Origin of the sequence: Novosphingobium sp. ST904 (assembly GCF_001298105.1) — a bacterium.
GTDB lineage: Bacteria > Pseudomonadota > Alphaproteobacteria > Sphingomonadales > Sphingomonadaceae > Novosphingobium.
In genome coordinates this window covers 1-57,671 of sequence record NZ_LGJH01000155.1, presented here as the reverse complement: position 1 = coordinate 57,671, position 57,671 = coordinate 1, and the positions used below count along the sequence as shown (strand labels likewise).

47 protein-coding genes, 1 tRNA gene and 11 pseudogenes (1 of these 59 running past the window's edge) are annotated in these 57,671 nt (G+C 65.9%); 28 read left to right on the top strand and 31 right to left on the bottom strand.

Going from position 1 to position 57,671, the window contains the following annotated elements; genetic code table 11:
• From ADT71_RS18725 to ADT71_RS18690, 8 genes and pseudogenes are all read right to left on the bottom strand, one after another.
• Positions 1-481, bottom strand: partial view of a peptidoglycan D,D-transpeptidase FtsI family protein gene (locus ADT71_RS18725; protein ID WP_369818310.1) — the beginning only. It extends 1,193 nt beyond the left edge of the window; only the first 481 of its 1,674 coding nucleotides appear in the window; it begins with the start codon at positions 479-481; the stop codon falls past the left edge of the window.
• A 98-nt stretch (positions 482-579) separates the two neighbouring features.
• On the bottom strand, positions 580-1,146 hold the full coding sequence (locus tag ADT71_RS18720) for a hypothetical protein (RefSeq protein ID WP_054439224.1): 567 nt from the start codon (positions 1,144-1,146) through the stop codon (positions 580-582).
• A gap of 18 nt (positions 1,147-1,164) precedes the next feature.
• Positions 1,165-2,161 (bottom strand): annotated as a pseudogene (gene rsmH, locus ADT71_RS18715) (16S rRNA (cytosine(1402)-N(4))-methyltransferase RsmH).
• The gene (locus ADT71_RS18710; RefSeq protein WP_054439221.1) at positions 2,158-2,655 is read right to left on the bottom strand and encodes a division/cell wall cluster transcriptional repressor MraZ; all 498 of its coding nucleotides are present in this window, start codon (positions 2,653-2,655) and stop codon (positions 2,158-2,160) included. The pseudogene rsmH and the gene ADT71_RS18710 overlap by 4 nt, the downstream one beginning before the upstream one ends.
• A gap of 325 nt (positions 2,656-2,980) precedes the next feature.
• Complete coding sequence (locus ADT71_RS18705) at positions 2,981-3,694, bottom strand: ABC transporter (RefSeq protein WP_156336688.1); 714 nt, start codon at positions 3,692-3,694, stop codon at positions 2,981-2,983.
• Between the two features lie 84 nt (positions 3,695-3,778).
• Positions 3,779-4,138 (bottom strand): hypothetical protein, encoded by a 360-nt coding sequence (locus ADT71_RS18700; protein WP_231636035.1) that lies wholly within the window; start codon positions 4,136-4,138, stop codon positions 3,779-3,781.
• A gap of 16 nt (positions 4,139-4,154) precedes the next feature.
• On the bottom strand, positions 4,155-5,165 hold the full coding sequence (locus tag ADT71_RS18695; RefSeq protein ID WP_054439215.1) for a cysteine synthase A: 1,011 nt from the start codon (positions 5,163-5,165) through the stop codon (positions 4,155-4,157).
• A gap of 188 nt (positions 5,166-5,353) precedes the next feature.
• On the bottom strand, positions 5,354-5,671 hold the full coding sequence (locus ADT71_RS18690) for a 2Fe-2S iron-sulfur cluster-binding protein (RefSeq protein ID WP_054439213.1): 318 nt from the start codon (positions 5,669-5,671) through the stop codon (positions 5,354-5,356).
• Positions 5,672-5,777: 106 nt separating this feature from the next.
• Here ADT71_RS18690 and ADT71_RS18685 point away from each other — a divergent pair, with 106 nt between their 5' ends.
• Entirely contained in the window at positions 5,778-6,395 is a 618-nt protein-coding gene (locus ADT71_RS18685) for a DNA-3-methyladenine glycosylase (protein WP_054439210.1), read from the top strand.
• Here the strand turns inward: ADT71_RS18685 and ADT71_RS18680 are convergent.
• Both ADT71_RS18680 and ADT71_RS18675 read right to left on the bottom strand, forming a co-directional pair.
• On the bottom strand, positions 6,392-7,510 hold the full coding sequence (locus ADT71_RS18680; protein WP_231636034.1) for an acyltransferase: 1,119 nt from the start codon (positions 7,508-7,510) through the stop codon (positions 6,392-6,394). The genes ADT71_RS18685 and ADT71_RS18680 overlap by 4 nt on opposite strands.
• Positions 7,511-7,532: 22 nt before the next feature.
• A complete protein-coding gene (locus tag ADT71_RS18675) occupies positions 7,533-7,832 on the bottom strand; it encodes a 4a-hydroxytetrahydrobiopterin dehydratase (protein ID WP_054439350.1) in 300 nt (99 codons plus the stop codon).
• 89 nt (positions 7,833-7,921) lie between these two features.
• Between ADT71_RS18675 and ccmA the strand changes: the two genes are divergently transcribed.
• The 5 genes from ccmA (at position 7,922) to ADT71_RS18650 (ending at position 12,033) form a co-directional block, all read left to right on the top strand.
• A complete protein-coding gene (ccmA, locus tag ADT71_RS18670; protein ID WP_054439208.1) occupies positions 7,922-8,530 on the top strand; it encodes a heme ABC exporter ATP-binding protein CcmA in 609 nt (202 codons plus the stop codon).
• Positions 8,527-9,186 (top strand): heme exporter protein CcmB, encoded by a 660-nt coding sequence (locus ADT71_RS18665; protein ID WP_054439205.1) that lies wholly within the window; start codon positions 8,527-8,529, stop codon positions 9,184-9,186. The genes ccmA and ADT71_RS18665 overlap by 4 nt, the downstream gene beginning before the upstream one ends.
• A gap of 282 nt (positions 9,187-9,468) precedes the next feature.
• On the top strand, positions 9,469-10,479 hold the full coding sequence (locus tag ADT71_RS18660) for a sulfotransferase (protein WP_231636033.1): 1,011 nt from the start codon (positions 9,469-9,471) through the stop codon (positions 10,477-10,479).
• 50 nt (positions 10,480-10,529) lie between these two features.
• Positions 10,530-11,153 (top strand): carboxymuconolactone decarboxylase family protein, encoded by a 624-nt coding sequence (locus ADT71_RS18655; protein WP_054439202.1) that lies wholly within the window; start codon positions 10,530-10,532, stop codon positions 11,151-11,153.
• A gap of 433 nt (positions 11,154-11,586) precedes the next feature.
• Positions 11,587-12,033 (top strand): hypothetical protein, encoded by a 447-nt coding sequence (locus ADT71_RS18650; protein ID WP_054439199.1) that lies wholly within the window; start codon positions 11,587-11,589, stop codon positions 12,031-12,033.
• A 73-nt stretch (positions 12,034-12,106) separates the two neighbouring features.
• Here the strand turns inward: ADT71_RS18650 and ADT71_RS18645 are convergent, their stop codons facing one another.
• From ADT71_RS18645 to ADT71_RS18635, 3 genes are all read right to left on the bottom strand, one after another.
• Positions 12,107-13,402, bottom strand: coding sequence for an MFS transporter (locus ADT71_RS18645; protein WP_054439196.1), 1,296 nt, complete (start codon positions 13,400-13,402; stop codon positions 12,107-12,109).
• Positions 13,403-13,458: 56 nt separating this feature from the next.
• Positions 13,459-14,277 (bottom strand): 2-keto-4-pentenoate hydratase, encoded by an 819-nt coding sequence (locus tag ADT71_RS18640; protein ID WP_054439194.1) that lies wholly within the window; start codon positions 14,275-14,277, stop codon positions 13,459-13,461.
• A gap of 92 nt (positions 14,278-14,369) precedes the next feature.
• A complete protein-coding gene (locus ADT71_RS18635; protein WP_054439191.1) occupies positions 14,370-15,872 on the bottom strand; it encodes a UxaA family hydrolase in 1,503 nt (500 codons plus the stop codon).
• A gap of 138 nt (positions 15,873-16,010) precedes the next feature.
• Here ADT71_RS18635 and ADT71_RS18630 point away from each other — a divergent pair, with 138 nt between their 5' ends.
• The 5 genes and pseudogenes from ADT71_RS18630 to ADT71_RS18610 all read left to right on the top strand — a co-directional run bounded on the left by ADT71_RS18630 (position 16,011) and on the right by ADT71_RS18610 (position 21,596).
• On the top strand, positions 16,011-17,045 hold the full coding sequence (locus tag ADT71_RS18630) for a LacI family DNA-binding transcriptional regulator (RefSeq protein ID WP_054439188.1): 1,035 nt from the start codon (positions 16,011-16,013) through the stop codon (positions 17,043-17,045).
• Positions 17,046-17,183: 138 nt separating this feature from the next.
• Positions 17,184-18,020 carry a 5-dehydro-4-deoxy-D-glucuronate isomerase gene (gene kduI / locus ADT71_RS18625; protein ID WP_054439186.1) on the top strand — a complete coding sequence of 279 codons (837 nt, stop codon included), beginning with the start codon at positions 17,184-17,186 and terminating at the stop codon, positions 18,018-18,020.
• 154 nt (positions 18,021-18,174) lie between these two features.
• Positions 18,175-18,945, top strand: coding sequence for a 2-dehydro-3-deoxy-D-gluconate 5-dehydrogenase KduD (gene kduD / locus ADT71_RS18620; protein ID WP_054439183.1), 771 nt, complete (start codon positions 18,175-18,177; stop codon positions 18,943-18,945).
• Between the two features lie 14 nt (positions 18,946-18,959).
• Positions 18,960-19,966 (top strand): annotated as a pseudogene (locus ADT71_RS18615) (sugar kinase).
• 68 nt (positions 19,967-20,034) lie between these two features.
• Positions 20,035-21,596: pseudogene (locus tag ADT71_RS18610) on the top strand (carboxylesterase/lipase family protein).
• A 48-nt stretch (positions 21,597-21,644) separates the two neighbouring features.
• Here ADT71_RS18610 and ADT71_RS18605 read toward each other — a convergent pair.
• Together ADT71_RS18605 and ADT71_RS18600 are read right to left on the bottom strand one after the other, a co-directional pair.
• Positions 21,645-22,037, bottom strand: coding sequence for a cupin domain-containing protein (locus tag ADT71_RS18605; RefSeq protein WP_221937061.1), 393 nt, complete (start codon positions 22,035-22,037; stop codon positions 21,645-21,647).
• 17 nt (positions 22,038-22,054) lie between these two features.
• Positions 22,055-23,398 (bottom strand): polysaccharide lyase family 1 protein, encoded by a 1,344-nt coding sequence (locus tag ADT71_RS18600; protein WP_054439181.1) that lies wholly within the window; start codon positions 23,396-23,398, stop codon positions 22,055-22,057.
• 309 nt (positions 23,399-23,707) lie between these two features.
• Between ADT71_RS18600 and ADT71_RS18595 the strand changes: the two are divergent.
• The 6 genes and pseudogenes from ADT71_RS18595 to ADT71_RS34100 all read left to right on the top strand — a co-directional run bounded on the left by ADT71_RS18595 (position 23,708) and on the right by ADT71_RS34100 (position 32,127).
• A pseudogene (locus ADT71_RS18595) lies at positions 23,708-26,595 on the top strand (TonB-dependent receptor).
• 59 nt (positions 26,596-26,654) lie between these two features.
• Positions 26,655-27,668 carry an alpha/beta hydrolase gene (locus ADT71_RS18590; protein ID WP_054439177.1) on the top strand — a complete coding sequence of 338 codons (1,014 nt, stop codon included), beginning with the start codon at positions 26,655-26,657 and terminating at the stop codon, positions 27,666-27,668.
• 12 nt (positions 27,669-27,680) lie between these two features.
• Positions 27,681-29,325 (top strand): annotated as a pseudogene (locus ADT71_RS18585) (family 43 glycosylhydrolase).
• Entirely contained in the window at positions 29,325-30,740 is a 1,416-nt protein-coding gene (gene uxaC, locus ADT71_RS18580; RefSeq protein ID WP_054439175.1) for a glucuronate isomerase, read from the top strand. The pseudogene ADT71_RS18585 and the gene uxaC overlap by 1 nt, the downstream one beginning before the upstream one ends.
• Entirely contained in the window at positions 30,737-31,459 is a 723-nt protein-coding gene (locus ADT71_RS34105; RefSeq protein WP_231636031.1) for a hypothetical protein, read from the top strand. Before uxaC ends, ADT71_RS34105 begins: the two co-directional genes overlap by 4 nt.
• The gene (locus ADT71_RS34100; protein ID WP_231636030.1) at positions 31,354-32,127 is read left to right on the top strand and encodes a mannitol dehydrogenase family protein; all 774 of its coding nucleotides are present in this window, start codon (positions 31,354-31,356) and stop codon (positions 32,125-32,127) included. Before ADT71_RS34105 ends, ADT71_RS34100 begins: the two co-directional genes overlap by 106 nt.
• A gap of 228 nt (positions 32,128-32,355) precedes the next feature.
• Here ADT71_RS34100 and ADT71_RS18570 read toward each other — a convergent pair whose 3' ends face one another.
• From ADT71_RS18570 to ykgO, 6 genes and pseudogenes are all read right to left on the bottom strand, one after another.
• Positions 32,356-33,117, bottom strand: a complete 762-nt coding sequence (locus ADT71_RS18570; RefSeq protein ID WP_054439171.1) for a proteasome-type protease — start codon at positions 33,115-33,117, stop codon at positions 32,356-32,358.
• Positions 33,118-33,175: 58 nt separating this feature from the next.
• Positions 33,176-34,039 (bottom strand): transglutaminase family protein, encoded by an 864-nt coding sequence (locus ADT71_RS18565; protein ID WP_054439168.1) that lies wholly within the window; start codon positions 34,037-34,039, stop codon positions 33,176-33,178.
• A gap of 14 nt (positions 34,040-34,053) precedes the next feature.
• On the bottom strand, positions 34,054-35,001 hold the full coding sequence (locus tag ADT71_RS18560) for an alpha-E domain-containing protein (protein ID WP_054439166.1): 948 nt from the start codon (positions 34,999-35,001) through the stop codon (positions 34,054-34,056).
• Positions 35,002-35,029: 28 nt separating this feature from the next.
• Positions 35,030-36,465, bottom strand: a pseudogene (locus ADT71_RS18555) (circularly permuted type 2 ATP-grasp protein).
• Positions 36,466-36,682: 217 nt separating this feature from the next.
• Positions 36,683-37,327: an HAD-IA family hydrolase gene (locus tag ADT71_RS18550; protein WP_054439164.1), complete on the bottom strand. Its 645-nt coding sequence runs from the start codon at positions 37,325-37,327 to the stop codon at positions 36,683-36,685.
• Positions 37,328-37,423: 96 nt separating this feature from the next.
• Positions 37,424-37,549, bottom strand: a complete 126-nt coding sequence (gene ykgO, locus ADT71_RS18545; protein ID WP_004210176.1) for a type B 50S ribosomal protein L36 — start codon at positions 37,547-37,549, stop codon at positions 37,424-37,426.
• A 233-nt stretch (positions 37,550-37,782) separates the two neighbouring features.
• On the opposite strand from ykgO, the gene ADT71_RS18540 reads away from it, so the two are divergent.
• From ADT71_RS18540 to ADT71_RS18530, 3 genes and pseudogenes are all read left to right on the top strand, one after another.
• Positions 37,783-38,529 (top strand): hypothetical protein, encoded by a 747-nt coding sequence (locus ADT71_RS18540; RefSeq protein WP_054439161.1) that lies wholly within the window; start codon positions 37,783-37,785, stop codon positions 38,527-38,529.
• Between the two features lie 71 nt (positions 38,530-38,600).
• Positions 38,601-39,215, top strand: a complete 615-nt coding sequence (locus ADT71_RS18535) for a DUF4136 domain-containing protein (RefSeq protein WP_054439158.1) — start codon at positions 38,601-38,603, stop codon at positions 39,213-39,215.
• Positions 39,212-40,368: pseudogene (locus ADT71_RS18530) on the top strand (M14-type cytosolic carboxypeptidase). Before ADT71_RS18535 ends, ADT71_RS18530 begins: the two are co-directional and overlap by 4 nt.
• Positions 40,369-40,454: 86 nt before the next feature.
• Here ADT71_RS18530 and ADT71_RS18525 read toward each other — a convergent pair.
• From ADT71_RS18525 to ADT71_RS18510, 4 genes and pseudogenes are all read right to left on the bottom strand, one after another.
• The gene (locus ADT71_RS18525) at positions 40,455-41,087 is read right to left on the bottom strand and encodes an alpha/beta hydrolase (protein ID WP_054439154.1); all 633 of its coding nucleotides are present in this window, start codon (positions 41,085-41,087) and stop codon (positions 40,455-40,457) included.
• Between the two features lie 181 nt (positions 41,088-41,268).
• Positions 41,269-41,735, bottom strand: a pseudogene (locus tag ADT71_RS18520) (cytidine deaminase).
• A complete protein-coding gene (locus ADT71_RS18515; protein ID WP_054439151.1) occupies positions 41,732-42,451 on the bottom strand; it encodes a glycoside hydrolase family 25 protein in 720 nt (239 codons plus the stop codon). Before ADT71_RS18515 ends, ADT71_RS18520 begins: the two are co-directional and overlap by 4 nt.
• A gap of 10 nt (positions 42,452-42,461) precedes the next feature.
• Entirely contained in the window at positions 42,462-42,944 is a 483-nt protein-coding gene (locus ADT71_RS18510) for a UPF0262 family protein (protein ID WP_054439149.1), read from the bottom strand.
• Between the two features lie 132 nt (positions 42,945-43,076).
• Here ADT71_RS18510 and ADT71_RS18505 point away from each other — a divergent pair, with 132 nt between their 5' ends.
• Both ADT71_RS18505 and ADT71_RS18500 read left to right on the top strand, forming a co-directional pair.
• Complete coding sequence (locus ADT71_RS18505) at positions 43,077-44,588, top strand: replicative DNA helicase (RefSeq protein ID WP_054439148.1); 1,512 nt, start codon at positions 43,077-43,079, stop codon at positions 44,586-44,588.
• A 31-nt stretch (positions 44,589-44,619) separates the two neighbouring features.
• Complete coding sequence (locus ADT71_RS18500) at positions 44,620-45,360, top strand: SDR family NAD(P)-dependent oxidoreductase (RefSeq protein WP_054439145.1); 741 nt, start codon at positions 44,620-44,622, stop codon at positions 45,358-45,360.
• 31 nt (positions 45,361-45,391) lie between these two features.
• Here the strand turns inward: ADT71_RS18500 and ADT71_RS18495 are convergent, their stop codons facing one another.
• Together ADT71_RS18495 and ADT71_RS18490 are read right to left on the bottom strand one after the other, a co-directional pair.
• The gene (locus ADT71_RS18495) at positions 45,392-46,900 is read right to left on the bottom strand and encodes an NCS1 family nucleobase:cation symporter-1 (RefSeq protein ID WP_054439144.1); all 1,509 of its coding nucleotides are present in this window, start codon (positions 46,898-46,900) and stop codon (positions 45,392-45,394) included.
• Positions 46,901-46,989: 89 nt separating this feature from the next.
• Positions 46,990-48,161 (bottom strand): annotated as a pseudogene (locus ADT71_RS18490) (aminotransferase).
• A gap of 149 nt (positions 48,162-48,310) precedes the next feature.
• Here ADT71_RS18490 and ADT71_RS18485 point away from each other — a divergent pair.
• From ADT71_RS18485 to ftsH, 5 genes and pseudogenes are all read left to right on the top strand, one after another.
• Positions 48,311-50,131 (top strand): hydantoinase B/oxoprolinase family protein, encoded by a 1,821-nt coding sequence (locus ADT71_RS18485; protein WP_054439143.1) that lies wholly within the window; start codon positions 48,311-48,313, stop codon positions 50,129-50,131.
• 57 nt (positions 50,132-50,188) lie between these two features.
• Positions 50,189-51,603, top strand: a pseudogene (locus ADT71_RS35885) (hydantoinase/oxoprolinase family protein); the annotation flags it as partial.
• A complete protein-coding gene (locus ADT71_RS35880) occupies positions 51,598-52,266 on the top strand; it encodes a hypothetical protein (protein ID WP_369818309.1) in 669 nt (222 codons plus the stop codon). The pseudogene ADT71_RS35885 and the gene ADT71_RS35880, both read left to right, overlap by 6 nt.
• Positions 52,267-52,423: 157 nt before the next feature.
• Positions 52,424-53,497 (top strand): sensor histidine kinase, encoded by a 1,074-nt coding sequence (locus ADT71_RS18475; protein WP_054439142.1) that lies wholly within the window; start codon positions 52,424-52,426, stop codon positions 53,495-53,497.
• Between the two features lie 157 nt (positions 53,498-53,654).
• A complete protein-coding gene (ftsH, locus tag ADT71_RS18470) occupies positions 53,655-55,586 on the top strand; it encodes an ATP-dependent zinc metalloprotease FtsH (protein WP_054439141.1) in 1,932 nt (643 codons plus the stop codon).
• A gap of 122 nt (positions 55,587-55,708) precedes the next feature.
• Here ftsH and ADT71_RS18465 read toward each other — a convergent pair whose 3' ends face one another.
• Entirely contained in the window at positions 55,709-55,945 is a 237-nt protein-coding gene (locus ADT71_RS18465; protein WP_054439140.1) for a hypothetical protein, read from the bottom strand.
• Between the two features lie 78 nt (positions 55,946-56,023).
• A pseudogene (locus ADT71_RS18460) lies at positions 56,024-56,514 on the bottom strand (integrase core domain-containing protein); the annotation flags it as partial.
• 118 nt (positions 56,515-56,632) lie between these two features.
• On the opposite strand from ADT71_RS18460, the gene ADT71_RS18455 reads away from it, so the two are divergent.
• Positions 56,633-56,896 carry a transposase domain-containing protein gene (locus ADT71_RS18455; protein WP_054439138.1) on the top strand — a complete coding sequence of 88 codons (264 nt, stop codon included), beginning with the start codon at positions 56,633-56,635 and terminating at the stop codon, positions 56,894-56,896.
• Positions 56,897-56,947: 51 nt separating this feature from the next.
• Here ADT71_RS18455 and ADT71_RS18450 read toward each other — a convergent pair whose 3' ends face one another.
• Positions 56,948-57,418 (bottom strand): hypothetical protein, encoded by a 471-nt coding sequence (locus tag ADT71_RS18450; RefSeq protein ID WP_132469250.1) that lies wholly within the window; start codon positions 57,416-57,418, stop codon positions 56,948-56,950.
• Between the two features lie 154 nt (positions 57,419-57,572).
• Positions 57,573-57,649: transfer RNA gene (locus ADT71_RS18445), tRNA-Met, on the bottom strand.
• Between the last annotated feature and the right edge of the window lie 22 nt (positions 57,650-57,671).

Below are 57,671 nucleotides of genomic sequence, written 5' to 3'. Positions count from 1 at the left end.
CCTTGCCGAAAGTATCGACATAACCGAGCACCGAAGCCGCCATCGACCCTTGCGGGTAGAAGCGCGTGGCTTCCTGCGGGTATTCGAGCGCCGGCTCGCCCAGCGCGTGAACCTTGTTGGCGTCCTCGGGAAGGATCGACTTGCGCAGATAGCCGGGCTTGTCGGACGAGAGCTTGGCGATAAGCTCGTCCCGGTCGAGATCGGGGAAGATGCGGATCAGGCCGTCAGCGACCTGGGCCGGCGTGTGGACCAGCGCGGAACCGGCGCTCATCGCCTTGGGGTTGAACCACAGCGAATAAGTCCGGAACTCGCGGGCCAGCGGCACGCCATTGCGGTCGACGATCTCGCCCCGCTGGGGAACCAGCAGATCGGACAGGTCGCCGCCGCGCACCGAGGGGCCGGTCACGCCAAGATAAAGGATACGGAAAAGCGCCAGCAACCCGACGAGCGTGAAAACCCCCAGAATCCAGAGCGTGCGCATCTTCGCGACCAGCAGCGATTGCTGCCGGACGTTAAACAGCTTGCGCCGGCCGGTCGAGACCGTGGTGGGGATCGCTCCGATCGGGAAGGCCGGGGCGTTCACTGCTGGGCAGCCTCCGCCACCTCGATCCGCGCCAGGCGGCTGCCGAGCGCGGCAGCATCACGCGCGAGCTGATCTCGTTCCGGGTCGCGGCTCTTGCCACCGGCGCCCTTGGCCTCGGTGGCCGGAAGCGCGGCGGCGGTTGCCCCCGTCACCGGCGAAACCATCGCGAGCAACCCGCCGTTCGAAGCATCGCCCTGGCCCTGCGCCGGATCGCCCGCCGTGTCGGCATTGGCGTAGCGGATCGGAGCCGGCGCACCGGGGCCGACCGGCATGCCGAGCGCGGCAAGCTGGCGCTCGCCTTCGATGTACTGGCCCGCCGTGGGCGCCTTGTAGCCGAACTCCAGGTCGTTGAGTTCCTTGAGCGCCTGCTGGTTCGAGCGGGTCTGGAACTCGGTCTCCAGGAAATTGATGTCCTGCTGAACCCACACGATCCGTTTCTCGGTATCGTGGACCTGGCTCTTCACCGCGTTCACGCGCAAGGTCAGGCCGATCGTCAGCGCGCCGCAGACCAGCAACACGGAAATCCATCCAATCGAATGGACGCGATCGCGAGTGAGGTTCATGAGGCACTCCTGTGGTCTTTACGGCCATCTGGCGTTCTTGGGGGGGGCATCGGTGCGCAGCGCGGCGCGCAGGGTTGCGGATCGGGAACGAGGATTGGCGGCAAGTTCCGCCTCCCCCGGCCGCACGGCCTTCGCCACTTGCGCGAACGTCGCCTGCGGGCCGGAGCCGACTTGCGGCAGATGCCGCGAGGTGCTCTTGGCCTGACCGGCGGCATCCCTCAGGAAGCGCTTGACCTTGCGGTCCTCGAGACTGTGGAAGGTCACTATTGCCAGCCGCCCCCCGGCGCGCAGCAGCGTTTCAGCCCCTTCCATCCCGGCATCGAGTTCGTCGAGCTCTCCGTTCACGTGGATACGGATTGCCTGGAAGCTGCGCGTCGCCGGATCCTTCGGCGCGGAAGCTCCCTTGTAATTGGCATTATAGCCCACCGCCTTGCGGACCACGCGGGCGAGTTCGCCCGTGGTCTCGATCGGACGCGCGGCCACGATCGCGCGGGCTACGCGGCGCGACTGGCGCTCCTCGCCGTAAAGGTAGAGCACGTCGGCGATCTCGGCCTCGTCGGCCTCGTTCACGAAATCCGCGGCAGAGAGCCCGGCCTGGCTCATGCGCATGTCGAGCGGCCCATCGGCGCTGAAGGCAAAGCCGCGCTCGGCCTGATCCAGTTGCATCGAGGACACGCCGATATCCATGACCACGCCGTCCACTTGCGTGATCCCCGCCTCGATCAGGCTTTCCGCCATTTCGGAGAACCGACGCGGATGCAGCACGAGCCGCGGCGGAACGGTGTCCAGTTCCGGCCATTTCGCACGGTTCTGCTCGATCGCGGCGATGGCGTCGGGATCGCGGTCGAAGGCATGGACGGTCGCGCCCGCATCGAGCAGCCGGCGTGTGTAGCCGCCCGCGCCTAGGGTACCGTCGACGATGACTCGCGCCTCGGGGGTTCAGGGCGGCGACGACCTCCTCCAGGAGCACAGGAACGTGGGGAACGCCCTCGGGTATGGTGCGAGAGGCGCTCATTTCTTCGAAGCTTTCTGAAGTTCCTTGGCCGCAAGGCTGCCGCAGGCGGTCTGTGCCGCCTTCCAGCCATCGTCCATATCGTTGAGGTTTTCCGGGCTCCACACCGTGAAGAAGCGGCCGTTGCCGCGGAAGTAGAGCTGGTCGGTCACATTGGCGAGCGCGGCAAGGTCCTCAGGCAGGACGAAGCGGCCACTGCCGTCGAACGGCACTTCATAGGAGGCGTAGATGTCGCTGGCGCGCTTTTCCGCGTCGAAATCCTTGCCGGCACGTAGAGCCACCTCCTGCTGCTCGCGGATTTCCTGTTCGAAATCCTGGATGCGCGAGAGCCCGAAGCCGACAAGGCAGGGCCAGCGATCGTGGGTGGTCAGGCAGAGCAGATCCTTGCCGCTCGATTCGCGCACGGTGCCGCGGAACGCATTGGGCAGCACGAAACGGTTCTTGTCGCGTAGCAGCGAAAAGCCCTGTCCGTTGTAGATGTATGGCTGCCCAGCCATGTGTCCCTGTCGCCCCTAAGGTTGCCTCTCGGGCATGACGGAGACCCTCCGACCGCGCGCTCACGCGATCGGGCCCGGACCCTGCAAGCAAGGCACGGCGAGACTCAGCCATTCCGATTGACCCTGCTTTTATAACGGGAATTTTGGGGATTAAAGGGAAATGTGGGGATCAACGGGATTTAATCGGCGGATTTCTTCGGATTTTCAGCACAGTTCGTCTTCACGGAGATAAGTGTTAAACCATGGGAAACTACAAAAATCGCTGATTTTCAGGGACTTTCCCTTAGTTCAGCGATCAATCCACCTCATCCCCGCTCCAACCCCGTCAATCCCCACTTTCGGCACCGAGGATCATCGCGGCGAGCACTTTCCGGCAAATGGCCTGCCTGCCGACGTCAGGTGATTCTTCGAACAAGGCGGCATCGGAAACCGCAAAAACCCGGCCATGCCCGATCTTGCACCGTGCAATCAGCCCTTCGGATTCGATCCGGCAGGCATCCCGCGCATCCCCGGGTTTCCCGTCCTTCCCGTGTTTTCCCGATTCCGGGAGCCGATCCCCGGAATTCCCCGAAGACCGAAAACGGCCCGCCAGGTTCACGGGAAACTCGCCCACGAAGCTTGCCGCCATCCGCTCGCCCGCGGGTTGCCCCTCGTCGAACTCCATGCGAAGCCCCCAATGCGCGAGAATGGGCGATAGCATCGCCATGTCCTGCGGGCGGCGCGGATCGCCAAGGGCGTGGCGGGAGGGCATCGTCAGCATGGGGTCGGCAAACAGCAGTACCCTGCCCCCATCACGCACCCAGCGATCGAGCGCGACGTTCTCTTGCGGCGAGAATGGACGTGGCTGCGCCAGCACCAGCAACCCATCATGCTGCAGCGGAAGGACGCCGTTTGCATCGGCAAGCGTGTCCAGCGGCACCAGCTTGCCCGCGTCCGACAGCACCGGACCAGCCCAATGCTGCGGCCGGTCAGCGGCGAGCAGATCCCGGATGTCGTCGCTCTCGGCCCAGAGGATTGGCAGGCTGGTGTAGAGCCCCACCTCGCGATCGGCGCGCGGTGGGCGGGAATCGCCGCAGGAGCGAGCGCCAAGGCGCCCGCCAGCAACATCAGTACAGGGCGCAGATTATTGGCCGCCGGCCGGAGATGCGGGCGGCACACCCGGATCGCCCGCCTCGCCGGTGGGCGTCGGACTGGGGTCGGAGGCTGGAACCACGCCGATATCGGCAAGCGGGTCGCTCGCCTGCTTCTTGGGCTTGGCATCGGCTGCAACGACCTGCCGGATGGGATCTTCGGTGTCGATCAGGCGGGTGCGGTCGTTGATGATATTGGCGAGGCCGACGATGAGCAGCATGGCGCAGAGGCCGAACAGCCCCACTTGTAACCGATGTACCGCCTGCGAACGCAGTTCGCGCGCCGAGGGCGGCACGAAGTGCTGGGGCGTCGTGATCGGCTCGATCATCGTAGGCGGAATGTGTCCTGCCATCGACAGACCGTTTACCTCAGGATTCCAGCCATGGGAAGACAGGCAAATTCTTCGACTTCAACCATTCCGGATTGTACAGCGAGGAAAGGTAGCGGAAGCCGGTGTCGCACAGAATGGTGGCGACCCGGGCATCGGCCTTACCTTCGGCCACCAGCTTGCGGCCGAGCGCCACGGCGCCCGCCACGTTGATGCCCGAGGAGAGGCCCAGGCACAGGCCTTCCTCCGACAGCAGGCGGCGGACCCATTCCAGCCCTTCCTCATCCGAGATGCGGAACTGGGCATCGATCGGCGCGCCTTCGAGGTTGGCGGTAATGCGTCCCTGTCCGATACCTTCGGCAACGGAGGAACCCTCCGCCTTGAGTTCGCCGTTCGCGTAGTAGTTGTAGAGCGCGGCGCCGTGCGGATCGGTGAGCGCGATGGTGATCGCATCGTCGAACGCCTTGAGGCCCAGCCCCGTCCCGGCAATCGTGCCGCCCGTCCCTGCCGCACATGTGAAGCCATCGATGCGGCCTTCCATCTGCTCCCAGATTTCCGGTGCCGTGCTTTCGATATGAGCCTTGCGGTTGGCGATATTGTCGAACTGGTTGGCCCAGATCGCGCCCGGAGTCTCTTCTGCCAGGCGGCGCGAGGTGTGGACGAAATGCCCGGGGTTCGAGAAAGGCGCAGCAGGAACGAGGACGAGTTCGGCGCCAAGCGCACGCAGAGTGTCCATCTTCTCGCGCGACTGGGTCTCGGGCATGACGATGATCGTCTTGTAGCCCAGCGCATTGGCGACGAGCGCGATGCCGATGCCGGTATTGCCGGCCGTCCCCTCGACGATGGTGCCGCCGGGCTGGAGCAGCCCCTTCGCCTCAGCGTCGCGCACGATCCAGAGGGCCGCGCGGTCCTTCACCGATGCGCCGGGATTGGCGAATTCGCACTTGCCCCAGATCTCGCAACCGGCCGCTTCGCTGGGGCCCTTGAGCAGGACGAGCGGCGTGTTGCCGATGAGGTCGAGAGTGGAGCGCTGGGAGATGGGTGCAGTCATGGCGGCACAGGTAGGAAGTCAGGCGGAAAGGCGCAAATGATTTGCAGAGTTTTTTGAATGCGCCATCCGACTTGTGCGAATGGATCCTGGCTCCGGCCTGCGGCGGAATGCAGACGCCCCCACCTCGGCCCCGCGCCGCGAGGACGGCCGGACGGTCTTTTCACCTGACCGTCAGGCCGTCCGAAAGATCAATCTTCCTGCGCGATCGTGACCTTGCAGCCTTCGAGCGCCGCGGTGACCGGAACCTGGCAGGAAAGGCGCGAGAATTCGTTGCGATGGTCGGAACTGTCGAGCAAGTCGTTCTCGTCCTCGCTCATCGCGGGCAGCTTGTCCGCGAAGGCCGGGTCGATGTGGACATGGCAGGTTGCGCAGGAGCAGCAGCCACCGCAGAGAGCCAGCAACTCGTCGAAGCCGCTGTCGCGGATCGTTTCCATCAGGGTGCGGCCTTCGAGGGCCTCGACGGTGGATTCTTCGCCCGATTGATTGATGACGATGATCTGCGGCATTCTCGTCGATCCTCTTTCTGATACTGCATGTATCATAACATGCTTGTTTCGGCCTTTGCGGCCGGCTGCTAATGACTGCAACCCCCTTTTGCAAGGTAATCGAATAATGGGCTTGAGCGCAGGCGCACTGAAACTGGGACTGGATGCGATTGCTGCCAAGGAACCTGCCATCGCCCGTGCGCTGGATGTCGCCGGCTACCCCGAACCCCGCATTCGCGCGACCGGATATGCCACCCTGCTGCGGACCATTGTCGGCCAGCAAGTGTCGGTTGCGGCGGCGGCATCGGTATGGAACCGGCTGGAAGCGCTGCTGGGCGAAGGCATTGCGCCCGAAGTCCTGCTCGCCGCCGAATTCGACGCCTTGCGGGCCTGCGGGCTCTCGCGCCAGAAGCAGGGATATGCACGCAGCCTTTGCGAACTCGTTGTGGCGGGCACGCTCGATTTCGACAATCTGCCGGAAGACGACGACGAGGCCATAGACCAACTGGTGCGGATCAAGGGGATCGGACGATGGTCCGCCGAAATCTACCTGCTGTTCGCGGAAGGGCGGCCGGACATCTGGCCTGCCGGTGATCTCGCGGTTCAGGCCGGGCTGCACAAAATCCTCGCCCTGGAGGCAAGGCCCAGCGAAAAGCAGACGCGCCAGATCGCCGAAAGCTGGCGCCCGCACCGAGGCGCGGCGGCGATCTTCACCTGGCACTGCTACAACAACCCGGCTCTCTAGGCACGCCGCCTAGGCCGGGATGGTAACAACCGGCGCAGAGGCACGGGGAAAGCGCTCCTCCATCCAGCGCCGCAACTTCGGCGACTGCGCTCGGTAAGGAGCGAGATGGCCGCACAAGAGAGCACGATCAGCCCGACAAGTGCGGCGAACACCGGAAAACTGCGCCCGGCTTCGATGCCCCATGACCGCAAAAGCTGAATCAGCGGCCAGTGGAACAGGTAGAGGGTGAATGAAAAACCGGCGAGCGTCTTCGCAGCCGTCTCCAGCCGCATGACCGGTTTCGCCAGCCGGTTCGCGAGCGGGCGCACACCGGCAAGCGCGGTGGTCATGACCACGCCCATGAACAGGTCCGACAGCGCCCACTGCGACCATTCGGCGTCCCCCGGCCACCACGCCTTCAGCAGCGGATTGAGCGTCTCCCGGTCTATCTCGAACAAGGCCAGCGCCATCCAGACCGCCGCGGCCAGAAGAAACGGAGCCGCCGCCAGCGGGAGACGCCGCGCGGCAGGCGTGTGTGTGAGCGCGACACCGAAGAGCCAGACCGGCATCAGGAGCAGGATCGCCCCGCCAGCCGCCGCACAGCCGACGATCACGGCAATCACGCGCAACCAGCCGCGCAGGAACGCCGCAAGCGCGAAGATCGCATAATACCAGACCTCATAGCAGAGCGACCAGTAAGGCGGATTCCAGACCGGCCCCGCCACGCCGGGCCAGGCGCTGATGAAGGTCAGCGGCGCCAGCAACTGCCTGGTCACTGCCAGCGCGTCTTCCGGGCTGTTGTCCATCCGTACCGGGCTCGGCCCGGCCAGCAGATATGCCGCAAGCGTGCTGAAGATCAGCGACGGGATCGCAACCGGCAGGATGCGCGAGATTCGCGCCACCGCGTAGCGCGGCAGGTTCGAGCGACCGCCGAGCACGGAAGTACTGATGACGAGGCCGGACAACACGAAGAACACGATCACGCAGTAATGCTGCATCCGCACGCCGAACGGGAACCAGCCGTGATAGAGCCCCAGTTGCACCGCATGTCCCACCGCGACCAGCAGTGCCGCGCCGAAACGCACGAAATCCAGCACGACCGAAAGCGGCCGTGTCAGGAAGCGTTCGTCGGACACCGGCGACATCCGCCCCGACCGTTCAGGCGTCGGGGGCGGCAGCGTCGATAAAGCGCGCCAGTTCCACGTCGCGGCGGCTCAGGCCCGCGGCATCGTGCGTGGTCAGCGTGATCTCGACGCGGTTGTAGACATTGAACCACTCGGGGTGGTGATCGGCCTTGTCCGCCTGGATCGCCACGCGGGTCATGAAGCCGAAAGCCTCGTTGAAGTCGGCGAATTTCAGCTTGCGCACGATGGCAAGACCGTCCTCGCGCAAGTGCCAGGCGGGCAATCCGGCCAGCGCTTCGCGCTGTTCGGTATCGGTGAGGCGGGCAATCGACATGATGAAAGGCTCCATCGGCGGCAACTCGGCCCTGAAAAGAGCCTTGACTAACTTGGCACTGGAGGGCCTTTCCACTATCGCGTCAGCCCATGCAAGGGGCCTCCATCGCGATCGACGATCTCGCCTGCCGTCGCGGCGACAGGCTGCTGTTTCGCGGCGTCTCCTTGCGGCTTGAGGACGGCGAGGCGCTTCAGGTGACCGGCAGCAACGGCATCGGCAAATCAAGCCTCCTGCGCATCGTTGCGGGTCTGGCGCCGGCTTATGCCGGGCGAGTCGCAACCAGCGGCTCGATCGGCCTGGTGGACGAACGCCCGGCGCTGGATCCCGGCCAGACCCTTGGCGCGGCGCTCGCATTCTGGCGGCGGATCGACGCCAGCCCCGATGATGGCAACCGGCCTGGCGGGGCGCAGGCCGAGCATCTCACCCGCCTCGGCCTCGCGGGGCTTCTCGACGTTCCGGTGCGCTATCTCTCCACCGGGCAGAAGAAGCGCGCCGCCCTGGTCCGGCTGCTCGGACAGAAGGCTGCGATCTGGCTGCTCGACGAGCCGCTCAACGGGCTGGACACCCATGCCGCGGCGCTCACCGAAACGCTCGCCGCCGAGCATTGCGCGGCCGGCGGGATCGCGGTGATCGCCTCGCACCAGCCTTTCGCGCTGCCGGGAATGCGCGGTCTGGCGCTGGCGGAGTACGCTGCATGACCGGGCGTTTCTGGTCCCTGCTGCGGCGCGACCTTGCCCGTCTGCTGCTGGGCGGACGCGGCGGCGGGGCGCTGCTGCCGGTGCTGTTCTTTCTCTCGGTCGCCATGCTCTATCCCTTCGCCGTCGGCCCCGACGCGCCGCTGCTGGCGCGGACAGGGGGCGGGGTGATCTGGGTGGCGGCGCTGCTCGCCGCGATCCTGCCGCTTGACCGGCTGGTAGAGCCGGACATCGAGATGGGCCTATTCGACCAATGGGCCCTGCGCGGGATTTCGGAGGAACTGGTAATCGCGGTGCGGGTGCTCGCTCACTGGCTGAGCTTCGGCCCCCCGCTCATGCTCGCCGCCCTGCCTGCCGGGGCCTTGCTGGGGCTGGAGCGGCATACCCTGCTGCTCGTCGAGATCGGCCTGCTGGCCGGAACCCCCGGCCTTGCGGCGCTGGGCGTCACCGTCGCGGCCCTGACGGCAGGGCTGCGCGGGGGTGCGGCGCTGGGCGGGTTGCTGGTCATCCCGATGGCCGTTCCGGTGCTGATCTTCGGCGCAGGAAGCCTTGGGACGGGCGGAGAAAGCGGTCTGGCGCTCACGGCGGCGGCCAGCCTCGTCCTGCTCGCCATCGCCCCCTTCGCAGGCGGCGCGGCCGTGCGGGCGGCGCGGGGCTGAACCGGCCTGTTTTCCCGGCCTGTTTTCCCGGCCCGGTTTCATCGCCACGGCGGTTGGCGCCGCGCTCTCACCCCCCGCATAGTGCCGCCCCGATCCGGCAAGAACCGGGCGCTGGGGAGAGAAGCCGATGGAACGCATGGTTCAGGGTGGGATCCAGGGATACAGGGACCTGATCGACCGGGCCGCGCGGAAACCGGCCTTGACGATTTCGGGGACGACGGATTTCGCGAAGGCCTTGAAATTCTTGTCGATTCCTTAAACCGCGAAGCGCAGCTGAATGCCTTGGGCGCCAGCGCTCTTGCCGAGCGGATCGTCCTTCACCTCAAGCAGCGGCTGGAAATCGAGGACTGGTATCGCCGCCATCCCGAGATCGAGGACGAGGAAATCCGCGCTCCGCTGTTCGGGGTGAGCCTGCCGCGCACGGGCTCCTCGGCGCTGTCCTACCTGCTCTCCAGCGACCCGGCGATCCGCTACCTGCGCGTCTGGGAAAGCAGCCGCCCCTGCCCGCCGCCCGGCACCGTCGAAGGCCCCGATCCGCGCCGCGGCGTCTCCGCCAGCACCGCCGACGAAAACCTCAAGGGCGGCACCCGTACACCCAGCGGGATCGATGGCGCCATGGAGTGCCAGGACCTCATGGCGCTCGATTTCAAGAGCCAGATCTTCCAGGCATTTGCCCGGATTCCCCGCTATTCCGACTGGCTGATGCAGGCCGACCTGAACGGCACCTACGCCTACCACAAACGCACCTTGAAACTGCTCCAGTGGCGTCAGCCCAGCCGCCCCTGGCGGCTCAAGGCCCCTACGCACATGCTCTATCTGGATGCGCTGGTTTCGGCCTATCCGGATGCCCGCTTCGTCATGACGCATCGCGATCCGAGCGAGGTGATCCTCTCGGTGGCCACCGTCTATGCCGACATCATCGGCAAGTTCAGCGACAGGCTCGACCATGGCTATCTCGGCGAGCTCAACCTGCGGTGCTGGTCAGAGGCGATGCGGCGCGCGATCGCCTTTCGCGATGCCGGAGGGGACCATCGGTTCCACGATATCCATTTCCGCGCGATGCTCCGCGATCCGATCGGCGAGGTCCGCGGCCTTTACGACTGGCTGGGCGAGCCGGTCTCCCCCGAGTTCGCGCGGGCGATGGCCGTGTGGTGGACCTCGAACGAGAACGGCGAGCGCATGGCCAAGCCCGATCCGGCGCTTTTCGGGCTCGAACCCGCCGCGATACGCGGACACTTCGGCGAATATCTCGCGCGGATGGAGCGCTGGGCCCCGTTCGACGAGGCGGCATGACGCATATCAAACCACGGGCCCGACCAGGGGCCAAACCACAGGTGACAACAATGAGCGAAGTAATCAGCGGCCCGGTGCAGTTCGACGCCGCCGCGCGCGAGGCGCAGACGATCCTCGGCGGGCCGCGCTACACGCCGCTGCGGCTCGAAGAGGTGAGCCCCGAGGGGCAGGAGCAGGTCGACGCGATTCGCGCCGCCTTCCATATTCCCGAAAGCCGCCCCTTCCCCGATGTCAGCCTCATCACCCTGCGCCATCCCGGCATGTTCAAGGGGCAGATGGTCCTTGGCATCGAACTGGCAGCAAAGGGCACGATCCCCGGCCGGGAACGCGAACTGATGATCCTGCGCCTTGCCCTGCTGGCCCGCGCGCCGTTCGAATGGTGCGAACATGTGGATATCGGCAAGGCCTTCGGCATCGATGGCGAGGATATCGACCGGGTGATCGCCGGTTCCGCCGCTCCGGGGTGGAGCGAACACGAATCGGCCATGCTGCGCGCGGTAGAGGAACTCGTGGCTGACCACTGCGTCAGCGATTCGACCTGGGACGTGCTGGCCAAGACCTGGGACGAGAAGCAGATGCTGGAGCTTCCGATGCTGATCGGCGCCTATCTGATGACGGCGATGCAGCAGAATTCCCTGAAAATTCAGCCCAAGGGCGGTTTCGACTACCGCTAGAGGCGCGATTCGCAGGCGCCCTTGCCGAAGGCTGGCGCCTGCGGGTTCCCGATTCGGCGATTCGAATCGCTCCCGAATCACCCCGATTCGCAGGCCGTCGTCCAAGCCGGACGGCGGCCTTTTCGTGCGTGGAATATCACCCGTTTTTCTGCACGGCTCGTCGGCGGCGGCCGCGTGGACAGTCCTGTGGAGAATGCCGGTATATCCCTGGGAGAACCGAGGGAAAACCTATGGATTTCAGGGGAAAAAATGGGGCCGCGGTTTCTCGCGCATGGCGTGAAATCGCCCCGGCCCAGTCGACAGGAAGGGCAGGCAGGCGCCCCATGACAAGCGCCGGCCCTAGGTCCTTGGTGCAGGCTTGACGGGCAAGACAAGCTGCGTACACATAGCTAATGATAATCATTCGCAAATACAAGCCCATGGAGAACCAGGCATGTATCAGTACGTCGATCGCCCCCTGAATTCGCTCGACGAGGGCTGCCGCTTCCTCGTCTGGTCCATGCGCGCCTGGGTCACCACGCTGGGGCGCCGCCAGTGCCCGGCGCAGGCCCTGGCCCCCGCTTTCGCCAAGTGGCGGATGATCGGCGGGCTCCAGCCCTTCCACCGCGCGATGCTGCTGTTCAACCGCGACGCGCTGGAAACCTTCGCGTTCTGCCCGATGGCCTGCAGCCACGTTTCCGAGCACGAGGCCGTGATCCTCGAACTCATCACCTCGCTGCGTGACCGGGGCGCCCAGCAAACCCGTGACACGCTGGAACTGGTGATTTCCGAGGACAGCGTGGGCGACATGCTGGAAACGCTCTCCAAGCTCGGCGCGGCGATGGCCATTGCCGGGATTTTCCCCGGCGAGACGATCGAGGCGAAGAACGTCCGCGACTGAAGATGCAAAACGGGGGGGCACAAGGCCCCCCCGCTTCCTTCTCGCGATGACCGGCCTGTCAGGGCTGCCCCCGTCAGACCTGGGCAGGCGCCAGTCTCGGGCTGAGCAGGTGGACCACCAGCAGCGCCACCAGATAGGCGCTGGCGCAAATCGCAAAGAGCACTTCGTAGCTGTGCGTGGCGTCGAGGATGTAGCCTGCGAACAGCGCCATCCCCATGCCGCCGAAAGCGCCCACGGTGCCGCCGATGCCGACCACCGAGCCCACCGCACCGCGCGGGAACACGTCTGAAGGCAGCGTGTAGAGGTTAGCCGAGAACGCCTGGTGCGCCGCCGTGGCCAGCCCGATCACCAGCACCGCCGACCACACGCTGTCGATGCTCTGCGCGAACCAGATCGGCAGGACGCAGACCGCGCAGATCAGCATCGTGATCTTGCGGGCGAAGTTGGGCGTGCGGCCCGCCTTGATGAGCTTCGAGGACAGCCAGCCGCCGCCGACGCTGCCGAGATCGGAAATCAGGTAGATCCCCGCCAGCGGCAGGCCGAAGGTCTTGAGATCGAGGTCATAGCGCTCGAACAGGTAGCCGGGCAGCCAGAACAGGAAGAACCACCAGATCGGGTCGATCAGGAACTTGCCGAGCGCATAGGCCCAGGTTTCCTTCACGGTGAGCAGGCGCGCCCAGCCGATCTTCTCGACCGGATCGGCGGGATCCTGCTGGATCCAGGCGAGTTCGGCCGGGGTGACGCGGCCATGCTCGCCGGGATGGCGATAGATCGCCCACCATGCGCCCAGCCACAGCACGCCGAAGATGCCGGTGACGAAGAACGCCATGCGCCAGTCGAACCAGAGCACCAGCAGCGGCACGATCAGCGGCGTGAGAATGGCGCCGACATTGGCCCCGGCATTGAACAGGCCGATGGCGAAGGCGCGTTCCTTCTGCGGGAACCAGTCCGTCACGGCGCGGATACCGGCCGGGAAGTTGCCCGATTCGCCGATCCCCAGGCCGAAGCGGGCGGCGGCGAACGAGGTCAGCCCCGAAGCGAAGCCGTGCGCCATGTGGCTCACCGTCCAGATGACGATGGCGATGGTGTAGCCCAGCCGCGCGCCCAGTGCATCGACCACCTTGCCGAACGAAAGGTAGCCGATGGCGTAGGCAAGCTGGAACCAGAAGACGATTTCCGCGAAGTCGCTTTCGCTCCAGTGGAATTCGCCCGCCAGCGTCGGCTTGAGCACGCCGATCATCTGGCGGTCGATATAGTTGATCGCCGTGGCCGCGAAGAGCAGCGCGACGATCGTCCAGCGATAGCGGCCGGCGGTGGGGTGAAGGCCGGTCCGGTCTACCTTGGCCGTTCCAGCGATACCTGCATCCATTGATCCTGCTCCCTTTTCGGCGGCGTTCTTGTGGGCCTGCCGATCGATCTGTCCTGTCAGGCGGGCACCGCCGCCGCGATCCGGCAGCTCACGCTGCCATGGCCTTCGAAGTGCGCGGTCACGCCCTGCCCCGGCACCACCGGGTGGACCCCGGTAACCGCGCCCGTCGAAACCCAGGTGCCGCCGCTGCAATCGATGCCGCGGGCCGAAAGGTTCGCCAGCAGGAAGCGCACCGCGCCGAGCGGGCCGTCGAGCATCGTTGCCGTGGTTGCCTCGGCGATGGTTTCGCCTTCGATCTCGAAGCGGACGCCGATGGTTTCGAAGGCGGCGGTTTCCCAGCCTTCGAGGGCCGGCCCGACGACCATGCCGGCGTTGTTGCCGAAATCGGAGATCGTCACCGGCGGGCCGTCGGCATTGATGCCGGGATAAGGCGAGCTGGCCACTTCGATTCCGATATGGACGGCATCGAGAACCTTGCGCGTCTCCGCGTCGTCCGCCGGTACCGTGCCGTTCCAGCCGGGCGCGACATGCAGGAGGAATTCGGCCTCGGCAGCGGCAAAGCCCTCCGCGAAAACGGGCATCTCGGGCGCTTCACCCGAACTTGCCGTGACCACGCTATCCGCGAAGATCGGCCCGGACAGCCGGTTCGCGCCGAGGCGCGCGTCTTCGGGGGCGTTGATCCTACCGACCTTCCAGCCGGCCACCGTGCGGCCGTCAAGGCCGATGGCGCGGTCCTGGATGGCATAGGCGCCCGACAGGTCGGTAGGCGCCTCGCCGGGGTAGATCGTCAATGCGCGTTTCTCGCGTCGTGCCGCCACGAATGCACTCGCAACCGCGTGTGCCTGTTCGTGGGGAGCCTGCTCGGTCGAACTCATCCCAAACCCTTCGTTGTTCTGATTTCGTCGTTAAAGGAAACCGGTGTCATAAGCAAATCGATACTTGGCCGCGCGGGCGCTGCCTCAGCCGTTCAGAGGGTTACGCCGCGCTTCCAGACCGCGATGGCGCGCTGGCCGCCGCGCTCCGAGGCCGTGGCCTCCCCGCTGGCGATCGCGCAGATCCGCTGGAGGAAAGCGGCATCGGCAGCGTCCTGCCCGAGATCGAGCGCGATCGAGGCGTCGAAATCGATCCAGTGCGGCTTGGCCTCGGACAGGCGGCGGTTGGAGGCGACCTTCACCGTCGGCACCGGGAAGCCCAGCGGCGTGCCGCGTCCGGTGGTGAACAGCACCAGGGTCGCCCCCGAAGCGGCGAGCGCGGTGGAGGACACCGCATCGTTGCCCGGCGCCTCCAGCAGGGTGACGCCCGGCACGCTGGCCTGACCGCCGTAATCGATCACGTCGCACAGCGGCGCGGAACCCGCCTTCTGGACCGCGCCCAGCGATTTCTCCTCCAGCGTGGTGATCCCGCCCGCAAGGTTGCCCGGCGAGGGGTTCTCCGAAACCGGCAGGCCCTGGTCGAGATAATAGCGCTTGAAACGGTTCACGAGGCCGGCCGCCGCGTCGAACACCTCGCGCGAGGTCGCACGGTCCAGGAGGGCCTGTTCGGCGCCGAATATCTCGGGAATCTCGGTGAGGATCGCCTTGCCGCCCGCGTCCGAGATCGTTTCCGAAAGCCGCCCCAGCAGCGGATTGGCGGTGAGCCCCGAGAAGCCGTCCGAACCGCCGCACTTGAGCCCGATGGTCAGGGCCGAAAGCGGCAGTTCGACCCGGCGGGCGCCGGCCGCTTCCTCGACCAGTTCGTCCACCAGCCGGCCCGCTTCCTCGATCTCGTTCCCGGCGGACTGGCTGGAAAGCATCCGCAGCTTGGACCGCGCCCATACCGGCACCGCCGCAACCAGCGCATCGAGCTGGTTGGATTCGCAGCCAAGCCCAAGCAGCAGCACGCCCGCCGCATTGGGGCTGGCGGCAAGCCCGGCGAGCAGGGCGCGGGTGCCGTCGAGATCGTCGCCAAGCTGCGAGCAGCCGTGCGGGTGCGCGAAGGCATGCACACCGTCGATCCGGCCCGCCGCGATGAGCGCCGCATGGCGGCCCTGCGCCTCGCGGGCGACCTGTTCGGCGGTCATGCCGACGCAGCCGACCGTGGGCAGTATCCAAATCTCGTTGCGGGTCGCCGCGCGGCCGTCGGCGCGCAAATAGCCCTGCCATGTCAGGTCGGTTCCCGCACGCGGGGCATGGGCCTGCGCTTCGCCGGGGTGGGGCGCGTAGGCGAGCTCGCCGGCCAGCGCGGTTTCCACATTGTGGGTGTGGACATGGCCGCCCGCCGGGATCGCCTGCGTGGCGCGGCCGATCGGCTGGCCGTACTTCACCACCGTGTCCCCTGCCGCGATATCGGCGAGGGCGAACTTGTGCCCCTGCCCCACCTCCTCGCGCAGCGCGAGGCCGTCCACCACTTCGCCCGAGGCGAGCGGGCGCAGCGCGACGGCCACGGTGTCGCGGGGGTGGATACGAATCGAGGCGGGGATTTCTGAAGGCATCGTAGGACCGGAGTTAGCGCGGAATTGAGGACTTCCAAGAAAAGGAAACCGGTGTCATCTTGCCTTTCCGCAAGCAAGAAGGCAAGCGGCTGACAACAGATCGGCGAAACCGCAAGCGGTCCGTCAAAAGGGGCGAGGATGCCGGAAGAACACAAACGCGACGCCAAGCCCACCATCAACGACGTCGCCCGGCTCTCCGGCGTGTCGAAGAAGACCGTCAGCCGCGTCATCAACAAGTCGCCCCTGCTGAACCAGGCCACGCGCGAGAAGGTCGAAGCGGTGATCGCCGAAATCGGCTATGTGCCCAACCCGCAGGCCCGCGCGCTGGCGCTGCGGCGCAACTTCCTGATCGGCCTGATCCACGACAACCCCAACGCGCAGATGGTGCTGGGCGTGCAGGAAGGCATTCTGGACGCGATCCGCGACACCGAGTTCGCGCTGGTGGTCCGCCCGGTGGATCGCCATTCCCCCACGATGCTGGAGGACATCCGCCGCTTCATCGAGCAGCAGCGCCTCTACGGCGTGCTGCTGCTGCCGCCGATCTCCGAGAACGACGGCCTCGCCGCCGTCTGCCGCGAGCTTGGCTGCACGCTGGTCCGCATGGGTTCCGCCCGTCTGGATGACGACAAGCACCTCGTCGCCTCGAACGACCGTCATGCCGTGCGCGAGGCGGTGGCATGGCTGGTGAGCCTTGGCCACAAGCGCATCGGCTTCATCGCCGGGCCGGAAGGCTTCCGCTCCGCTCACGAGCGCGAACTGGGCTTTGCCGACGGGCTTGCTGGCGCCGGCCTCGAACCGGACCCGGCCATCACCGCGCGGGGCAACTACCGCTTCGAATCGGGCCTTGCCGCGGGGGAGCGCCTGCTGTCCGCCGAACCGCGCCCCACGGCGATCTTCTCCAGCAACGACGAGATGGCCGCCGGCGTGCTTCATGCGGCGCGGGCGAAGGGCATTTCGGTGCCCGAGCAACTTTCCATCATCGGCTTCGACGATACCGCCATCGCCGCGCATATCTGGCCGCCGCTGACCACGGTGCGCTGGCCGATCGTGCCGATGGCGACCGCCGCCGCCCGCAAGCTGATCGAGCCAGCCAGCGCCGCTTCGCAGCCATCGCTGTTCCTCTCGGACCTCGTGCGCCGCGCCTCGGTGGCGCCGCCCTCCCCGGACCGCTGAGCGCCGCGGTTCAGGCACATGGGGACAAACACGCCCCGCAGGACATTGACACCGGTTACCAAAGCCGGATAAGACTTGACCTGAAACGCAATAGCGTCCCACCATACGGAACTGAATTCCACAAGGGAGAGAGCCCCCGTGTTCTGCAAGACCTACCACGCCACCCATCCCGACATGATGGAGTGCGTCTCCAACGAGGAACTGCGCGATCGCTACCTCGTCGGCGGCATGTTCGAGGACGGCAAGGTCAACCTCAACTATTCGCACAACGAACGCTTCGTGATCGGCGGCGCGGTGCCTTCGCAGGGTCCGCTCAAGCTGCCCGCGCAGACCGTTCCCAAGAGCGCGGAAGGCAAGCCCTTCCTTGAGCGCCGCGAAGCCGGCATCACCAACATCGGCGGCCCCGGCGCGATCACGGTCGACGGCCAGCGCTTCGAGGTGGGCAACAAGGAATGCCTCTACGTGCCGATGGGCTCGGACGAGGTGATCTTCGAGGGTGAGACCGCGCGCTTCTACATCGCCTCGGTCCCCGCGCATAAGGCCTGCCCGATCAAGCTGATCACGCTGGCCGAAGCGAACCCGCTGGCCCGCGGCGATCTGGCCAATTCGAACCAGCGCACGATCTACCAGCTCGTCATCCCCGGCGTCTGCGAAAGCGCGCAGCTGCTGCTGGGCCTCACCGTGCTGGAAGAAGGTTCGGTGTGGAACACGATGCCGCCGCACCTTCATGACCGCCGTAGCGAGATCTACCTCTACTTCGAACTGCCCGAAGAGAACGACCGCATCTTCCACTACATGGGCGAGCCCGACCAGATGCGCCACATCGTGATCGCCAACGAAGAGGCCGTCATCAGCCCGCCGTGGTCGATCCACATGGGTTCGGGCACCAAGAAGTACGCGTTCATCTGGGCCATGGGCGGGGAAAACCTCGACTATACCGACATGAACGTGCTGGATATCTGCCAGCTTCAGTAGGGTATCCGTTCGGACGCGGCTCCGTCGCGCCCCTCGTCACCGGCGGGGAGCGGAGCGACGGAGCCACGCCCGCAACGACGAAGTCGATGCCGAACGCGGAGCCAACGGTGCGAAACCGCACCGCCGGCACGATCAGATTGGGACAGGACAGACTATGGCGATTTCCTTCAGCCTCGAAGGCAAGGCCGCGCTCGTGACCGGCGCCAACACCGGGATCGGACAGGCCATTGCCGTGGCACTCGCCGAAGCCGGCGCCGACGTGGCCCTTGCCGGGCGCAGCGAACCGGCGGAAACCATTGCGCTGGTCGAAGCGACCGGCCGCAAGTGCGTGAACATCAAGGCCGACCTCTCCTCGATCGAGCCCGTGGGCCGCGTGATCGACGAAGCGGTGGCCGGGCTCGGCAAGATCGATATCCTCGTCAACAACGCCGGGATCATCCGCCGCGACGACCTGCTGCAGTTCTCCGAAGAGGACTGGGACGCGGTGATGGACACCAACCTCAAGACCCTGTTCTTCCTCAGCCAGGCAGCGGCGAAGGGCATGGTGGAGCGGGGCGCCATTGGTGGTAGCCGGGGCAAGATCGTCAACATCGCCTCTCTGCTCACCTTCCAGGGCGGCATCCGCGTGCCGAGCTATGCGGCGGCGAAGTCGGGCGTGGGCGGCGTGACCAAGGCCATGGCCAACGAACTCGCGCCCAGGGGCGTGCAGGTCAACGCCATCGCTCCGGGCTACATCTCCACCAACAACACCGCAGCCCTTCAGGGCGACGAGACGCGCAACCGCCAGATCCTGGAGCGCATTCCCACCGGCCGCTGGGGTGATCCCCGCGACATCGCCGGCGCCGCCGTGTTTCTTGCTTCCCCGGCTGCGGATTATGTTACAGGCCACGTCCTCGCCGTAGACGGCGGTTGGCTCGCGCGCTGAGGATTACCAAGACTATGACTGGCCACGTTACCTGCTTCGGCGAAGTTCTCATCCGTTTCGCCACGCATGATGCACGGCTCGTGGTCCAGTCGGATTCGCTCGACATGGTGGTGGGCGGGGCGGAAGCCAATGTCGCCTCGGGGCTCGCCTCGCTCGGCCACGAGGTCCGCCTGGTTTCGCGCCTGCCCGCCAATCCGCTGGGCGACAAGGCCCGCGCGCGCTGGGCGCGGCGGGGATCGGCCTTTCCGGCGTCACCTCCGGGCCGGGCCGCATGGGGCTCTACTTCCTCGAAACCGGCGCCGGGCTGCGTCCTTCCGCGATCACTTACGACCGCGCCGGCAGCGCCTTCGCGCAGTCCTCGGTGGACGATTTCGACTTTGCCGCCGCGCTCGACGGCGCGCGGCTGCTGCACCTTTCCGGCATCACGCCCGCACTCGGGCCGGGCGGCGTCTCGCTCGCCAGGGCCGCGGTGCGCGCCGCGCAGGAAGCCGGCGTGCCGATCTGCTTCGATGGCAATTACCGCGCGCTGCTGTGGGAAAGCTGGGACAGCAACCCGCGCGAAGTGCTCACCGAACTGGTCAGCGCGGCCACGGTGATGATCGGCAATCACCGCGACATCTCGCTGCTGCTGGGCGGCACCTTCTCGGGCGACGGTGAAGACCGCCGCCGCGAGGCTGCCGAGGCCGCCTTCGCTGCCTTCCCGGGCCTCCAGATCATCGCCTCCACGGCGCGCCATGTCGTCAACGCCGGGCATCACCGCATCGCCGCCCGCGTGGACGGCCGCGACGGCGCGGTGCAGACGGCCGAGCGAGCCACCGGCATCGTCGATCGCATCGGCACCGGCGATGCCTTCGCGGCGGGCGTGCTGCACCAGTGGCTGGAAGGCGGCGACCTTTCGGCCATGGCCCATGCCGGCCTCGCCTATACGGTGCTCAAGCATTCGCTGCACGGCGACATGAGCCTGATCGGCCGGGCGGAACTGGAAGCGTTCTCGATCGCCGGGGGCGACGTGCGGCGGTGACCGGAAGCTGATGCGTTTGCGTCGCCCCGGACATGATCCGGGACGGCGCCGGGGGAAGAGGCACTGCCATGACGGCCAGACACATAACGCGCCGCACTCTCGTAAAGTCCGCCGCGACGCTTGCCGCGATCGCCCCTGCGCCGCTTCTCGCCCGCCCCTCCGCGCGTGCCGACAGCCCGGCGGCGGGGCGCTACCTCGGCCTTGCCGAACAGGGCGTGCTCGCCTTCAAGGGCATCCGCTACGGCCGCGCGCCGCGCTTTGCCCGCGCCGTCGCTGAACCCTGGTCCGGTCCGCGCGTCGAAGCCCGGAATTTCGCGCCGATCTGCCCGCAACGCGGCTCCGGTAGCGAGCGTCAGTCCGAAGACTGCCTTTTCCTCAACGTCTGGACACCCGAAGCGAACCCCGCCGCGAAGCGCGCGGTCATGGTCTACTTCCACGGCGGCGCCTATACGACCGGCTCGGTCACCGATCCCCTTACCCACGGCGCGAAGCTGGCGGCCGGAGGAGACGTGGTGGTCGTCACCGTCAATCACCGGCTCAACGCGCTGGGCCATGCCTGGCTGCGGCCTTTCGGCGCCCGCTATGCCGACAGCGGCAACCTCGGCCAGCTCGACCTGATCCTCGCCCTGCAATGGGTGCGCGAACATATTGCGCAGTTCGGCGGAGACCCGGCGCGGATCATGGTGTTCGGCCAGTCGGGCGGCGGCGCCAAGATCGCCACGCTCATGGCCATGCCGGCCGCGCAAGGGCTGTTCCACACCGCCGCCACCATGAGCGGCCAGCAGGTGCAGGCCAGCGGGCCGATGCACGCCTGGGCCCGCACGCAGGCGCTCATGGCGGCGCTGAAGCTGGCGCCCGGCGATGTGGAGAGTTTGCGGACGATGCCCGTGGAACGACTGGTGGAGGGCCTTGCCGCCACCGATCCGGTCATGGGCGGCCCGGTCTATTTCGGCCCGGTGCTCGACATGACCAACCTGCCGCGCCATCCGTTCTGGCCGGACGCCGCGCCGCAGTCGCTCGGCGTGCCGATGATCCTGGGCAATACCCACGATGAAACCCGCGCCTTCCTCGACCCGCGCGGCAGCAAGCTGAAGGGGCTGGACTGGGGCAACCTGGCCGAGCGGATGAGCCGCGAGGTGAAGATCGATCTCGACCCGCAATGGGTGGTGGACCGCTACCGTGCCCATGAGCCGGGCTGGAGCGTCGAACAGGTCTATTACGCCGCCACCACGGCGGGTCGCTCATGGCCGGGGCAAGTCATCGAGGCCGACGAGCGCGCGAAGGCAGGTGCGCGGGAAACCTGGGTCTATCAGCTCGAACGGCCCTCTCCCGTCGATCCGCTGCGCGCGCGGCGCATACCGATGACATTCCCTACGTCTTCGGCACGCTCGATGCGCCGGGCAGCCTTTCAGGCACGGACGCAGGCGCGCAGGCCCTGAGCAAGGCGATGATGGGCGCCTTCGCCGGGCTCGCCAGGACAGGACGGCCGGGCATCGCGGACTGGGCGGCCTACGCCCTGCCCTCCCGCCAGACCATGGTGTTCGGGGACAATGTCCGCGTGGAGAACGACCCGCGCGGCTGGCAGCGGGAATTGTGGGCCACGGCGCCCTATGTGCAGCCGGGAACCTGAAGCCGCCGCAAGTGCGCAGGGGAGCGCGATGCCCCCCTGCGCACCCTTTCACTTCTTCCCGGCGGAACCCGGCGGATTGGGATAGGCGATCACCAGCGAAAGCGGCTCGTCGCCCTTCTGCCAGATGCCGACGACCGCGCCGTTGTAGAGATAGGCCGTCATCCCCGGCCGGAGCGCCGCGCGCTTTCCGTCCGAAACCACCTCACCCTCGCCCGAGAGCACATAGTACACCTCGTCATGCGCGATGGGATGCTCGCCGATCGCCGCTCCCTTGTGAAGCACGCGGCGGCGGAATTCCATCGTGCGCGGCGCGGGCGCGGCATCGGAGATGCGGTAGGCCGTGCTCATGCCGATGGCGCCGTGCGGAGGGGCTTCCTCGCGCACGGTGTCCTTCTCGTCGATCACGGCCATCGGCGGCGCGCCCGTGGCGGATGCGGCCATCAGCAGCAGGGCCGCGATCACTTCGCGGCCCCTTCGCGCATTTCCTTGTCGCGGGCAGAGAGCTTTTCCTGCGCCCCTGCCTTCTGGCCCGGATAAATCCCCGATTTCGGCGTCATCGTCGCAAGGTTCCAGTCCTTCTCCACGAAGGCGGCGCGAGTCGGCGCCGGATGGGGATAGCCGCCGACGACCTTCTCGTCGTCGATCACCTCGCCGCGTCCTTCGGCGACGAAGAACAGCACGCGGATATCGTCAGGCGCACGGTCCCACGGGCGGGCGCCGACCGAGGCCAGCAGCCCGGTCTCGAGATCGGCGGCCGGGACCACCTTGTAGCCATCGAGGCTGGCGAGCGGCTGCGGCGATTCGATCACTTTCGCCTTGGTCACGCCGTAGCGGCCCAGCATCGGCGCGGGATTGCCCCAGCGATCCACGTTGATGTTGTCCTTGCTGAACCAGGCAAGATCGCCGTCGCCGCCCAGCGTCAGGAACGGCAGACCCGGCGCAGTGGTGTTGCCCGCACGCATGACGTTGCCCACGGCCGTAATCTCGCCGGTGACATAGGGATGCCCCGCCCATTCGAGGTTCATCAGGTTGTAGTGCACCGCGCGGTGGCCGGGATCGTAGATCATGTTGTTGACCATGAGCACCTGCGCCCCGCCCTTCACCAGCGGCGAGCGCTCCATGTTGTGGGCCCAGACGTTGCGGTAGAAGACGATGCCGGTGGCATTGTCGTGCACCAGCGAGCCCTTGGAATGCTCGCCCTTGGGGTGACTGGCATCGGCCAGGCCTTCGGCTGCGAGGTTTTCGCGGAACAGCACGTCATGGCTGGTCGCCGCGCGCCATTCCTTCACGGTGTTGCCGTTGAAACGCGGCCCGGAAGTCGACATGTTCTCGTCGATCGCCCAGAAGAAGCTGCAATGCTCCACCACCACGTTATGCGCGGCAACGGTGGAGAAGGCGTCCGCCTCCCAGCCGGAAAGCTTGGGCTGGCCGTCCACCCCGGTCATCACGCGAAGGTGGCTGATCTTGACGTCGTGCCCCTTGAGATCGATCCCGCCGCGAACGATGGTCACGCCCGGCGAAGGCGCGGTCTGTCCGGCGATGGTGAGGTAGGGCTCGTCGATTTCCATGACCGAGCGTTCAAGGTCGATCACCCCGCCCACTTCGAACACCACGGTGCGCTTGCCCTTCGCCTCGACCGCTTCCCTGAGCGATCCGGGGCCGTCCTTGGCCAGGGTCGTCACGCGAATGATTCGCCCGCCGTCGCCGCCCCGGGTCGGGTCTGCGGCCTGCGCGCCGGCCAGCTGCGGGACCGCCGAAATCGCCAGAATTGCGGCCGAAACCGTGAGGGTAAGACGGCTCATCTGCCTCTTTTCTTTCACTGTGCTCTCCCGTTGACCTGCTTCTCACAGGGGTTCTTGACAGGGCGCTGTCCCTGCGGCAATAACTAATGACACCGGTTACCAAGACCGGCAAGAACGAACTGACGGTCGCAATGAAACGACGATACGCGGTTCGGAAGACGTGCGCCGACAAGGCGTGGAGGATGGCGTTGCAAGACGCCGGGAGCAGGTGCCGGAGAAGGGAAGCGCCAAAGGCGCGAACACCTCTGACACCGGTATCAATTGGCCAAAACGGCCATGAAGGCCACAACGGCTACAGGGGGAGTGATCATGCGCCTGAATATTTCCAAGGTTCATGTTTCGAGGATTTCGCTACTGAAGGCAGCTCTCGTCGCGGGCAGTGCGCTGGCATTGCCGCACGCAGCGTTCGCACAGGATACCGCCGCCGCAGGCCAGACCGCGACGGAAGACGGCACCGCCGCGCAGGAAATCATCGTGACCGGTTTCCGCAAGTCGCTCGAAGCCGCGCTCAACGTGAAGCGCGAATCCGTCAGCGCCGTCGATGCCGTCGTCGCCGAGGACATGGCCAAGTTCCCTGACCAGAACCTTGCCGAATCGCTCCAGCGCATCCCCGGCATCTCGATCCAGCGTGACGGCGGCGAAGGCCGTGCAATCACCGTGCGCGGCCTTGGCGCCCAGTTCACCCGCGTCCGCGTGAACGGCCTGGAAACGATCGCAACCAGCTCCGACGGCGCTTCCGCCAACCGCGACCGCGCGTTCGACTTCAACGTCTTCGCCTCGGAACTGTTCAGCAGCCTCGTGGTCCACAAGACCGCCGAAGCCAGCCTCGACGAAGGCTCGCTGGGCGCCGTGGTCGATCTCAACACCGGCAATCCGCTGGCGGGCAAGGCCGGTCTTTCCGCCGTGCTCAACATGCAGGGTTCCTACAACGACCTGTCCAAGAACGTCGGCCCGCGCCTTGCCGGCCTGCTGTCCTGGCGCAACGATGCCGGCACTTTCGGCGTCAACCTTTCGGCGGCCTATTCGCACACCGATACGCTGGAAACCGGCAACAACACCGTCCGCTGGTCGCAGGCCTACTTCAACTCGGTGAACGGCACGCCCTGCTTCTATTCGGACGTCGGCCCGACCGGCGGCAACCCGGTGAACTCCGGCGGCGGCTACCGTCCTTCCGAAGCCTGCGACGCGGCAGCGCTCTCGTTCCACGCCCGCATCCCGCGCTACGGCAAGGTCGAGCATGATCGCCGCCGCCTCGGCCTGACCGGCTCGATCCAGTTCGAACCGACCGACCGCACCAAGCTCTCGATCGATGGCCTCTATTCCTCGTTCAAGGAAAACCGTTCGGAACAGTGGCTGGAAGTCCTCGCCCGCTCGAACGAACGCCGCTTCAACCTCGTGGACCCGGTCTACGACGACAAGGGCACGATGATCGCAGGCACTTACGACAATGCCTGGGTCCGCACCGAAAGCTACCTGCGCAAGTCGGAGACCGAATTCTACCAGTTCGGCGCGACCTGGGACCAGGACGTGACCGACACCTTCCGCTTCACGGCGCTGGGCGGTTTCTCGCAGTCGAACGCCGACATCCCGGTGGAAACCACTTTCGCCTACGACAACCGCAACGCGAACGGTTTCGACTTCGACTATTCCGACATGAAGTCGCCGGTGCTGAACTACGGCCTGGACGTGACCAATCCGGCGAATTTCCAGCTCGCCGAAATCCGCGACCGTCCGTCCTACGTGAAGAACAAGTTCAAGACCGCCCAGCTGCGCACCGAATGGGACATGGCGGACGGCTTCACCGTGAAGGCGGGCGGCGTCTGGCGTCGTTACGACTTCCGTACGCAGCTGTTCCAGCGTGACACCGCCGCCTGCGCCACCAACGGCCAGCCGGACCTGATTCTGGGCCAGGTGACCTGCTCGTCCAGCGTCTACGGCCTGCCCGTCACCTCCGACATCTCGCGCCTCATCAATCTCGGTGACGCCGGACAGCCGGGCGGCACCACCAGTTCGTGGATCGTGGCCGACATCGACAAGGCGGCGAACTACACCAATCTCTATGCCCGTACGGCCGTCGAGGATCTCGGGAACAATCGCCGCGTGCGCGAGGAGACCTCGGGCGGATACCTCCAGTTCGACGTCAAGGGCGATATCCTCGGCCTCGAATTCGCGGGCAATGCCGGCGTCGCTGCGCTCATACCAAGCAGACCTCTACCGGCTACACCGCAGGCGTAGCCGCGACCGTTGGGCGCAGCTACGACGACTGGCTGCCGGCAATGAACATCGCGTTCTACCCGCGCCATGACGTGATCGTGCGCGGCGCGATCGCCAAGGTCATCACGCGCCCCTCGCTGGGCAACCTCAACCCCGGCGGCTCGGTCGACGGGTTCAACTACCGCGTGACCTTCGGCAATCCGTTCCTCAACCCCTACCGGGCAACCAATTTCGACGCCTCGATTGAATGGTACTTCGCACCGCAGGCGCTGGTTTCTGTGGCGGGCTTCATCAAGAAGATCGAGAGTTTCCCGGTTGCGGGCACCTATACCGCTACACTGCCGCAGCTCGGCCTTGGCCGCGACGTGCTGGGGCAGAGCACGCCTGCCTACATCAATTACGACCCGAACCAGGAGTACATCGTCTCCGCCCAGGTCAACGGCAAGGGCGCGACGCTCAAGGGCGTGGAACTGGCGCTGCAACTGCCCTTCACCTTCCTGCCGGGCATCCTCACCCACACCGGCTTCCAGGGCAACGCCACCTTCATCGACAGCAGCGCGGACTACCAGATCACCGGTCCGGCCGTTTCCGCCTGCACCCGCAACCCGACGACCAATGCCTGCGGCCTCTCCGGCGTCTCGGCGATCTACAACAACACCCTGCTGGGCGTGTCGAAGAAGGCCTGGAACGCCACGCTCTATTACGACGACGGCAAGTTCAGCATCCGCGGCTCGGTCAGCTATCGCGGCCCGTTCAGCGACGCCACCAGCGCGACCGGCAATATCTTCGAGGGTTACGGCTCGTACACCAGCGTCGATGCGGCGATCCGCTATCAGGCGACCGAATGGATGGAACTGTCGATCGACGGCAACAACCTGACCGACGAATATCGCTACCGCACCAACGACATCTACGCGCAGCGCAATTACGAGAACAACCACTTCGGCCGCACCATCCTGTTCGGCGCGCGCCTCAAGTATTGACCTTTGACCGGCAGTAATGCCGAATGAAGTGAACTGAAAGCAACGAAGAGGAAGCCGCCATGACCATCGACCGCCGATCGTTCATGGCGGCTTCCCTTGCCTCGGGCCTCCTGCCGGGGCTGACGGCTGGAACCGCGCAAGCGCAGACGGCAGCACCTTTCGACAGCACCCGGTCTCCGCCGGCGGGATTGCCCGAACCCGGCGAGACCATCGACCTGTGGCCCCGCGGCGCGCCGGGAATGCCCGCCACTCCTCCTTTGGAAACCGTCACCGAACGCTCCACCAACGGGCAGGTCAACGACCGTTCCGTTACCGGGACCACCCGCCCGCGCATGGTGGTGTTCCGGCCGGACCGCCCCAATGGCGCGGCCGTGCTCATCACGCCGGGCGGCGGCTATGCCCTCGTCGTCATCGACAAGGAGGGCTACGAGATGGCCCGCTGGCTCGCCGCGCGCGGCTTCACCGCCTTCGTCCTGTTCTACCGCCTGCCGGGCGAGGGCTGGGCCGATCGGCAGGACGTGCCGCTGGCCGATGCCCAGCGCGCCATCCGCCTGATCCGCCACCGCGCCAAGGATTACGGCGTGCAGCCGGAGCGTGTTGCCGCCATGGGCTTTTCGGCCGGCGGCCATGTCTGCGCCAGCCTCTCCACCCGCTACGACGCCCAAGTCTACAAGCCGGTCGACGCGGCGGACAGGCTTTCCGCGCGCCCCTTCTGCGCGGCCCCGATCTATCCGGTGGTCTCGATGGACCCCGCCGTCGCTCACGCGGGCTCGCGCAAGCTGCTGCTCGGCCCCTCTCCCACGCCGGAAATGGAGGCCGCGCACTCACCGGACCGCACGGTTCCCAAGGGCGCGCCGCCGCACTTCCTGCTCCACGCGGAGGACGATCCCGCCGTTCCGGTGGACAACAGCCTGCGGCTGCGCGCCGCGCTCAAGGCGCAAGGCGTTCCGGTGGAAACCCACCTCTTCGCGCAGGGCGGCCACGGCTTCGGCCTGCGCGGCACGATCGGCAAGCCGGTCGAGACATGGCCCGAACTCTGGCGCGCCTGGGCGCGCTCGGTGGGGCTTGCCTAGACCGAAGACAGGATGACCATGGACAGACGCGACGCACTCAAGACCGCCCTGCTGGGCGGTATCGGCCTTGCGGCACCCACTCTCGCGGGGAGAGAGGCTGCCGCAGGGGAGACCGGGGCGGGGATTGCTCCTCCAGCGCCCACCCCGGGCTCCCGCACGCCACTGGCGGCGCGGATTTGACGGCCAGCGCATCGCCGACCTCGGGAATGGAACGATGCTCAATCCGGTCCTCTCCGGAGACCGGCCCGACCCGGCCATCCTGAAGGATGGCGAGGATTATTACCTCACCTTCTCCAGCTTCGATTCCTACCCCGGCCTCACCATCTGGCACAGCCGCGATCTGGTGAACTGGCAGCCGAGGAAGCCCGCGCTCACCCGCAACATCGGCTCGGTCTGGGCAGTCAGCCTGGAAAAGCACAAGGACCGCTACTTCCTCTACATCCCGGTCAAGGCGGAGCCCAACGAGATATACGTGATCTGGGCCGATCACATCGACGGCCCGTGGAGCGATCCGAAACCGCTGGGCCTGCACGATCATATCGACCCCTGCCACGCCGTGGGCGAGGACGGCTCGCGCTGGCTGTTCCTTTCGGGCGGAGACCGCGTGCGGCTGTCCGACGACGGCCTCTCGCTGGCGGGCAAGGTGGAGCATGTCTACGACCCGTGGCACTACCCGGAGGACTGGGATGTCGAGGGCTTTTCGCCCGAAGGCCCCAAGATCCACCGCCACGGGGGCTGGTTCTACATGCTCACGGCGGTGGGCGGCACGGCCGGTCCGCCGACCGGGCACATGGTGATCGCCGCCCGCGCCCGCTCGATTCACGGACCGTGGGAGCAGCATCCCGGCAATCCGCTGGTCCGCACCGAAGACCAGTCCGAGGCCTGGTGGTCGCGCGGGCATGCCTCCCTGGTGGAGGGGCCGGACCGCAAGTGGTACACGCTCTACCACGGGTTCGAGAACGGCTACTGGACGCTTGGCCGCCAGTGCCTGCTCGATACCATCGAATGGACCGAAGAGGGCTGGTTCCGCATGACCGGCGGCGACCTCTCACAGCCGCTGCCGGTGCCCAGGATCGCCAGCCCCCTGCCGCACGGCATGGCCTTGTCGGACGATTTCTCGAAGCCGCTGGCGCTGGGTTCGAAATGGTCGTTCTTCCGCCCCGCCCCCGACGAATCCAGCCGCCTGCGCGTGCAAGGCGGCGCGCTGCATTTCGCGGGCAAGGGCCTCGCCCCGTCGAGCGGCTCACCGCTGCTGCTGATCGCGGGCGATACCAGCTACCGGTTCGAATGCGATATCGAACTGGCGCCCGGCGGCACCGCCGGCCTGGTGCTGTTCTATGACGACAAGCTCTATGCCGGGCTCGGCTTCGACGAGACCCGCTTCGTCACCCACCAATACGGCAACGAGCGCGGCCGCCCCGCCAATCCGCACGGAAGCCGCATGAAGATGCGCCTCACCAATCGCCGCCACATCGTCTCGTTCCACACCTCGGGAGACGGCGGCAGGACATGGAAGCGGTTCGACCGGGGCATGGAAGTGTCCGGCTATCACCACAATGTTCGCGGCGGCTTCCTCATGCTGCGGCCGGGCCTCTATGCCGCCGGTCCGGGCGAGGCAAAGTTCCGCGATTTCCGATTCACAGCACTGGAAGACTGATGCTCCGCCCCCTCGATCTGCATCCCGACCGGCTCCTCCCGGCCGAGCCCGCCACGCGAACAATCGCCCGCGAGCTTTACCAAAGCGTCGCGAAACTGCCGATCGTCAGTCCGCACGGCCATACCGACCCGCGCTGGTTCGCCGCGAACGAGACATTCGGCAATGCCACCGAACTGCTGCTGGTGCCGGACCATTATGTGTTCCGCATGCTCTATTCGCAGGGCATCCCGATGGAATCGCTCGGCGTGCGCAATCCTGGCGTCGATCCGCGCGCGGCCTGGCGGCTGCTGGCGGAGAACTTCCACCTGTTCCGGGGCACGCCCTCCCGCATGTGGCTTGACTGGGTCTTCGCCGAAGCGTTCGGAATGGGTGTGCAGCTCTCGGCCGAAACCAGCGATCTCTATTTCGACACCATCACCGAGATGCTGGCGAGCGACAGCTTCCGCCCCCGCGCCCTGTTCGACCGTTACGGCATCGAAGTGATCGCCACGACCGAAAGCCCACTCGACACGCTGGAACACCACGCCGCGATCCGGGCGGACAATGCGCGTGCCGGGGGCTGGAAGGGCAAGGTCGTCACCGCCTATCGCCCCGATCCGGTGGTCGATCCCGAGTTCGAGGGTTTCCGCGAAAACCTGCGCCGGTTTTCCGAACTCACCGGGGAGGACTGCCTCACCTGGAACGGATACCTTGCCGCGCATCGCCAGCGCCGCCGCTTCTTCGCGGAAATGGGCGCTACCTCGACCGATCACGGGCACCCGACCCCGAAAACCGCCGATCTCCCGCGCGCCGAGGCCGAAGCCCTGTTCGCCAAAGTCACCAGCGCGGACTTCACCGCCGAGGATGCCGAACTGTTCCGCGCCCAGATGCTCACCGAAATGGCGGCGATGAGCCTCGACGACGGCCTCGTCATGCAGATCCACCCCGGCGCCTTCCGCAACCACAATGCCCGCGTCTTTGAACGCTTCGGCCGTGATAAGGGCGCCGACATCCCCTCGCGCACCGAATATGTGGCCAATCTCAAGCCCCTGCTCGACAGGTTCGGCAACGAGCCCGGCCTCTCGATCATTCTCTTCACGCTGGACGAAAGCACGTATGCCCGCGAACTGGCGCCGCTCGCCGGGCATTATCCCTGCCTCAAGCTCGGCCCGGCATGGTGGTTCCACGACAGCCCCGAAGGCATGCGCCGGTTCCGCCGCATGACCACCGAGACCGCAGGCTTCTACAATACGGTCGGCTTCAACGACGATACACGGGCCTTCCTGTCGATCCCCGCGCGCCATGACGTTGCCCGCCGGATCGATTGCGGGTTCCTTGCGGAACTCGTCGTCGAGCACCGCATCGAGGACTGGGAAGCGGCCGAACTGGCGCAGGACCTTACCTACAATCTCGTGAAGAAGGCCTATCGTTTGTGAGACTTTCCACTGCGAGCCTGCCGCAGCTTCCCGCCGACATCGCGCGCCCCCGTTACGAGCGGGGCGCGCAGGCGGCGGGCATCGTCCACTTCGGTATCGGCGCCTTCCACCGCGCCCACCAGGCCTGGTATACGGACCGGGCGATGGCGGCCGGGGACCGGGACTGGGCGATCACCGGCGTATCGCTGCGATCCGCCAATGTGGCGCGCCAGATGAACCCGCAGGACGGCCTCTATACCCTCACCGAATGCTCGGCCGCGGGCAACGAGACAGTGGTGATCGGATCGGTCGGCCGCGTCCTTGTCGCCAGCGAGGAACCGGAAGCCGTCATCGCTGCTCTTGCCGCGCCGGAAACGCGGATCGTCACTTTCACCATCACCGAGAAGGGCTACTGCCGCGCGGCGGACGGCTCGCTCGAACCCTTCCTGGCGCACCACGGCAGCGTCTATGCCTTCCTCGAACAGGGCCTGCGCCGCCGCCGCGACGCGGACCTTCCCGGCCTGACCCTGCTCTCGTGCGACAATCTTGCCGATAACGGCCGCCAGCTTGAGCGGCTCATGGCCGAATACCTTGCCCGCCACGACCCCGAACTCGGCGCATGGGTCGCCGCGCATTGCGCATTCCCCTGCTCCATGGTCGATCGCATCGTCCCCGCCACCACCGCTGCGACCGCAAGACGGTCGCCGCGGCCACCGGGCTGGAGGATCAGGGCGCGGTGATGACCGAACCGTTCAGCCAGTGGGTGATCGAGGACAAGTTCGCCGGTCCCCGCCCCGCTTGGGAAGCCGTGGGCGCGCAGCTCGTCGGCGATGTCGCCCCTTACGAGGCGGCCAAGCTGCGGATGCTCAACGGCGCGCACTCGGCGCTGGCCTACCTCGGGCTGGAACACGGCCATGCTTTCGTTCACGAAGCAGTCGCCGATCCGGCGATCCGCCCGCTGATCGAACGCCTGATGCGCGTCGAGGCCCAGCCGACCATCGCAGCCGCGCCGGGACAGGATCTGGACGCCTATGCCGAGGCCCTGCTGGCACGCTTCGCCAATCCGGCGCTCCAGCATCGGCTCATCCAGATCGCGATGGACGGCAGCCAGAAGATCCCGCAGCGCTGGCTGGAAACGCTTGCCGCCAACCAGGCCGAAGGCAGGCATTGCCCTGCGATCCTCTCGGCGCTGGCGGCATGGATGCGCCACGTTCGCGGCGACAACGCCGTGAACTGGGGCCCGGTCGATGACCCGATGGCCGTCCGTCTTGCCGATCTCTGGCGCGAGGAAGGCCCCGGCGGAATGCCGCGCGCCCTGTTCGGCGAACACGGGCTGTTCGCGGCCACCTGGCGTGCTTCGGCCGGCGACTTCGAAAGTCTGGCCGAGCATCTGGGGCAGAGAGTCTAGGTCGTAAACTCATAAACGGCGCCATCGAGGTTTGAGGCAAAATGGCTCAGCGCCAGGAGGGAAGGCGCTGGAATATGTCCATATTTCAAGACCTCCCGACGCAGCGATGGGCCATTTTGCCTCAAACGTAGTTCACCGCAAGGTAAATCCCGAAGGGACGTCCAAATGGCGCCTCGATGGTGCCGTTTATGAGTTTACGACCTAGGCGGCTGGGACGGGGCCCTTCCTTCAGACCGACGTGTCGAGCTTCGTTTCCATCCGGTAATCCGGCAGCGAATCGAAGGCCTGCCGCAAAGCCTCTCCCCAGCCGGTGGAAACCGACTGGAAATAGGGATCGCCCGCGTCGATGCGCCGCTCGTGCAGCGGCGTGAAGCGGTCCTGCTCCAGGACCAGCAGGTCGAGCGGCAGCCCCACCGAGAGATTGGCTTTCAGCGTCGAATCGAACGATACGCAAAGCAGCTTCACCGCCGCCTCGAACGTCATCGAACGCTCGTAGCCCCGGATCAGGATCGGCCTGCCGTATTTGGTCTCGCCGATCTGGAAGAAGGGCGTATCGAAGCTGGCTTCGATGAAATTGCCTTCGGGGTAGATCAGGAACAGGCGCGGCTCCATGCCCTTGATCTGGCCGGCGACGATCATCGAGGCGCTGAACGTGCCGGAAGCCGCGCTCTGGCCGTTATCGGCGGCGCGTTCGGAAATGATGTCCTGCAGGAGATTGCCGACGATAGTGGCCACCTGGAACATGGTCGGCGCTTCGAGCAGCGAATTGTGCCGTTCCGCCGGGGCCTTGTTGCGTTCCTCCAACTGGCTGATCACCGCTTGGGTCGTGGCGAGGTTGCCCGCCGTCATCACCGAGATCACGCGCTCGCCGGGGAGCTCCCAGTGGTACATCTTCCGGAAGGTCGAGATATTGTCGACGCCGGAGTTGGTGCGGGTGTCGCTCATCAAGACGAGCCCGCGATCCAACATCATGCCCACGCAATAGGTCATGGAAGTTCTAACCCCTGAAATCCTTCGCCCCGCGCGACCGATGCGGGGGTGCGGCCGTTCAGCCGCCCTGTCTCTGTTGTTGTCCGCCGCTTGCGGACTGCTGTTGCTGCTGTCCTAGCAGGTTCTCGGCCACCGACAAATGCACGTCGAGCCGCGTTTCCCCCGCTCCCATCGCGATACCTGTAATCGGAGCGGCCTCTGCATAGTCGCAACCGCTGGTTACGCGGATATACCGTTCGTCCGGGCAGATCGCGTTGGAAACGTCGAATCCGACCCAGCCGAGCCCCGGAATAAACGCCTCGGCCCAGCCGTGCCCGGCTTCCTGCTCCACCCGGTCGTTCATGCGCAGATAGCCGCCGACGTAGCGCATCGGGATATCGAGCAGGCGACCGGCGCTGATGAAGACGTGCGCATGATCCTGGCAGACGCCCTTTCCGGCGGCGAGCGCCTGTTCCGCCGTCGTCTCCGCATCGGTGGAACCGGGGAGATACTCGATCTCCTCGGCCACCGCGCTCGACAGGGCGTGGAGGAAGCCCAGCGTATCGGCGCGATCCGCATCGACGGAAGCCAGCAGCGAGCGCACCCGGCTTCCCGCGCGGGTCAGCACGGTCGGCCGCAGGAAGCACCAGAGCGGGGTATGGCCGCTGTGCGCGCCGGTGATGCCGCTGTTGTCGATCGTGCGCACCGTGCCCTTGCAGGTCACGATGACTTCGGGCGTGCCCGGCTCGATCGAGACGAGCGCGGTATGGTTCTGGTGATGGTCGTCATACTGCGCCTCGGGCCGGGCGCCTTCGATCTCCATCTGCCAGTCGAGCACTTCCTGCCCATGCGTGGTCTTGGGTTTAAGGCGCAGGCGCTGCAGCCCGTGAGTGACCGGCCCGGCAAAGGCATAGCGAGTGGTATGCGTAACGGTCAGAAGCACGGGTGGCTGTCCTTCTATTCGATGAACCGGTAATCGGCGGCGATGGCGCCCCCGATGCGCGTGGTCTTGCCGATGAAGTCCTGCAGGAATTCGTGCAGGCCCACTTCGAAGATATTCTCGATCGTGGTCTGGTGCAGGGCGTCTCCGGCCTGCCGGACCAACGCATGGGCGGAAGTCTCGTGCCCGTATTCCTTGGCGAGCCCCGCCATGTTGCTGCGGATCTTTTCGTAGCAGAACACCAGCGAGCGCGGGAACTGGCCGTCGAGGATCAGGAAGCGCGCGATCCCCCGCGGGTCCATTGCGCCGGCATTGAGCCACGAATAGGCGCGGTTGCCCGCCACCGAGCGCAGCAGGGTATCCCACTGCACATTGTCGAGACTGGAACCGACCCACGCCGCCGAGGGCAGCAGCACGTAATACTTCACGTCGAGGATGCGCGCGGTGCTGTCCGCCCGCTCGATGAAGGTGCCGATGCGCGCGAAGTTGAACACCTCGTTGCGCAGCATCGTGCCTTCAAGCGCGCCGCGCACCAGCGTTCCGGTGCGCCGGATCGTGGTGAGCACCTCGCCCAGGCTGGTTTCGCGCACGGGCCGCGAAAGCAGGTCGCGCAAGTGCATCCAGCCTTCGTTGGTGGTTTCCCACACGGCGTTCGTCAGGCTGTTACGCACCATGCGGGCATTGGTGCGCGCATTCTCCAGCATGGCGAGCACCGAACCGGGATTGTCCTTGTCGCGCAGCATGTAGTTGAACACCTGCGTCCCGGTGATGTCCGAGTGCTTCGCGCGGTAGTCCTCGATCAGGCCGGTGGTGGTCAGGACCGACTTCCACTCCTCGTCCTGCGAGTGCTTGTTCCCGCGGGTGAGAGCGAGATGAAAGCCGACGTCGATCAGCCGCGCGGTATTTTCCGCGCGTTCGAGATAGCGGCTCATCCAGTATACGCCGTTGGCGGCCCGGCCCAGCATCAGCGCGCCCTCGCTCTTTCAGGACCCTTCATTCGTCCAGCACCCAAGAGTCCTTGGTGCCGCCGCCCTGCGAGGAATTGACCACCAGAGATCCTTTCTTGAGCGCCACGCGGGTCAACCCGCCGGGCGTGATGTCGATGCCGTCGGGCGAGACCAGCACGAACGGGCGAAGGTCCACATGGCGCGGCGCCAGACCCTCCTTGGTGAAGATCGGCACCGTGGAAAGCGAGAGCGTGGGCTGGGCGATGTAATTGTCCGGCCGCGCCCGCAGCTTGGCCTCGAAATCGGCGAGTTCCTTCTTCGAGGAGGTCGGCCCGATCAGCATGCCGTAGCCGCCCGAACCGTGGACTTCCTTCACGACCAGTTCGGCGAGATTGTCGAGCACATAGGCCAGCGCATCCGGCTCCGAGCAGCGCCAGGTCGGCACGTTGGAGAGAATCGGCTTCTCTCCGGTATAGAACTCCACGATCTCGGGCATGTAGCTGTAGATCGCCTTGTCGTCGGCGATGCCGGTGCCCGGCGCATTGGCGATAGTGATGCCGCCCGCGCGGTAGACATCCATGATCCCCGCCACGCCCAGCACCGAATCGGGATTGAAGCTGAGCGGGTCCAGGTAATCGTCGTCCACCCGGCGATAGATGACGTCGATCGCCTTGTAGCCCGTGGTCGTGCGCATGGCGACGCGCCCGTCCACCACGCGCAGGTCGCTGCCCTCCACCAGTTCCGCGCCCATCTGGTCGGCAAGGAAGGCATGTTCGAAATAGGCCGAGTTATAGATGCCCGGCGTCAGCACCGCGACCGTCGGCCGGCCCGATCCCTTGAAGGCGGGCGGCGCGCAGGCGCGCAGGGAACGGGCAAGCCGCGCGGATAGTCCGACACGGGGCGCACCGGAATCCTGGTGAACAGTTCCGGGAACATCGCCATCATCGTTTCGCGATTCTCGAGCATGTACGAGACACCGGACGGCGTGCGGGCGTTGTCCTCCAGCACCATGAATTCGTCAGGCCCGGTGCGGACGAGATCGATGCCGACGATATGGGTATAGACGCCGCCCGGCGGCGTCATCCCGATCATCTGCGTGAGGAAGGCCTCGTTGTCGCGCAGGGCCGAGATCGGCAGGCGGCCGGACCGGATGATCTCCTGCCGGTGATAGAGATCCTGGAGGAAGGCATTGAGCGCCCTCACCCGCTGCTCGATCCCCCGCGTCAGCTTGCGCCATTCGCGCGCGGTGATGATGCGCGGGATCATGTCGAACGGGATAAGCCGCTCTTCGGCGGCATCGTCGCCATAGACGTTGAAGGTAATTCCGATGCGGCGGAAGAAGCGTTCGGCCTCGGCATCCTGGCGTTTCAGCCAGGTCTTGTCCTGCGAGTCGTACCAATTCCTGAAGTCTGCATAGGCAGGCCTGACCGACCCGTCCTCGTTGAGCATTTCGTCGTAATTGGTTCCGCCCGTAGCCGTCATTGTGACTCCCGTTTGTCCATGTGATGCAACATGGAAACGGACTTGCCAAGCGGTTACGCTGCAAGTGCGAAAGAAAAATTACTGCGCGAATTGGCGGAAATCGGACCGAATTGGTCGAATACCCAGCGCTCCGGGAAATGGCCGCAGCTTTGGGCTGTGCGGCAGGTGCTAAGCGGGTTGGCTAATCGATCCGTTCGAGCGCCCCGCCCTTCACAGCTCAGGCCAGCAGCCCCCGCGCGCCGAGATCCGCGCGCAAGGCAGCCGCGTTCTGGAAGTGATGCACCTGCCAGCCGAGATCGCGGGCGGCGGCGATGTTGGCGGCATTGTCGTCGATGAACAGCATCGCGCCGGGCGCATGGCCGAAACGCCGCGCGGCGAGATCGAAGATGCGCGCACCGGGCTTCGCCAGCTTCTCGTCGCCCGAGACGACGATGTCGCCGAACAGGTCGAACAGGGGCTCCGACGCGCGGTATTCCCGCCAGAACGGGCTGGCGAAGTTGGTGATGGCGAAAAGCGGCATCCCGCCGGACGCCAGTTCGCGCACGATCTCGTGACTGCCGGGCACGTTGCCGGGAATCGTTTCGAGGAAACGCGTGGCGTAAGCGTCGATCAGGGCATCGTGGCCGGGATACTCGGCCTTCCGTTCGGCAACCATCTCGGCGAGGTCGCGGCCGGCATCATGCTGGAAGTGCCACTCTTCGGTAACGACGTTCGCGCAGAACCAGTCGAGCCGTTCGGGCTCCCGAATCAGCTTGGCGAAGAGCAGGCGCATGTCCCACTCGACGAGGACGCGCCCGACATCGAAGACGACCGCCTCTACGGCGGCGCCTTGGGCAGGATCGTTTACGTGGACTGCAGACATGATAAGACCCCCGCGAATGGCGGGGGCCTCATGTCACCGACGTAGTCGCCCGTCCGCCTTATGGTCCCCGCCGCGTGGCAGGGACAGGCAGCCGAATCAGCCCTGGCGGGCCTTGAAGCGACGGTTGGTCTTGTTGATGACGTAGGTACGGCCGCGACGGCGGATCACGCGGTTGTCCCGGTGACGACCCTTGAGCGACTTCAGGCTGTTGCGAATCTTCATGTCATGTCTCGTCTGCGTGGTCCGGCGGTTGTTCCAATAATGACTGGCCGCCCGAAAATTGAAGTGGCGCCGTTACGGGTGACGGCTTGCAAAGTCAAGCGCAAGAGCCCATTTCTCATGGCCTGACCCGCGCTTTTCCCGTTCATCTACGGGCAATCGCGAGGGCTCATAACTCAGGTTCGGGTGCGACCCAACTGATTCTTAGCCAATCGATTCTTCGGACCCGGAACACCATGCAGACGTTCAAAGCCGCGATTCTCGCCACCGGCATGGCCGCAGCCCTGCTGGCCGCACCCGCACTTCAGGCCCGTCCGGGCTGGGGTTCGCCGTGGGGCGGATATGGCCCCGGCTGGGGAGACGGTTGGGGCGATCCGCTGATGGGCGGTCCCATCGGTGCGCCGATCTCGTCGCGCAATCGCACGCAGGATTCGCGCGAAGGCCGCGTCGAAGTAAGCCGATTCGTCGCGCCCGGCCCCGAAGCCGCCGAACTGGGCAAGGGAATCGTCGCCGTCGAATCCGATTCGGGCGAAGGCCAATGGGTCCCCGGCCCCGAGCGCGCCGCTTACGAGGCCGCCATCGTCGAGGCGCTGGTGGGTGCCGGATACGATACCCAGCACAAGGACGAAAGCGGTGGCCAGGTCGCCGAACTCAAGATCAGCCGCCAGGTGCTGACCCCGGCCGAGGAAAAGCGCAGCCCCGTCAGCGGCACCGCCGCGATGGGCGTCAGCAACCGCGGTTCGGCTTATGGCCTTGCCGTCAACGTGGACCTCACCAAGCCGCGTTCGGCGCTGATCGGCACCCGCCTCGACACGCGCATCGTCGACAAGGCGAGCGGCAAGGTGCTCTGGGAAGGCTATGCCACGATCGCCACCCGCGAAGGTGACGACAAGTGGCCCGACTACCGAATCGCCGGAAAGCTGGCCTCCGCCCTTTTCGATGGTTTTCCCAAGGCGGACCTCGTCGACAGCCCGGCAGACTGACCGACCTTATTCATGGCTCCGGCGTGCGATAAGGGTTATCGTATAGACACTTGCCCCCGGGAGAGCCTGACATGATCCGCACCACCCGCACCCTGACCGCAGCCTGCTTCCTCGCCGCGGCACTGACGCTTGGCGGGTGCTCCGCGCAGGTCGGCCCGGTCGAAGTGACCCGCTTCAGCGCCGCCGACGCACCCGGCCTCGGCAGCGGCGTGATTCGCGTCGATCCCGCCAACCCGCAGGACGCCTCCAGCCTCGAATTCCGCACTTATGCCGCCGCCGTCGCGCAGGAACTCGCAAAAGTCGGCTATCGGCAGGCATTGCCGGGCGAGGCCGTCGCCAATCCGCAAGTCGCCGTGCTCTCCGTCGAACGGCGCAGCTACCAGCCGGGGCGCGAGCGCAGCCCGGTTTCCGTGGGCGTGGGCGGCAGCACCGGCTCTTACGGATCGGGCCTGGGGCTCGGCCTCGGCATCAACCTTGCCGGCAAGCCGCAGGAGCAGGTCGAGACGCGGATGCAGGTCATGATCAAGGACCGCCCCGGCGGCCGCACCATCTGGGAAGGCCGCGCCGCCTTCACCGTCGGCTCCAAGGCGCCCGTCGCCCAGACCTCGCTGGGCGCCGCAAAAATGGCCGAAGCGCTTTTCAAGGGGTTTCCGGGCAAGTCGGGCGAAACTATCCTGGTGAAATGACCAGCATCCAGATCTCCTCCGCTTTCGATTCCGGCAACATCGAAGTCCTCTCCACCCAGGGCACCACGGCCCGCTTGAAGATCCGGCGCGATCACGAATCGGACTTCTTCCAGTGGTTCCATTTCCGCGTCAGCGCGCGCCCGGCCAGAGCATCGCCGGAGAGGAACTGACTCTCAAGATCACCGGCCTCAACGGCTCCGCCTACCCGATGGGCTGGCCCGGCTACCGCGCCTGCGCCTCGGAAGATCGCCAGTTCTGGGGCCGTACCGACACTTCGTGGAGCGCTAGCGAGGATGGCGGCACCCTCACCATCCGCCACACGCCCGAAGGCGAACTGGCGTGGTTCGCCTATTTCGCGCCCTATTCGATGGAGCGCCACCACGACCTCGTCTCCTCGCTCGCCGGGCTCGAGGATGTCGAATACCGCCTGCTCGGCACCACGCTCGACGGCCGTCCGCTCGATTGCCTCTCGATGGGCGAAGGTCTCTCGCAGGTCTGGCTCTATGCCCGCCAGCATCCCGGCGAATCGATGGCGGAATGGTGGATGGAAGGCGCGCTCGAAGTGCTGGCGGACCCCGCCGATTCGGTGGGCCGCGAACTGCGCAAGCGCTGCCGCTTCCACGTCGTGCCCAACATGAACCCGGACGGCTCGGCGCGCGGCCACCTGCGCACCAATGCGGCCGGCGTGAACCTCAACCGTGAGTGGGCCACTCCCAGCCCCGAAAAGTCGCCCGAAGTGCTGGCCGTGCTGGCCGCCATGGACGAAACCGGCGTGGACTTCGCCATGGACATCCACGGCGACGAAGCCATTCCTGCGGTGTTCCTTGCCGGATTCGAAGGCATTCCCTCGCTCAAGCCCGAGCAGAAGGAAGGCTACGACCGGTACGCCTCGATCCTCGAACGCCGCACGCCGGACTTCCAGACGAAGCTCGGCTACTCGCTCGCCCAGCCGGGCAAGGGCAACCTCACGATGTCGACCAACCAGCTTGCCGAACGCTTCGGCGCGGTGTCGATGACACTGGAAATGCCTTTCAAGGACCACGACGAAGCCGCCGACCCGCGCCAGGGCTGGAGCCCGGAACGCTCGGCACAGCTCGGCAAGGATTGCATGGGCGCGCTGCTGGAGTGGTTCGTCGAGCGCGAAGGGAAGTAAGGCGGCATAAGCGGACGGCAGGGGCCGCGGCCCCTGCCTCCTGATTTTTACGCTATCTGTTTATCGCCGGATATTCAGCCGGATCTTCAGATGCCCGCCCACTGCCGCAGGGCCTGCTTCACCGCCAGATTCTCGTCGTAGCTCCATCCCGGCGAGAACGAAGCGGCGGGAACTTCGCCCAGCACGCTCTGCAGAATCATCCAGCCGGACGCCCAGTCACCGCGTGTATCATCGCAGACCGGGAAGGAATCCCAGTCCTTGGCGAGGCGGATCATCGAGCGTTGCTGGGCCATGGACGCGTCGAGATCGCCGACCATGAAGGACGTGAACGGCAGCGGCTGGCGCGGACAGGCGCCGAAGCGGGACAAGCGGCGGTCGGCCCCGGGAAGGTCCATGTTCGGCGGATTGACGACGATCGCGCCGAGCACCGGGTTTTCCTTGCCCACACTTTCGAACTCCACCCACCAGGCGAGCGCCAGCGCTGCGATATCGTCGGTCACGATCACGACCGGGCGGTCGGCACGGCGGACGGCGAGGTTGAGCTTGTTGACCCAGGTATTGCGGTGCGGTTCGTCCCAGAGGCCAAGCTCCAGCACGCGGCAATGTTCGCTCCACCGGGCCCAGCGGTTCATCCAGTGCCCTTCGGCAAGGGGAGCGCCGGGCACGAGGAGAATGAGGGGCACATGGTCCTGCTCACTGGGATAGCGATAGTTTGTCATGGTGGTGCTCCAACGCTGTTGGGGATACCGCCGGTCGACTCTGTCTACGTCCCGACTGTCTGCGCACCATAACTCAACCGATTTGGTTGACAATAAGATTCCGACGAAACGATGCCCTTCCACGTCACTCCGAAACGGACCAAGTGACGCGGCGCGGGATGCCTGTTCGATCGGGCTTGTCTTACAGGAGGTTAGCCGGTCCGAAGGCGTGCGGCAGCAATTCCGACAGGCGCATTTCCAGCACGCCGTCCGGCCCGTCGCACCAGACCAGCGGATCGGTGCCGCCGATCTGCGCGATCTCGTTCAGGACCTGGCGGCAGCGGCCGCAGGGGGTGACGGTGTCACCCTGCCCTGCCGCGCCGGGCGCGCCGCCCGTCACCGCAACCGCTTCCAGCTTGCCCCCGTTGCGAAGGAACTCGCCCGAGGAGAGAATGGCGGAAACCGCCACCGTCTCGGCGCAGAGCGAGAGCCCGTAGCTGGCGTTCTCGACATTGGCGCCGGTGACGACCGAGCCATCCGCCATGAGCAGCGCGGCGCCGACGTGGAACTTCGAATAAGGCGCATAGCGCGGCCGGCGGCCTCGCGCGCGGCCACAAGCAGGGCGTCGCGCTGTTCGGCGGCGAAAGACGGGGAAGATGCGGTGGTCATGGCTGCACCACTACCCAGCGGAGCCCGCCTTGCGCAATATCGTTCGAAAGCGAGCGGTTCGCCGTCCACAGCGACCATGGACGGCCGCCGTAATCCGGCAGGAAGCGATCGCGCGACAGCCAGAGGTTGCGATCGAGCTTGGCCGCGATCCGGTAGCGCGATTCGAACTGCTTGCTGACCTTGAGGATCACCGGCTTTCCCGCATGGGTCTCGATCTGGTTGATGAAGGTCATCAGTTCGCTCTCGACCTTGGCGTCGGAAACGTTGGCAGGGCAACCGTCCGCCACGATATCGAGATCGATCACCGGCGGCAGCAACTGCGCATCGCGCGGAACCGTGGTCACGAAGTTGGCGGACTGCATTTCGGCAGGCTGGCACGGATCGTAGCGGTGGACCGCTCCCACCTGCAGGCCGGCCGCCTTGGCCGCCACGAAATTGGCGACGAAACGCGGGTCGCGGGCAAAGGCGCTGACACTGGCGCTCGCGTCGATATAGGCGAAGTTCACGCCGATCGCCTTGAGCGACTTCCAGTTCACCTCGCCGTCGGAGGCGCCGATCTCGACCCCCTGCATCGGATAGAGGCCGCGATCCGGTGTCCAGTGGCGAACGTGCCACCAGCCCCAGCCGCCCGCCAGCAGCGCCAGAAGCAGCAGAACCGCGGCGATTCGCCATACGATGCGCGCGCGCGCCTTTGCGGCCGAGCCTTTCCTTGCCATGCGAGCCCCCTCAGCCGCGAATATGCAGGACGCAGATCAGCGTGAAAAGCCTGCGTGCGGTGGGGTGGTCCGTCTCGACCTTGCCTTCGAGGCGTTCGAGCAGAAGTTCGGCGGCGGCATTGTGAATACCGCGCCGGGCCATGTCGATGGTCTCGATCTCCTGGGCCGAAGCCTTGCGAATCGCCTGGTAGTAGCTTTCGCAGACCGCGAAGTACTCCCGCACGGGGCGGCGGAAGCGGGCAAGGCCCAGCACCATGGTTTCCAGCGCGCCGCCGGCCTCGTCCGCGATGTCGAGCGAGAGGCGCCCGTCGCGCACCGAAAGCCGCAGGCGATAAGGCCCTACGTGACCGGCTTCATAGGCGCGCAGGGGCTTGAAGACGTTGTCTTCGATCAGATCGAAGATGGCGATGCGCCGTTCCTGTTCGATATCGGCGTTGCGCCACAGAATGGTCGCCTCGTCGAGTTCGATATGGGAGATGCACGGATCGGACATGATCCCTCGCCCTTTACGCGCTTGCAGCATGGGGTCGCAAGCCCAACGCTCACCATTCACACCCTGTGGAATAATATCGCTCACCTGTTCGCTTGCTGGCGGGGGGCGAGATGAGGCATTGTCGGCCCCCTCATGTCACAACCTGCCGCCATTGCGCTCGCCCCCGAGGCCGAAGCCCGTACCCTCCCCGCCAACGTCGAGGCCGAGGCCGCGTTCCTTGGCGCCGTCCTGATCGACAACCGGGTGATCGAGGAACTGCAGACGCAGCTCACCCCGATCCACTTCTTCGAGCCCGTGCACGCGCGAATCTACGAGCGTATCCTCCAGTTGCTCGATCGCAAGGCGGTGGTCACGCCGGTGACGCTGCGCCCCTATTTCGAATCGGATGAAGCGCTCAAGGCGCTGGGCGGCGTATCCTACCTTGCCCGCCTGACGGCCGACGGACAGGGCCTGCTCGCCCCGCGCGAACTGGCGGACCAGATCTACGATCTCGCCCTGCTGCGCGAACTGATCTCGGTGGGCCGCAACCTCGTCGCCGAGGCGATGGATACTTCCGAATCGGTGGAGCCGATGGAGCAGGTGGAGCGGGCCGAAGCCGCGCTCTACAAGGTGGCCGAAGGCGCCGCGACCGCGAACGAGGCGAAGAGCTTCGCCGCCGCCACCCGCACCGCGATCGGCGCGATCGAGAAGGCCTTCAATTCCGGCGGTCACATCTCCGGCAAGACCACGGGCCTCAATTCGGTCAACGGCAAGATCGGCGGCCTGCACGATTCCGACCTTATCATCCTTGCCGGCCGTCCCGGCATGGGCAAGACCTCGCTCGTCACCAACATCGCGTTCAATGCCTCCGACCGGCTCCAGCGCGACCTGGCGGACGGTATCCCGGTAGAAAAGTCGGTGGGCGCGGCAACGGCGTTCTTCAGCCTCGAAATGAGCGCGGATCAGCTGGCCACGCGTATCCTTGCCGAGCAGTCGGGCATCAGCTCCGAAGCGCTGCGCATGGGCAAGATCAGCCGCGAGGACTTCCAGCAGCTCTCCTTCGCCTCGCAGCGGCTGGCCGAACTGCCGCTCTATATCGACGATACGCCGGGCCTCACCATCGCCGGCCTGCGCACCCGTGCCCGCCGCCTGAAGCGCCGCCACAACATCGGCCTCGTCATCATCGACTATCTGCAGCTGCTGCAGGGCTCCGGCCGCGCCAACGACAACCGCGTGAACGAAATCTCGGAAATCTCGCGCGGCCTCAAGACGCTCGCCAAGGAACTGCACGTTCCGGTGATCGCGCTCTCGCAGCTTTCCCGTGCGGTGGAATCGCGCGAGGACAAGCGCCCGATGCTTTCCGACCTTCGCGAATCGGGCTCGATCGAGCAGGACGCGGACATGGTCTGGTTCGTGTTCCGCGAGGATTACTACGCCAAGGGCGTCGAGCCGCGCGAGCCCGGCGACAACGATCCGCCGGACGTTCACGCCAAGTGGAACGAATGGCGCGAGCATATGGAACGGATCACCGGCCTTTCCGAATTGATCATCGCCAAGCAGCGTCACGGCGCCACCGGCAAGGTGCGCCTGCGCTTCGAGGCACGGATCACGAAGTTCTCCGACCTTGCCGACGACGACATGCGCGCGGCCTTCGAAAGCGACTGATCTTCCCGAGAGGAATGCCGAAAAGGACAAAATGAGCGACCGGAAAGTCCTGCTTCTCGCCGGGGGCAGCGGATCGATCGGCAGCGCCATCGCCCGCCAGGCGCTGGCTCATGGCTGGAAGGTCGCTCTCCACGGCCGCACACCCGAAAAGGTCGAAGCGCTCGTGACCGGGCTGTCCTACCTCGGTTCCATCGATGGCTTCATAGCCGACGTATGGGAAGAGGATGCGGCCGAAACCCTGATCGCCGAAGTGGGTGAGCAATACGGCCGGATCGACGCGGTGATCGACTGCGTTTCGACCGGCCCGCTCGGCATCACCGGGCTCCTGCCGGAAACCACCCCCGAAACCTTCGGGGATTTCCTCAATGTCTCGGTCGGCTGGGTGGAGCGGCTCGCGCTGGCCAGCTATGGATTTCTTGCCACGCAGGGCGGCACTTTCCTAGCCCTCGTCTCCGACGCCGGGATCTACGCCGCCGCGCGCCAGAGCCTGATCGGCGCAGCGCGGGCCGGCACCATCGGATTCATCCGCAATTTCGCAATGGAAGCCGCGCGCGACGGCATCCGCGCCCATGCGCTCTCCACCAGCTTCGTGGAGGGCAGCGAAAGCGCGATCCGGATGGGTTCGGAACGCATGGCCCGCGCGGCGCGCAAGGCCGGTCTGGGCCTGCCGACAGCGGATGACGTCGCCCCGCTCGCCCTGTTCCTCTGTTCGGACGGTGCAGCGAAGATCACCGGACAGGTCATCAGCGTGAACGGCGGGCTGAACGCCTGAAACACCGCCCGCGCGCGTTCACCCGCGCGCTTCAGGCCGCCACCTGCCCGGCTTCCACACCGGCCTCGACCCCGTCCACGACCTCGCCCCCGGCGGCCCTGCCCCGCATCATCAGTGCGTAGCTCGCCAGCGCCACCGCCACGCCGACGAACCAGGCGTAAGTGTAGATTCCCGACCAGAACGCCCCCACACCGCCGAAGGTCTCCGGCGCGGCAACCTTGAGGAAGCCCGGCACATTCGGCGCGATACCCAGCACAAGGGCGATGAGCGCGCGCGGATTCCACCCGTTCCCATAGGAATAGACGCCGTTTTCGTCATAGAGCGCCGCGACGTCCAATCGCGTGTCGCGCACCAGCCAGTAGTCGGCGATGAGGATGCCGGTGATCGGACCAAGCAGCGCACCGTAACCGGTGAGCCAGGTGAAGATGTAGCCCTCAGTGCTGGCCATCAGCTTCCAGGGCATCATGAACAGCCCGATGCACGCCGTGATGAGCGCGCCTGTCCGGTAGCTGATCCTTGACGGCTTGAGCGATGCGAAGTCGAACGCCGCACATACGAGGTTGGCGGCAATGTTGCAGGAAACCGTGTCCACCGCGATCACCACCAGGCCCAGCAGCACGAACGGGCCGGACAGGGTTCCCGCCAGCACCACCGGGTCCCAGATCGCATGGCCGTAGATCACCACGGTTGCCGAAGTGGTGATGACGCTGATGAGCGCGACCAGGCCCATGGTCGGCGGCAGGCCCAGTGTCTGGCCGATCATCTGGTCCCGCTGGCTATGGGCGAAACGCGTGAAGTCCGGGATGTTGAGCGCCAGGGTTCCCCAGAAACCGACCATGGCGGTGAAGGCAGGAAGCCAGACTGCCCAGAACTGGCCCTCCTTCGCACCGCCCGGCCCGAAGGCGGAAGGCGCCGAGAAGATCGGCCCGATGCCGCCCGCAGCGTCCACCGCCCACCAGACAAGGCCGATGCAGGCCAGCAGCTTTAGCGGCGCGGTCCAGGTTTCCAGCCGCCGGATCGTCAGCAGGCCCTTGCGCACGAAGAGCAGCTGCACGCCCCAGAACACCAGGAATGCAAGCAACTGGCCGATCCCGATCCCGAAGAACGGCAGCGGTGCGCCGCGCAAGTCCAGACCGAGGAAGATGCCGAGCAGCGTCAGCAGCGCCTCGCCGCCGATCCAGGTCTGGATGCCGTACCAGCCGCAGGCCACCAGCGCGCGGGCCAGCGCGGGAAGCCGCGCGCCGACCGTACCGAAGGAAGCGCGCACGAGCACCGCGAAAGGTACGCCGTAGCGGGTGCCGGAATGGCCGATCAGCAGCATCGGCACAAGGATCACGATATTGCCCAGGATAACGGTAACAGTCGCCTGAAGCGCCGACATGCCCTGTTCGATCAGGCCGGAGGCCAGCATCCAGGTCGGCACGGCAACGACCATGCCCACCCACAGCGCCGCGAAGTGCCACCAGCGCCAGTTGCGCTGCGCCTCGTCCGTGGGCGCGAGGTCCGCGTTCCAGAGCGTGTCGCCATTACCGTGACTCATCCGCGCGATCCCCCGATGCCTGAGGGGGACTACGATGCCGCAGTGTAGCAAAGTGTCAAGCGCGCGAATTCCGGCTCACCGACTGGCGATCAGCCCAGCAGGCGCTCCCTGAACCGCGCGAGGCGGAACACGGCTTCGTCCAGCACTTCGGCGGGCTTGGTGAAGCAGAAACGGACCAGGTGGCGGGGTGCCGCTTCGCCCTGGTAGAGCGCCGAGACCGGCACCGTGGCCACCCCGGCCTCGGCCACGGCACGTTCGCTGAATTCGCTGTCGCACAACGAAATGCCGGAAGCGCCGAGATCGACGTTGAGGAACCACGTCGCCGCGTTGGGCAGCACCACGAAGCCCGCCGCCGCAAGGCCGTTCCTCAGCCGTTCGCGCGCGGCATTCCATTCGGCGCGCTGGTCCGCCAGCACGGCATCCGGCAATGCCAGCCCTTCGGCCACGGCCCATTGCAGCGGGACCGCGGTGGCATAAGTCAGGAACTGGTGCGCGCGCTGAAGCGCCGTAGCCAGTTCGCCCTGCGCGATCATCCAGCCGATCTTCCACCCGGTGAGACCGAAGATCTTGCCCGCCGATCCGATCTTCACCGTGCGCTCCGCCATGCCGGGAACCGCCGCGAGCGAGCGATGGGCCACGCCGTCGAAGCGGACATCCTCCCAGACTTCGTCGCACACGGCGACAAGATCGTGCTCCACGCAGGCGCGGGCGATCGTCTCCAGTTCGGCGTGGCTGGCGACCGTTCCTGCCGGATTGAGCGGATCGTTGAACATCAGCAGGCGCGTCGCAGGCGTGATCGCGGCGGCCAGCGCTTCGGCGGTGTAGCGGAAGTGCGGCGGGGAAAGCGGGATAGACACCGGCACGCCCCCTGCCCGGCGCACCGTGGGCGCATAGGCATCGTAGGCGGGCTGGAACAGGATCACCTCGTCGCCCGGCTGCACCAGCGCGGAAACGGCAGCGGCCAGAGCCTCGGTGGCGCCGGAAGTCACCGTCACCTGTTCGGGCGCGAGCGCCAGCCCCTGCCGCCGGGCATAGTAGGCGCAGATCGCCTCACGCAGTTCGGCAAGCCCCGCGCCCGGCGGATACTGGCTCGATTTCTCCTGCAGCGCGCGCGCGCCGCCTCTATCAGCGCGGGCGGCGGCGGCCCGTCGGGAAAGCCCTGCCCCAGATTGATCGCGCCATGCTCACGCGCCAGCGCAGACATGCGGTCAAACACCGTGCGTTCCATTTCGGCATAGACCGGGTGGATGCGGGACTTCATCTCGGGGCTGCTCCGATAGCGCGTCTGGGCATGGTGAGAGCGCCGGATAACGCGCGTTTTCGCAAATTGCACGGCGATACGCACACGCTGTCGAGAAGCGCCGCCCCCGCGCTTCTACCCCGGATCGGCCACAAGGGAGAGCAAGAGACGTGTCCTACGAGCTGAACCGCAAGCTCGCCGCGCGGCGCGAACCGCTGCCGACGGCGGCCCGGATCGACCCGGTAACGGCCGACATCGTTCGCGGCGCCTTCGAAACGGTCTGCTTCGAGGCTGCGACCTATCTTGGCCGCGCCGCTTCCAGCCCGATCATCAACCAGTCGAACGAGCGCAATGCCGCCATCGTCGATGCCCACGGCCGCCTTGCCATGGGCGCGGTGGGCACCCCGCACCTGACGTTCGTCAACCAGATGGAAACGCGCTGGGGCCTGATGAACCAGGACCGTTACGACTGGGGGCCCGGCGACGTCTTCCTGGGCAACGATCCCGATCACGGCGGCGGCCACCTGCCGGATTACTGCATCTACGGCCCGGTCTATGACGACAAGGGCGAGCTGATCTGTATCCAGACCTTGCAGGCGCATCAGGGCGACACCGGCGGCAAGGACCCGGGCGGCTTCTCGCTCGATGCCACCGACGTCTTCACCGAGGGGGTGATCTACCCCTGCCTCAAGCTGGTCCACCGGGGCGAGCTGCGCCGCGACGTGTTCGACATGGTGGTGCGCAACAACCGCTTCGCCACGTTCGCGGGAGACATTGCGGCGATGATCGGCGGCGTGCAGCACGCGGTGCGGATGCTGGACGACCTGCTCGGCAAATGGGGCGGGGAGACGATCAAGGCGGCGATCAACCACTCGATCGAGCACACGACACGCCGCGTCCGCGAGGAAGTGGCGAAATGGCCCGATGGGTGCCACGAGGCGACCGTCTGGATCGACCACGACACCGCGGGAACCAAGGACATCAAGGTCCAGGTCGCCTGCACCATCGCCGGGGATCAGCTCTCCGTCGATCTGGCGGGGACGGACGACCGGCAGAACCTTGTCGGCGTGTGGAACACGTTCGCCAATTCGCGCAGCTACGTGATGTGTCAGGTGGTCGCGGCGATGGACCCGACGATCGTGAAGAACGAAGGCTTCTTCAACGCGGTCGATATCCTGATCCCCGAAGGCTGCATCGCCCAGCCGCCGCCGAACAGGCCCGCCGCGCTGGGATCGTTCCACCCGGCCTGCGAGATTACCGAGGCGGTCTGCATCGCACTGTCCAATGTGGCGCCCGAACGGTCACAGCCGCAGCTCTACAAGATCGGTATGCCCAACATGGTCGTCGGCTTCGACGAGAACGGCATGATGTGGATGGATCAGGGCGTCGATTGCCGATCGATGGACGTTTCGGCGGTGGAAGGGCTGGATGGCTGGGGCTCCTGCCCCTCCGCGCTGGGCAGCCTGATCCTGTCCGAGGCGGAAGATGCGGAAAGCCGCTTCCCGATCCTCAACATCAGCCGCGAGTTGACCACCGACGGCGGCGGCGCCGGACAGTGGCGCGGCTGTCCGGGCTCGCTCAACGTCAAGCAGGTGCTGCGGCCGACTTCGGCGATGGCGTGGATGGTCTCGGCCGACCACCCCTTGCGCGGGCTTCGCGGCGGGGACGATGCGATCCCCTATACCAACCGGTTCGAGGTCGGCTCCCCCAATGAGCGGGCCATTCTCCACACCGCGCAGGACCTGCTGCCGGAAGGCGCGGTGATCGCCTACCAGCACGGCGGCGGCGCGGGGTTCGGCAGGCCGCTCCAGCGCGATCCGGAGGCCGTGAAGGAGGATGTGCTCGACGAGTACGTCAGCCCGGAGGCGGCGCGGGCGAAGTACGGCGTGGTGCTGACCGGCAGCCTCGACGACTACTCGCTGGCAGTGGACCACGCCGCGACCGAGGCGCTCAGAGCCGAAATGGCGAGCATGGCCGAAGCAGCAGAATAACGAAAAAGCAGGCTCTCCCCCCTTCCCTGAAGGGGAGGGGATCGGAGAGGACGTTTCATGGATTACAGGGTCGGCATCGACATCGGCGGCACCTTCACCGACTTCGCGCTCCTGAAGGGCAGCGAGGTGGTGCTCCACAAGAACCTCTCCACCCCGGAGGACCGCTCGCTGGGCGTGATGGAAGGCCTCGGCAAGCTGGCCGAAAAGGAAGGGCTGCCGCTGGCCGAATTCCTCGGCTGCTGCGAGGCGATCGTCCACGGCACCACCGTGGCCGACAACACCCTGATCGAGATGAACGGCGCCCTCACCGGCCTCATCACCACCGAGGGTTTCCGCGACGAGATCGAATATCGCCGCGGCTACAAGGAGGATATCTGGGACGTCCGCCTCGAAGCCCCGCAGCAGATCACCCCGCGCCGCCGCCGCCTGACGGTGCCCGAACGCGTGCTGCACGACGGATCGGTCCACAAGGAACTGGACGAAGCGGCGCTGCGCGAAGCCTGCCGCAAGCTGCGGCTGCAGAACGTGGAAGCGGTGGCGATCTCGTTCCTGTTCTCCTTCGTCAACCCGGAGCATGAGCGCCGCGCCAAGGAGATCGTGCGGCAGGAAATCCAGAACGCCTACGTTTCCGCCAGCCACGAAGTGCTGCCCCGCGCGCCCGAGTACGACCGCACATCGACCACGGTGGTCAACGCCTATGTCGGCCCCCGCGTTACCGGCTATCTCGAGAAACTGGTGCAGCGGCTTGGCGAGGGTGGATACCGGAACCAGCTGATGGTCATGCAGGCTTCCGGCGGAGTGATGACCAAGGACTATATCGACGGCGCGCCGATCCGGGTGCTCGCTTCCGGCCCGGCCGGCGGCGTGGTGGGTTCCGCCCATGCGGGCCGGGCCAAGGGCTGCCCGGACCTGCTCTGCGTAGACATGGGCGCACCAGCTACGACATGGCGCTGGTGCTGAACGGCGAAGCCCCGGCCGAGGCCGGCTGGAACATGCATCACCGCTATCTCGTCGGCGTGCCGATGGTGAAAGTGGAAACGCTGGGCGCAGGGGGCGGCTCGATCTGCCACGTCAACAAGGGCGCGCTGGAAGTCGGCCCACGCTCGGCGGGGTCGCAGCCCGGCCCGATCTGCTACGGACGCGGCGGAACCGAACCGACCGTGACCGATGCCCTCGTCATGCTGGGCATTCTCTCCACCGAGGAAGGCTTCGCTGGCGGCAGCTTCCGCCTCACCCGCGACGGCGTGGAGGAAGCCTTCCGCCGGATCGCCCACGAACTCGGCCATGATGACCCGGCACGCGCCGCTTTCGACTGCTGGCGCGTGGTCAATGCCCATATGAGCCAGGGCGTGCGCCGCACCACGGCGGGCAAGGGTATCGATCCCAAGGATCTCGTCATGCTGGCCTATGGCGGCAACGGCCCCGCCTTCGCGGCGATCCAGGCCGAGGACCTCGGCATCACCCGCGTGCTGGTGCCCAAGGCCTCGCCCACGTTCTCGGCGCTGGGCACTCTGGTCGCCAACCCGACCATCGACGAGGAACGCTCCTACATCGCTTCCGCCTCGGCACTGGATGTGGCGCGCATCCGCACGCTCTGGACCGAACTGTCGGACCGCGCCGCCCGCTTCTTCACCGCCGCGCAGTTCCGCGCCGAGGATATCCGCGCCGACTACCGGCTCAACATGCGTTATCCCGGCCAGAACTTCTCGCTCTCGTTCGACTTTGCCGCCGAGACCGCACTCGGCGATCTCGGCTTCATCGACGAGACCTTCGCCGCCCGTGCCACCGAACTGTTCAATGCCCGCCACATGGCAGAATACGGCCATATCCGCGAGCACGAGGTGCCCGAAATCTCGGGCGTGCGCCTCGCGGCTCATGTCGAGACCCCTTCTCCAACAGCGGGCGGCGGCTTCACGCCCAGCGGCGCGGTTCCGCAGCCGCATCGCCGCCGCCGCGCCAATCTCGGGCAGGGTTTTGCCGAAGTCCCGGTCTATCGCGGCCCGGACCTCGCACCCGGCATGGAAGTGCCCGCCCCCGCGATCGTGGAGGAGACCTTCACCACGATCGTCATCTACCCGGGATGGACGGCCCGGGTGGACGCGGCGGGGGACTATCAGCTCATAAAGGAGGCCTGAGGCGGGGGCGGCGCCACCGGCCGGGGAACTTGCGCGCGGATCAGGCGTCTCTTTCTCGACACTTCCGCTTGCGACAGGAAGGTCTTGCCGCCAGACCCTGACCCTGCAGCCCGGACGGATCTTCGCCGCTCCTGGCGCAGCGAGAGACTTGCCCGACGTGAACCGCCTATCCCGCTTCCAGACCGACTTCATCGAAAGGTTGCCGCTGATCCCCGAACGCCCCGGAATGCGTTACGGCGTCACTGTCGCGCTGTGCCTGCTGGCCGCATGGATACGCTGGGAACTCGATGGCGCTTTCCCACCGGGCTATCCCTACCTGACCTTCTTCCCGGCCGTTATCCTCTCCTCGTTCCTGTTCGGGCCTCGCCCCGGCGTGGTGGCTGCCGTGATTTGCGGGTTCTTCGCGTGGTACCTGTTCATACCGCCGCGTTTCGGGTTCGCGTTCGACAGCAAGACGCTGGTGTCCCTGGCGTTCTACCTGGGCGTGGTCACTGTCGACATTGCCCTCGTCCACCTCATGCAAAGCGCCAACTCCCGCCTCCATGTCGCACGCGAGAACGTCCGCCTGCTCGCCGAGGAACGCGGTGTCCTGGCGGAGCGCACCGAGCTGCTATTTCAGGAGCTCCAGCACCGCGTCGGCAACAATCTCCAGATGATCGGCGCCGTTTTGTCGCTGCAGATGCGCGGCCTCGCCGAACCGACCGCCCGCCGCGCCATCGCCAATGCCGCCGGGCGGTTGCAGGTGATCGGCCGCATCCAGCGCCAGCTCTACAAGTCGGACGGAGAACTGGTGCCGCTGGACCGCTTCGTCCACGAACTGTCGGGGCAGGTCATGGATTCGAGCGGGCGGGACGACATCGCCTGCAAGGTCGTGGTGGAGCCCGGCATCGTCCTTCGGCCCGACGCCGCCGTCCCCGTGGCGCTGATCCTGTCCGAGGCCATGGCCAATGCCCTGGAACATGGATTGGCCGCGCGGGACACCGGCACGATCCACGTCCAGGTCATCCGCCGGGACGAGGGAATCGCGCTGGTCGTCGAGGACGACGGCGCCGGCCTTGCCGACGGCTTCGAGCCCGACCTTGCAGAATCGATAGGACTGCGCATCTCCCGCGTCCTCTCGCGCCAGCTCGATGCCCGCATGACACTGGAAAATGTGCCCCCTGAAACGGGACGGCGCGGCGCCCGCATGACCCTTCACCTGCCGCCTTGCCGCATCGTTCGGCAGGACTGATCCCGGCGTCAGCCGTCGCTGTCCGCGCCTCGCACATACCCCCAGCGCGTTTTCGAACGACACCGCAGGGCGAAACGATTACACTGACTGGCTCTGCTAACTTGCGATTCAGGCGCCCCACCCTACATTGGCGGGCGAAAGGACGGTTTCTCCCAAGATGAACGACGATCAGCCTAGCGGCAATCCCTGGGTCAAGAGCCTTCTCGTATGGGGCTGCATCTTCCTCGCGCTCCTCGTGGTGGTTTCCATGTTCAACACCCGCAGCGAAAGCGGGCCCGTGATCGCCTATTCCGATTTCCGCGCCAAAGTTGCCGAAGGCAGCGTTCAGAGCGTCGAAGTCGGCACGGACAGCATCGACGGGAAGATGAAGAACGGCGATGTCTTCCGCACCGTGCCCGTCCCCGGCGATACCACGCTGACCCCGCTGCTTCAGCAAAGCGGCGTGCAGTATGCCGGCAAGACGCCCGAGGAAGGCAGTCTGCTGGTCTACATCCTGGCGCAGACCCTCCCCTTCCTGCTGATCGTCGGCATCGCGTTCTTCGCGCTGCGGCAGGTCCAGAAGGGCGGCGGTTCGGGCGCGATGGGCTTCGGCAAATCGAAGGCCAAGATGCTGACCGAACGCTCGGGCCGCGTCACTTTCGACGATGTTGCGGGTATCGACGAAGCGCGTGAGGAACTGGAAGAGATCGTCGAATTCCTTCGCGATCCCACCCGCTTCTCCAAGCTCGGCGGCCAGATTCCGAAGGGCGCGCTGCTGGTCGGCTCGCCGGGTACCGGCAAGACCCTGCTCGCCCGCGCCATCGCCGGTGAGGCAGGCGTGCCTTTCTTCACGATCTCGGGCTCCGACTTTGTCGAAATGTTCGTGGGCGTCGGCGCAAGCCGCGTGCGTGACATGTTCGAGCAGGCGAAGAAGAACGCCCCCTGCATCGTCTTCATCGACGAAATCGACGCGGTCGGCCGCCATCGCGGCCACGGCCTCGGCAATTCGAACGACGAGCGCGAGCAGACGCTGAACCAGCTCCTCGTGGAGATGGACGGCTTCGAGGCGAACGAAGGCATCATCATCATCGCGGCCACCAACCGCCCCGATGTGCTCGACCCCGCGCTGCTGCGCCCGGGCCGCTTCGACCGTCAGGTCGTGGTGCCCGTGCCGGATATCGAAGGCCGCGAGAAGATCCTCGCCGTGCATATGAAGAAGGTGCCGTTGGCGCCTGACGTGAACCCCCGCGTGATCGCACGCGGCACGCCGGGCTTCTCGGGCGCCGACCTCGCCAACCTCGTGAACGAGGCCGCCCTGCTCGCCGCGCGCCGTAACAAGCGTCTCGTCGCCATGCAGGAGTTCGAGGACGCCAAGGACAAGGTCATGATGGGCGCGGAACGCCGCTCCATGGTCATGACCGACGACGAGAAGAAGATGACCGCCTACCACGAGGCCGGCCATGCCATCGTCTCGCTGCACGAAGCCGCCTCGGACCCGATCCACAAGGCCACCATCATCCCGCGCGGCCGTGCGCTGGGCATGGTGATGCGTCTGCCGGAACGGGACAGCTACTCGTATCACCGTGACAAGATGCTCGCGAACCTCTCGGTCGCGATGGGCGGCCGTGTCGCCGAGGAACTGATCTTCGGCTACGACAAGGTCTCCTCGGGCGCCTCGTCGGACATCCAGTACGCCACGAGCCTGGCCCGCAACATGGTCACTAAGTGGGGCATGTCCGACAAGCTGGGCCCGCTCCAATACGAGGAAAGCCAGGAAGGCTACCTCGGCATGGGCGGTTCGCACCGCACCATGGCCTCGGACGAGACCAACAAGGTGATCGACAGCGAGATTCGCGGCCTAGTCGACAATGCCCACGCCCGCGCCACGCAGCTCCTCAACGAGTACAGCGAACAGCTTGAAGCGCTGGCACAGGCCCTGCTGGAATACGAGACTCTCTCGGGCGAAGAGATCAACCAGCTCCTTGAAACCGGCAAGCTCGACCGCCCCAGCGAACCGCGAGGCCCCGGTGCTCCGCGCCCGCTGACCGGTTCCTCGATCCCCAAGGCCGGCCGCCGCCTCCCCGGCAGCGCCACGCCGCAAGGTGCCTGACGGCTTCGAAGGCTAGAAAGTTCTCCCGAGGGAGAATGCAGGAGGGGGCGCAGGACTCAAGGTCTTGCGCCCCTTTTGCGTTTCCGACCATCCGATGTGAGAGCGCCGACGCTCCACGAGGTTCAATCGGCGTACGAAGAACCACCTTCGCGAAAATCGACGGCGTCTCTGGACAAGCCGACAAGGATCGCAAGGTCGAGCCGCTGCACGCCCATCGCACGACATTTGCGGATTTCCGGCAGACCGATCCCTATTCCGGATTCGACCGCCTCTACCGCGAGTGACCGCAAGCCCGCGCCGATCAGGTCGGTTGCCTGGCTCGGCGAAAGCTCAACGATGTCTACAAGGCCGACGCGCACTCGGTGTCCGTCGTCGAAACATCTGGCACAGATCGGGGCGTGGATGAGCTGAGAGCGAGCCTCGTCAGGGGTTTGATGTTAGGCGGCAAGCCTGCGGTGAAGCAAGCGGCGATGTTCGATGGTCTTTCGCTTGATGGTTTCGCGGCGCTTGATGATGGCGGGAGCCCTGCCGAAGCAGGTGCCTGCAGGCGTCACGTTGTTCAGGCTCTCGTGGTAGCGCTGGTGATGTAGTGCTCCACGAAGGTCTCGATCTGGGCCTCGGGATCACCGAACAGGAAGTAGTTTTCCAGCAGGATGCGGTTCTTCAAGGTCTGGTGCCAGCGCTCGATCTTGCCTTGCGTCTGCGGATGCAACGGGGCTACGCGGACGTGGCTCATCTTCAGGGCCTGGATGTACCCGGCGAGTTCGCCGGCCATGTAGCTGGGGCCGTTGTCCGATAGCAGCCGGGGCTTGTGCAGGACCGTGGCCCTGTCACAACCCGATGCCTTGAGGGCCAGGTCCAGCGTGTCGGTAACGTCCTCGGCGCGCTTGTTGGTGCACAGCTTCCAGGCGATGATGTAGCGCGAGTATCCGACGCAACGCTCGGAAGCTCTCAAAGCTCAAGGCGCTGGATTTCTTCGCCTGGACGAACCATGTGCTGTCCAGAGCCTCGGCTCGATCACGCTGGCGGAAATCCTGCGCTATGTTGTGAAGCTCAAGCTGCAACTGCTCGCCGACACCGACGACGGCAACAACAATCCGGCGGAGAATGCCCTGCGCGGCATAGCCGTGGGGCGCAACAACTGGATTTTTGCTAGTGCCGACTGGGGAGGTAGGCGCGCCGGTGCCATGTATTCACTGCTGGAAACAGCTAAGCTTAGCGGAATCAACCCGCGGGAGTGGCTGGCCGATGTGCTCGATCGCATTGGCAAGGGGCATCCGATCAACCGAATCGATGAGTTGTTACCATGAAATTGGATAACGCCGAGCCTGAATGAACGCTTGTTCTGAGCAGCTGAATCGTCAGTCTAAAACGTCAACATCCTGCCCAACGGCCTTCAACTTCATATTTCCAAGATCTAGGTGGCAGTCGGTGCGAACGGCGTCTGAAGCATTTTGCATCGCGCTCAATGCAGGCGGGAAATAATCTTGAGGTAGCGCCGCCCCTATTCCAGTGAACGAATGCTCTACGCGCAGGTGCTTTTCTACTTCGCCGAGGTCCAGCCTTGCCCACCCAGCGCCATCGTTACTCTTATAATATGCGAACTGCGCGACCTCTGTTCCTTTCGGGAAGATGCCGCCGTCGGAAGTATAATCCCACCGTTCAATCACGCCAAAAGTATGGCGCAGGGATAAATCAACGCACCCAAGATCCACGCGTGAATTGACATCTTTTTCCGATACCACGCCACGTAGCGGCTCGCAGCCTCCGAGCGCGAGGATAGAGACGAAAAGGAGACTTCTGCGGCACTTCATGGCACCAAGATTGACCAACTTGTTTCGCGTTCGCAACGGGGAATGATGAGCGTAGAACGGGCACTGCCGGACGCTTGCGCTTAGGCCGATGCTGCAGAGGCGGGCCGCAACGGGGTCCAAAAACGGCAAAAGCCCCCGGCCATTGGGCTGGAGGCTTCAAGTCGTACATCATTGGTTGCGGGGGTAGGATTTGAACCTACGACCTTCAGGTTATGAGCCTGACGAGCTACCGGGCTGCTCCACCCCGCGTCACCGATGGTTTTGCGTTTTT

Bases quoted from the DNA above. Each gene is read 5' to 3' on its own strand.
- ADT71_RS18720 (WP_054439224.1), bottom strand. From the start codon at position 1,146: ATGAACCTCACTCGCGATCGCGTCCATTCGATTGGATGGATTTCCGTG.
- ADT71_RS18710 (WP_054439221.1), bottom strand. From the start codon at position 2,655: ATGGCTGGGCAGCCATACATCTACAACGGACAGGGCTTTTCGCTGCTA.
- ADT71_RS18700 (WP_231636035.1), bottom strand. From the start codon at position 4,138: ATGGCAGGACACATTCCGCCTACGATGATCGAGCCGATCACGACGCCC.
- ADT71_RS18695 (WP_054439215.1), bottom strand. From the start codon at position 5,165: ATGACTGCACCCATCTCCCAGCGCTCCACTCTCGACCTCATCGGCAAC.
- ADT71_RS18690 (WP_054439213.1), bottom strand. From the start codon at position 5,671: ATGCCGCAGATCATCGTCATCAATCAATCGGGCGAAGAATCCACCGTC.
- ADT71_RS18685 (WP_054439210.1), top strand. From the start codon at position 5,778: ATGGGCTTGAGCGCAGGCGCACTGAAACTGGGACTGGATGCGATTGCT.
- ADT71_RS18675 (WP_054439350.1), bottom strand. From the start codon at position 7,832: ATGTCGATTGCCCGCCTCACCGATACCGAACAGCGCGAAGCGCTGGCC.
- ccmA (WP_054439208.1), top strand. From the start codon at position 7,922: ATGCAAGGGGCCTCCATCGCGATCGACGATCTCGCCTGCCGTCGCGGC.
- ADT71_RS18665 (WP_054439205.1), top strand. From the start codon at position 8,527: ATGACCGGGCGTTTCTGGTCCCTGCTGCGGCGCGACCTTGCCCGTCTG.
- ADT71_RS18655 (WP_054439202.1), top strand. From the start codon at position 10,530: ATGAGCGAAGTAATCAGCGGCCCGGTGCAGTTCGACGCCGCCGCGCGC.
- ADT71_RS18650 (WP_054439199.1), top strand. From the start codon at position 11,587: ATGTATCAGTACGTCGATCGCCCCCTGAATTCGCTCGACGAGGGCTGC.
- ADT71_RS18645 (WP_054439196.1), bottom strand. From the start codon at position 13,402: ATGGATGCAGGTATCGCTGGAACGGCCAAGGTAGACCGGACCGGCCTT.
- ADT71_RS18640 (WP_054439194.1), bottom strand. From the start codon at position 14,277: ATGAGTTCGACCGAGCAGGCTCCCCACGAACAGGCACACGCGGTTGCG.
- ADT71_RS18635 (WP_054439191.1), bottom strand. From the start codon at position 15,872: ATGCCTTCAGAAATCCCCGCCTCGATTCGTATCCACCCCCGCGACACC.
- ADT71_RS18630 (WP_054439188.1), top strand. From the start codon at position 16,011: ATGCCGGAAGAACACAAACGCGACGCCAAGCCCACCATCAACGACGTC.
- kduD (WP_054439183.1), top strand. From the start codon at position 18,175: ATGGCGATTTCCTTCAGCCTCGAAGGCAAGGCCGCGCTCGTGACCGGC.
- ADT71_RS18605 (WP_221937061.1), bottom strand. From the start codon at position 22,037: ATGGCCGCATCCGCCACGGGCGCGCCGCCGATGGCCGTGATCGACGAG.
- ADT71_RS18600 (WP_054439181.1), bottom strand. From the start codon at position 23,398: ATGAGCCGTCTTACCCTCACGGTTTCGGCCGCAATTCTGGCGATTTCG.
- ADT71_RS18590 (WP_054439177.1), top strand. From the start codon at position 26,655: ATGACCATCGACCGCCGATCGTTCATGGCGGCTTCCCTTGCCTCGGGC.
- uxaC (WP_054439175.1), top strand. From the start codon at position 29,325: ATGCTCCGCCCCCTCGATCTGCATCCCGACCGGCTCCTCCCGGCCGAG.
- ADT71_RS18570 (WP_054439171.1), bottom strand. From the start codon at position 33,117: ATGACCTATTGCGTGGGCATGATGTTGGATCGCGGGCTCGTCTTGATG.
- ADT71_RS18560 (WP_054439166.1), bottom strand. From the start codon at position 35,001: ATGCTGGGCCGGGCCGCCAACGGCGTATACTGGATGAGCCGCTATCTC.
- ADT71_RS18550 (WP_054439164.1), bottom strand. From the start codon at position 37,327: ATGTCTGCAGTCCACGTAAACGATCCTGCCCAAGGCGCCGCCGTAGAG.
- ykgO (WP_004210176.1), bottom strand. From the start codon at position 37,549: ATGAAGATTCGCAACAGCCTGAAGTCGCTCAAGGGTCGTCACCGGGAC.
- ADT71_RS18540 (WP_054439161.1), top strand. From the start codon at position 37,783: ATGCAGACGTTCAAAGCCGCGATTCTCGCCACCGGCATGGCCGCAGCC.
- ADT71_RS18535 (WP_054439158.1), top strand. From the start codon at position 38,601: ATGATCCGCACCACCCGCACCCTGACCGCAGCCTGCTTCCTCGCCGCG.
- ADT71_RS18525 (WP_054439154.1), bottom strand. From the start codon at position 41,087: ATGACAAACTATCGCTATCCCAGTGAGCAGGACCATGTGCCCCTCATT.
- ADT71_RS18515 (WP_054439151.1), bottom strand. From the start codon at position 42,451: ATGGCAAGGAAAGGCTCGGCCGCAAAGGCGCGCGCGCGCATCGTATGG.
- ADT71_RS18510 (WP_054439149.1), bottom strand. From the start codon at position 42,944: ATGTCCGATCCGTGCATCTCCCATATCGAACTCGACGAGGCGACCATT.
- ADT71_RS18505 (WP_054439148.1), top strand. From the start codon at position 43,077: ATGTCACAACCTGCCGCCATTGCGCTCGCCCCCGAGGCCGAAGCCCGT.
- ADT71_RS18500 (WP_054439145.1), top strand. From the start codon at position 44,620: ATGAGCGACCGGAAAGTCCTGCTTCTCGCCGGGGGCAGCGGATCGATC.
- ADT71_RS18495 (WP_054439144.1), bottom strand. From the start codon at position 46,900: ATGAGTCACGGTAATGGCGACACGCTCTGGAACGCGGACCTCGCGCCC.
- ftsH (WP_054439141.1), top strand. From the start codon at position 53,655: ATGAACGACGATCAGCCTAGCGGCAATCCCTGGGTCAAGAGCCTTCTC.